A 56,181-nucleotide genomic window follows, 5' to 3' on the forward strand; every position below is an offset into this window, starting at 1 on the left:
AAGGGCAGGGCAGGGCAGGGCAGGGCAGGGCAGGGCAGGGCAGGGCAGGGCAGGGCAGGGCAGGGCAGGGCAGGGCAGGGCAGGGCAGGGCAGGGCAGGGCGGCGGGGTTAGGGGAGTTGTTCCTTGCGGGTCTGGTCGGCCAGGTGGGCGGGCATGGGGTCGTGGCGGACGAAGTGGCGGCGGAAGGTGCCGGTGCCGGCCGTCATGGAGCGCAGCTCGACGGCGTACCGAAGCAGTTCGGTGGCTGGCACTTCGGCGCGGACGAGGGTGCGGCCCTCGGTGTCCGGGTCCGGTTCGGTGCCGAGCACCCGGCCGCGTCGGCCGGACAGGTCGCCCATCACCGTGCCCACCGAGCCGTCCGGAACCCGGATGGTGACCTCGTCGATCGGCTCCAGCAGGGCCGGCTGGCCACGCTCGGCGGCGTCGCGCAGTGCCAGCGCGCCGGCGGTCTGGAAGGCCGCGTCGGAGGAGTCGACGCTGTGCGACTTGCCGTCGACAAGGGTCACCCGCAGGTCCACCACGGGGTGCCCGGCGACCAGCCCGCGCTCCAGTTGGGCGCGGACACCCTTCTCCACGGATGGGATGTAGTTGTGCGGCACCGCCCCGCCGACCACCCGGTCGACGAACTCGAAGCCGCTGCCGCGGGGTAGCGGCTCGACCTCGATGTCGCAGACCGCGTACTGGCCGTGGCCGCCGGACTGCTTGACGTGGCGGCCGTGCCCCTTCGCAGGGACGGTCAGCGTCTCGCGCAGCGACACCTTGACCGGCTCGGTGTCCAGCTCGACGCCGCCGGCGCGCAGCCGGTCGAGCACCACGTCCGCGTGTGCCTCGCCCATGCACCAGAGCACCAGTTGGTGGGTCTCCGGGTTGCGCTCCAGCCGCAGCGTGGGGTCGCCGGCGACCAGGCGGGCGAGGTTGCGGGCCAGGGCGTCCTCGTCGGCGCGGCTCCGGGCGGCGATCGCCACCGGCAGCAGCGGCTCGGGCATCTCCCAGGGGGCGATCAGCAGCGGGTCGTCCCTGGTCGAGATGGTGTCGCCGGTCTCGGCGCTGCCTGACTTTGTGATCGCGCAGATGTCACCGGCCACGCAGAGCGACACCTCCCGCAGGGTGGCGCCCAGTGGGGTGTAGATGTGCCCGACCCGCTCGTCGGCGTCGTGGTCGGGGTGCCCGCGTTCGGCCATGCCGTGCCCGGAGACGTGCACGGTCTGGTCGGGGCGCAGGGTGCCGGAGAAGACCCGGACCAGCGAGACCCGACCAACGTGGCGGTCGATGGTGGTCTTGACGACCTCGGTGACCAGCGGCCCGGCCGGGTCGCAGCTCAGCGGCGGACGCGGCGAGCCGTCCACGCCGGTCACCGCGGGCAGATCGTGCTCCAGCGGCGACGGGAACGCGGCGGTCAGCACCTCCAGCAGCACGTCCAGCCCGACGCCGGTGTGGGCGCAGACCGGCACCACCGGGTAGAAGTGGCCCCGGGCGACGGCCTTCTCCAGGTCGTCGATGAGCACCTCGTCGCCGATCTCCTCGCCGTCGAGGTAGCGGTCCATCAGGGTCTCGTCCTCGCTCTCGGCGATGATCCCCTCGATCAGCTCGTCGCGGGACTCGTCGATGGCCCGCTGGTGCTCCGGGTCGGGGTCGCGGACGTCGGCGGGCAGCCCGGCGCTGTAGTCGAAGACCCGACGGGTGATCAGGCCGAGCAGACCTTCGGTGGACACCCCGTCGTCGCCGAGCATCGGCAGGTAGAGCGGCATCACGTTGTCACCGAAGAGGCGCTGGCAGAGCGCCACCGTCTCGTCGACGTCGGCGCGGGGTTGGTCCAGTCGGGCCACCGCGACAGCGCGGGGCATGTCGACGGCGGCGCACTCCTCCCACAGCGCGACGGTGGCCGCGTCCATGCCGCCGGCGGCGGAGACCACGAAGAGCGCGGCGTCGGCGGCCCGCAGCCCGGCGCGCAGCTCACCGACGAAGTCCGCGTACCCGGGGGTGTCCAGCAGGTTGACCTTGATGCCGTTGTGCAGCAGCGGCGCGCAGGACAGGCTGACCGAGCGCTGCTGGCGTACGGCGGCGGGGTCGTGGTCGCCGACGGTGGTGCCGTCGACCACGGTGCCGGCGCGGCCGATCGTGCCGGTCGCGGCGAGCAGGGCCTCGACCAGTGTGGTCTTGCCCGCCCCGGAGTGCCCGACGAGCACCACGTTGCGAACCCGCTCGGGCTCGGTCACCACCGGCGTGCCGCCGGTGGAACCCTTCTCGTGACTCTTCTGCGCCATGGGGCGCACCTCCCTCAGCCGGTGGTGGTGGCGACCGCCGCGCGAGGTGGAAGCGGCCCGGGGCGAGTGCGCGGCGATATCCTCCGGTGGTCTGCTGCACAGCGGGAACGGGACGGGCGGACGGGTGAGCTGGCTCACCTCCCGGCTCGATCTCACACCCGTTGCCGGGTAGGCACAAGCCTCCCCCGGGCGGGTCGGCGGTACCGTCCGTATCGCCGGAGCTGGGCGGACCGTTATCGTGGGGACCGCCATGGCGAAGATCTTCCAAGTGTCGGCCCGCGCGGGGATGACCCGCGTCGTCGAGCCGATTGCCCGCGCCCTGCTGCGCGCGGGCGTCACCCCCAATGCCGTCACCGTCGCGGGCACCGTTGGTGTGCTCGTCGGCGCGCTCGGCTTCGGTGCTCGCGGCCATCTGGTCGCGGGCGCGTTGATCGTCACCCTGTTCGCGCTCACCGACCTGCTCGACGGGACGATGGCCCGGATGAGCGGCGGCTCCACCAGGTTCGGCGCGTTCCTCGACTCAAGCATGGACCGGGTCGCCGACAGCGCCGTCTTCGGCGCGGTCGCGTACTGGCTGGCCACCGAGGGCGACCACTCCGGTGTGGCCGCCGCGTTGGTCTGCCTGGCCGCCGGCAGCCTCGTGTCCTACGTCAAGGCCCGCGCCGAAGGGCTCGGCATGACCTGCAACGTGGGCATCGCCGAACGCACCGAGCGACTGCTCATCGTCGGGGTCGGCGGGATCCTCACCGGTGTCGGTGTCGATCCGGCCCTGGAGATCGCGCTGTGGCTGCTCGCCGCCGTGTCGATCTTCACGGTGGGGCAGCGGATGACGCACGTCTACCGCCAGGCCCAGCAGCTCCAGCCGGACGGCCAGGCATGAGTGGCGTGCCGGCGACCCGGCGTCGGAAGAACTGCGGCCGAGTCGCGTGAACCTCACCGAGCTGGGCTACATCACCGGGTGGCGGGTGGTCCGCGCGCTACCCCGGCCGTTGGTGGCGGCGGCGTTCCGGGCGGGCGCGGACCGCGCGCACCGCACCGGCACCGGGGGTACGGCCCGACTGCGCGCGAACCTGCGCCGGGTGGTCGGCCCGGAGCTGCCCGACGCCGAGTTGGACGATCTCGTCAAGCGCGGTTTGCGTTCGTACGCCCGGTACTGGATGGAGGCGTTCCGGCTGCCCGGCCTGAGCCGGTCGCAGATCCTGTCCGGTTTCCGGCTCGACGGCGCCGAGCTGCTCGCCGCCGACGTGGCCGCCGGACGGGGCGCGGTGGTGGCCCTGCCGCACGCCGGCAACTGGGATGCCGCGGGCGCCTGGGTGGCGGCCACCGGTTGGCCGATCACCACTGTCATGGAGCGGCTCAAGCCGGAGGGCGTGTACAAGCGTTTCCTGGCCTTCCGAGAGGTCCTCGGGATGGAGATCCTGCCGACCCACGGGGGGCCGCGCCCGGCGTTCGACGTGTTGCTGGACCGGCTGCGGGCCGGTGCGGTGGTGCCGTTGCTGGCCGACCGGGACCTTTCCGCCCGGGGGGTGGAGGTGGACTTCTTCGGTGGGAAGACCCGGATGCCCGCCGGGCCGGCGTTGCTCGCACTGCACACCGGCGCGCCGCTCTACGTGGCCTCGCTGTGGTACGAACCGGATGCCGCCTGCGCGTCGCTGATTGGTCCGTTACCGGTGCCGGGCCCCGAGGTGGGGCCGCTGGACCAGCGGGTCCGGTCGCTGACCCAGCTGATCGCCGACGGTCTGGCGGCGGGTATCGCCCGCCATCCGGAAGACTGGCACATGTTGCAGCGGATGTGGCTGGACCAGGCGAGGTCGGGGGCGGGCGCGGCGCTGCCCTCGTCGGCCTCCGGCCCGGCCTGAGGAGGTGGGCTGACGGATGCGGATCGGCATCGTGTGCCCGTACTCCTTCGATGTGCCCGGTGGGGTGCAGAACCACGTCATGGACCTGGCCGAGGCGCTGATCGCGCTGGGCCACGAGGTCAGCGTGCTCGCACCGGCCGACGAGGATTCGCCGCTGCCGGAGTACGTGGTGTCGGCCGGGCGGGCCGTTCCGCTGCCGTACAACGGTTCGGTGGCTCGGATCGCGTTCGGCCCGGTGTCGACCGCCCGGGTTCGGCGGTGGATCACCAACGGTGACTTCGACGTGCTGCACGTGCACGAGCCGCTCACGCTGAGTTTGTCGCTGCTGGCCGTGCTCTCCGCCCGTGGCCCGGTGGTGGCCACGTTCCACACCGCGATGACCCGTTCGCGGGTCCTCGCCGCCGCGCAGGGTGTGCTCCAGATCGTGTTGGAGCGGATCACGGCCCGCATCGCGGTGAGCGCGCTGGCCCGCAAGGTGCAGGTCGAGCACATGGACGGCGGGGCGGTGGAGATCCCCAACGGGGTGGCGGTGGCCAAGTTCGCCGACGCCGAGCCGTTGCCGGGTTGGCCGGGGGAGTGCGCGGCCGGCACCGGCGGCACGCTCGGCTTCCTGGGCCGGTTCACCGAGGCGCGCAAGGGCTTCCCGGTGCTGCGCGACGCGTTCGTGGCGCTGGCCGCCACCCGGCCCGGTCTGCGGTTGCTGGTCGCCGGCCCGGGTGACCCCGACGACCTGTACGACCAGTTCCCGGCCGAACTGCACGAGCAGATCACGTTCCTCGGCCTGGTCAGCGAAGCGGACAAGGCGCGCATGTTGCGCAGTGTGCACCTCTACGTCGCACCGAACACCGGCGGCGAGTCGTTCGGCATGATCCTCACCGAGGCGCTGGCGGCGGGCACGACGGTCATCGCCAGCGATCTGGACGCGTTCCGGCGGGTGCTCGACGGTGGGCGGGCCGGCCGGCTCTTCCCCACCGGAGACTCGGTGGGGCTGCGTGACGTGCTGACCGAGCTGCTGGACGACCCGGCCGCGCGGGCCACGCTGACTGCCTGTGGCGATCAGGTGGTCGCGAATTTCGACTGGTCGGTGGTTGCTCGCCGCGTTCTGGAGGTATACGCAGCGGCGATCGAGGCAACCGACGGGCGGGTCATCGACCAGGAGTGGGTGGGGCTGAGCTGAGCCGGTGTGACGGATGGTGCGGTGGTGACCGGCGAGACCGGTCCGGCCGCGCCCAATCGGACGAAACGGAGCAGCACTACGATGCCGCACATGTGGTGGGTGGTGGCCGCGAGCGTGGTCGTGGGGCTGGTCGCGGCGTACCTCATCTGGACCGCCGGCCGGGTGGAGCGGCTACAGGGCCGCGCGGAGCTGGCGGCCCGGGCTCTCGACGCCCACCTGCTGCGCCGCGCGGCGGCAGCCGCGGTCCTGGCTGAGCGGCGTTTCGGCGTCGAGCTGTACGCGGCGGCCCGGATCGCCCTGGACGCGGGTCCGGACGAGCGGGAGGCGGCGGAGAACGACCTCACCCGGCAGTTGCGCGGTGTCCAGTTGGACTCGGGCGACCCGGACTGCGCGGCGGTCATCGCCGCGAGCCGTCGGCTCGCGTTGTCCCGGCAGGTGCACACCGATCTGGTCCGGGACGCCCGTTCGGCGCGCAGCCGGCCGCTGGTGCGTCTGTTGCGGATGGGGCGGGGCCGGGAGTGGCCGCGTTACTTCGACATCGACGACCCGACCCTCGTCGTGCCGGCGGACGTCCCCGCCGCCTGACCTTCGACGGTTGCCGCACGCTCCCGGACGGGTACGGCGGGCCGGTGACCACTGCCACAGCGCAGGCCACCGGGGGTCTGATTGGCTGTCGGTGCGGCGTTGCACCGCGCGTAGCATTTCCGCCGCCAGCCCCAGAGCACGTCCAAGGAGCGATGACCCGTGCCCGAAAACACCGCCTCGAACACCGGTAACGCCCCCGTCGTCGGCACCGCCCGCGTGAAGCGTGGCATGGCCGAGATGCTCAAGGGCGGCGTGATCATGGATGTCGTCAACGCCGAACAGGCCAAGATCGCCGAGGACGCCGGAGCCGTCGCGGTGATGGCCCTGGAGCGGGTGCCCGCCGACATCCGCGCGCAGGGTGGGGTGTCCCGGATGAGCGACCCCGACATGATCGACGGGATCATCGAGGCGGTCTCCATCCCGGTGATGGCCAAGGCCCGCATCGGCCACTTCGTGGAGGCGCGGATCCTCCAGTCGCTCGGCGTGGACTACGTCGACGAGTCCGAGGTGCTGACCCCGGCCGACTACGCCAACCACATCGACAAGTGGGCGTTCACGGTGCCCTTCGTCTGTGGAGCGACGAACCTGGGCGAGGCGTTGCGCCGGATCACCGAGGGTGCGGCGATGATCCGCTCCAAGGGCGAGGCCGGCACCGGTGACGTCTCCAACGCCACCACCCACATGCGGAAGATCCGCCAGGAGATCGCCCGGCTGGCCTCGCTGCCGACCGACGAGCTGTACGTCGCGGCCAAGGAGTTGCAGGCCCCGTACGAGCTGGTCAAGGAGGTCGCCGAGAGCGGCAAGCTGCCGGTGGTGCTGTTCACCGCCGGTGGGATCGCCACGCCGGCGGACGCGGCGATGATGATGCAGCTCGGCGCGGAGGGCGTGTTCGTCGGGTCCGGCATCTTCAAGGCGGGCAACCCGGCTCAGCGGGCCGCCGCGATCGTCAAGGCGACCACCTTCCATGACGACCCGGACGTGCTGGCCAAGGTCTCGCGGGGCCTCGGCGAGGCGATGGTCGGCATCAACGTCGACGAGATCCCGCAGCCGCACCGTCTGGCCGAGCGGGGTTGGTAGGCATGGGCGCGCCCACCATCGGCGTGCTCGCGCTCCAGGGTGATGTCCGCGAGCACGTGGCGGCACTGGCCGCGGCGGGCGCGGACGCCCGCCCGGTCCGCCGTCCGGCGGAGCTGGACGCGGTCGACGGCCTGGTCATCCCGGGCGGCGAGTCCACCACAATGAGCAAGCTCGCCGACATCTTCGAGATGCGCGAGCCGATCGACAAGCGGATTGCCGACGGCATGCCGGTCTACGGCTCCTGCGCCGGGATGATCATGTTGGCGACCGAGGTGCTCGACGGTCGACCCGACCAGCGGGGCTTCGCCGGCATCGACATGACCGTCCGTCGCAACGCGTTCGGCCGGCAGGTCGACTCGTTCGAGGCGCCGGTGACCGTCACCGGGGTGCCTGGCGAGCCGTTCCACGCGGTGTTCATCCGCGCGCCGTGGGTCGAGCGGGTCGGTGCCGGCGTCGAGGTCATCGGGGTGGTGTCCGACGGGCCGGCCGCCGACCGGATCGTCGCGGTGCGACAGGGCAACCTGCTGGCCACCTCGTTCCACCCGGAGCTCACCGGTGACCTGCGCGTGCACGCGTACTTCGTGGACCTGGTCCGCGCTGCCGGGTGACGGGGTGCCCGTCGCTCAGCCGGCGACCGCGCGCAAGCGCCCCGGGCGGCGGCCCGCCAACTCGTCGAGCGCGGTCGCTGTGGCGGCGTCGGCGGGCAACTGCACCACCAGCCGCTGCGGGTCGGCCTCGGCCAGCTCCAGCGTCTCGACGTTGAGGCGGAGCAGCCCCGCCTCCGGATGGCGCACCGTCAGCAGGCCGGCCCGTGCGGCGGTCACCGGTCGCCGCCGCCAACGGTCGGTGAACGGCGCTCCCACCGTCCGGGCCAGCCGCTCGGCGAAGGCGTCGCTGGCCGGGTCGCCTCGCCGCAGCAGGTGCAGCTCCGCAACCTGCTGGTCGGCCACCGCCGACCACTGCGGGTAGTGCCCGCGGGCCCGCTCGTCGGTCAGCACGAACCAGACCAGGTTCGGTCGCGACCCGTCCAGCAGGCCGAGCGGGCGGGCCAGCCGCTCGAACGGGTCGTTCCAGGCCAGCACGTCACCGAGCCGGTTGAGCACGTACGCCGGGGTGTCGCGCAGCGCGTCGAGCATGGCGCGGACCGTTGGCCGGACGGTACGGGACACCGTAGGCCGGTCGCCCGAACAGAGCTGTCGGGCGTGCTGGGCCGAGGCGAGCTGCCGCAGGTGTTCCCGGTCGGCGCTGTCCAGGCGCAGCGCGTCGGCGAGCGCGGCGAGGATCTCCGGCGACGGCCGGGTGTCGCGGCCCTGCTCCAGCCGGGTCAGGTATTCGACGCTGACCTGCGCCAACGTCGCCAGTTCGGCTCGGCGCAGCCCGGGGGTGCGGCGGCGCGGCCCCTCGGCGAGGCCGACCTCGGCCGGTTGCCGCGCCTCGCGACGACTGCGGAGGAACGCGCCCAGCTCTCCGTCCATCACCGACCCAGTCTGGCAGTCGGCATCGGCTGCTGGGTGGCCCTGACAGGGCCATCCTCGCGGCGGTCTCCCCGGCTCGTGCCGTCGCGCACAGGATCGTGGTCATGAGAAACGCACAGAGCATGGGTCCGCTGCGGATCGGCCTGATCGTGGGCAGCACCCGTCCCGGCCGACGTGGCACGGCGATCGCCCGTTGGGCCATGGAGGTGGCCGAGCGGCACGAGGTGGTACGTGTCGGGGACGCCGTCTGCACGCTCGTCGACCTGGCGGAGCAGGAACTGCCACTGCTCGACGAGCCGGTGCCGGCACTGTTCGGCGACTACCGGCGCCCGCACACCCTGCGGTGGGCGGCCGTGGTGGACGCCTGCGACGCCTTCGTGTTCGTCACCCCGGACTACAACCGTTCGATCCCGGCCGCGCTCAAGAACGGCATCGACTACCTGTACGTGGAGTGGACCGACAAGGTGGCCGGGGTGCTGAGCTACGGCGTACGAGGTGGCACTCGGGCAGCCGACCACCTGCGGGCGATCCTGACCGAGGTGCGGACCGTGGTGGTGCCGACGGAGGTGGCACTGTCGATCTTCACCGACTTCGACTTCACCGGCGCCGACCCTGGTGACCCGACCGCCGGCCGCTTCGCGCCGGCCGACGGCCGGGAGGCGGAGTTGTCGGCGATGCTCACCGAGATCGTGACCTGGTCGCGAGCAGGGCGTCCGGTCGACCCGGCACGGGTGGCGGCCGACCAGGCGGAGCTGGTGAGCTGAGATGGAGACCATCCTGATGTTGTGAATCCGCTTTCCCGGCGTCTGCCCGATTTGGGCAGGCGCGGGGAGGCCGCCACGCGCGGTGCGTGACAGCGACCCGAGGGACGTCGGTAGGATTGCGGAGATTCGGCAGGGCCATCTGCCCGCCACGGCTTCCACCAGAGCTGACCGGCACCTCCGCGTGCGCCGGTGGGAGCGGGGCGTGAGCGGTGCGGTCGATGCAGACGGCGGGTAGCAACGGAGGTAGAAGATGTCCGGCCACTCAAAGTGGGCGACGACCAAGCACAAGAAGGCCGTCATCGACGCCAAGCGCGGCAAGATGTTCGCCAAGCTGATCAAGAACGTCGAGGTGGCCGCGCGGACCGGCGGCGGTGACCCCTCCGGCAACCCGACGCTCTTCGACGCCATCCAGAAGGCGAAGAAGAGCTCGGTGCCGAACGACAACATCGATCGCGCCGTCAAGCGCGGCTCCGGCCTGGAGGCCGGCGGCGCCGACTGGCAGACGATCATGTATGAGGGGTACGGCCCGAGCGGCGTCGCCATGCTCATCGAGTGCCTCACGGACAACCGCAACCGCGCGGCGACCGAGGTACGGACCGCGCTGACCCGCAACGGCGGCTCGCTCGCCGACGCCGGCTCGGTGTCGTACATGTTCTCCCGCAAGGGCGTGGTGATCGTCCCCAAGGAGGGCACCAGCGAGGACGACGTGATGCTCGCCGTCCTCGACGCCGGCGCCGAAGAGGTCAACGACATCGGTGAGGCGTACGAGGTGGTCTCCGAGCCGACCGACCTGATCCCTGTGCGCACGGCGTTGCAGGACGCCGGGATCGAGTACGAGTCGGCCGAGTCCTCCCTGATCCCCAGCGTCAACGTGCCGCTGGACGAAGAGGGCGCGCGCAAGATCTTCAAGCTGATCGACGTCCTGGAGGACTGCGACGACGTCCAGAACGTCTACGCCAACTTCGACGTCAGCGACGACGTGATGGCAGCGGTAGACGCCTGACCTGACCTGACCTCGCCGCGCTTCACCCCGCCGCGATCTTGCACTTTCTGACCCGACACACCGGGCAACACCTGGCATATCGCCAACAGAAAGTGCAAGATCGCGGCGGGATGCGGGTTGCGGGGGTGTGAGTGGTGGTGGCGGGGTTTGCGGCTGGTGACACCGTGGTGCGCCGTGAGGTGCTGCGGGGTGAGGTCTGGTTCGGCTGCCCGACGATCTGCGTCGAGGATTCGCCTGACCTGCTCGCCCTCTACCTCCCACCGGGGGCCGAGTTCGGCTTCCCGGACACCGGCGTCTTCCCCTGCGGGCGGCACCCGTGGGAGGCCGCCGGGCACCGCTCCTGGTCCGGGCACGGCAAGCTGATGCTGCAACGCCCCGGTGAGGCGCACTCGATCGACGTGTTCTGGGCCGGGCCGGCGCGCGAGTTCGCCGGCTGGTACTTCAACCTCCAGGACCCGGTGCGGCGTACCCCGATCGGGGTGGACACCCTGGACCACGAGCTGGACCTGTGGTGGGCCGCGGACGCCGACCGGTACGTCTGGAAGGACGTGGAGCTGTTCGCCCAGCGCCTCGTCGAGGGGCGCTACCCGGGCATGGCGGACACCATCCAGGCCGAGGGTGACCGGATCGCCGCCCTGCTCGACGCCGGTGAGCGCTGGTGGGACCGGTCGTGGGCCACCTGGCAGCCGGACCCGGCCTGGACGGCGCCCCCGCTGCCCGCCGGCTGGGATCAGGTGCCACCCGCGCGTTGAGCGGCGGCGACGTCAGTTCCCGGGCAGCGCCGTGACCAGGAACACCTGATCCGGGCCGCCGGTGCACGGCTCGACCAGCGCCGCGTTCGCCACGTCGCTGTCGTCGTCGCGCAGGCCGACGCACAACTCGCTCCGGTCGGGCCGGATCCGGTACGCGTCGGGATTCGCTCCGGTCGGTTCGAAGTGGAACACCTGCGTCGGCCTGTTCGCGTTGCAGTCCTTCGCGTTCCAGGGTTCGAGGAAGTTCCGTCCGGGATCGTCCTCGCGGATGGTGAGGCAGCCCTTCCCGAGCACCGGGTGGACCCAGTGGATGAAGAACATTCCGTCGGCCACCGGTTCCAGCGAGGTGTCCGGTGGGGTGGCCTCCGTGCAGGGCCGCTGCACAGCTATCTCCTTCGTGTACTGGCCGGTGCGGTCGCGGCCCTCGGTGAGGCAGAGGTGCGGGCTGCGGGCGGGGCGGATCTGGCTGAGCCCCGCGCTCGGCGAACGGGCACCGTCAGCCGCCGACGCGGTCGGATCGGTGGTGTGGGCGGTCTTCCCCTGTTCGTCGTCGCGTCGTTCGATCCAGAAGCCCACGCCGAGCGTGGCCAGCAGGGCGACGACGAGCAGCGCCACCGGCGCGGGGCGCGCGAACCAGCGTGGGCGGGTCGGGCCAGAGTGCTCCGGGGCCACCGTCGTGACCGGGTCGACCGGTGGCGGGTCCGCCGCCGGGGACGGCGGGGTCAACTGACCTGCCGCGAGGCGGTGCCGGGCCCGTAGCCACGTCTCGACCTGTTCTCCCGCGCCGCACGCCCGCACGAACGCGGCCACCACCTCGGGGCGTGGCAGTGTGGACCGTCGCAGGATGTCCGCTGCGGTGCTGCGGGCCAGGACGTCGCCCGTCGACGCGGCGCGCTGTTCCAGTTGTCGGTAGGTGAGTCCCGACCGGTCCTTGAGCTGGCGCAGCATCTCGATGAATTCGGCCGGGTCGGACGCGTCGTCCGGGCGTAGCTCCCCCGTGGTCATCGCCCGATTCTCCAGACACCGCGGACGCGAGGGCAAATCAGGTCCCGGTGACTGTCCGACATGGTCGGACAGGATCCGGACAAGCCGCTGTGAGCTGCCCGGACAGCCCAGCGCGGTGACCAGGGCATTGTCCTGGTCGAGCGGGTTACCTAGCGTCTTTGTCGATGGCCGCGCCGCTGACCGGCGTACGGCCGACCGGCTCGCGCCGGCACGGGTTCGGGCTGGACCACACCAACCACACGGGGAGATTCGATGGATGACGCTGTCCGGGATCCGGTGCCGCAGGCGGCCACGGCGGGGGAGTACGTGGCGTCGCTCAGGGAGGTGCGGCGGCGTTCCGGTCTGACCTATCGGGAACTGGCCCGGCAAGCCTCGGCGGCCGGGCACTGGCTGCCGCCGAGCACCCTCGCGACGATGCTGGGGCGGACGACGCTGCCCCGGGAACGCACCGTCGTCGCGTTGCTGGCCGCCTGCGGCACCCCTGCGGTCGAGGTCGACAGGTGGCTGGAGGCACGGCGGGACCTCGAAGCTCGCCTCGGCGAGCAGGGTCGAGGGGAGAGCGACGCGCAACGGACCCCTGCCGGCCCGTCCACCGTCGTCGCGGCGGACATTCGCCCGAGCGTCGGCTCGGTTCCGCCGCGGCCCGAAGCGCCCTGGCCGGCCCGTCGCTGGCTTCGGCTGGCGCTGCTGGCGGTGCTCGGCGTCCTGACGGTCGGGGCGACCGGGGCGCTGCGACCTCTCACCCCTTCCACAGTCGACAGTTCGCCGACCGTCGGCTGCCCGGAGGTGCTGCGCCAGGGCATGTACGGCCCCTGCGTGCTGAGCCTCCAGGAACATCTGGTGGCCGACGGACTCACCGTCCCGGTCGACGGCTGGTTCGGCCCGGACACCACCAGCCGGGTGATGGTGTTCCAGGCGTTTGGCGGCCTGCCGGTCAGTGGCACCGCGGACGAGCGGTTGTTCGACGAGTTGGCGGGCGATCGCACGGTGCCCGCCACCTGGTCGGAGGACCGGATCGGCAAACACCTGCGGCGGACGTTCCCGGAGGACCCGGCCGGGGCGGTGCAGGTGGCGCGCTGCCTGTCCGGCCTGGACCCGTACCGGGTGGAGGTCGTCGAGGACGGATCGCGCCGCTGGGGGTTGTTCCAGTTCAGCGAGATGGAGGTGTCCCGGTTCGGCGTCGACCGCCAGACGGCGCTCGACGCGGCCTGGAACATCAGGGCGGCACGGGAGGTCTGGTCCCGTACCGGCGACTTCGGCCACTGGAACTGCGCGGCGTAGCTGTCACGCGTGCCGCTCCCCGTCCGGTCCACGAACCGGACGGGGAGCGTCGGTCATCCGGACCGACGGTTCACTGTCGCAGGCGGTTGGCGAAGACGTACGCGCCCACCGAGCGGCCGGTGGCGAGGCCGGCGTCCGCGTCGAAGCGATAGTGCACGCCGAGGTAGATCCGGCTCAGCGCGTTCTCCTCGGCGGCGTGGTCGAAGCCGGTCATGTGCCGCACCACGCCCACGGCGTGCGGGTCGTCCGTCGTGGCGTCGAAGGCGATCGCATCGGTGCCGAAGAACCTCTTCATCACCGCCGACCAGGCGCCCGCGAAGGTGGCGTGCCCGGAGATGTAGGCCGGGAACGCCGGGGTGTACGGCACCCCCTCGCGGGTCTTCGACAGCGGTTGCCAACCGGGGCCCTCCATCGCCTCGATCGCCGTCACCGGCCGCCACAGGTCGATGGGCGTCTGGTACTTGGCGTCCCAGGCGGCGATGGCGGCGTCGGCGAGGGCGAGGGCCACCAGCCCGAAGAGCCGGGCGTTGGCGAGGATGCCGAGCTGACGCTGCTCCGACACGATCCGGGTGTGCGAGAAGAGTTGACCCGGTGGCTTGTAGGTGCCTCCCAGGTCGTTGGCCCAGAAGAACGCGATCTGTGTCTGCTCGGGTGTCCGCAGCGACGACGTCCGACCGCCGTAGTCGCGGATCTCCTGCACCTGGGTGCGGTACTCCTGCTTGCCGAGCAGGTCGGCGTACCCGGTAGCGCCGGCCGGTAGGCCGGGCCGGAACTGCCGGCCCGAGGTGAGCGCGAACGGGGTCACCAGTCCCCAGTTCGGGCTGACCGCCGCCTTGCCGTTTGTCGGCCGCCACGCGCCGGGCACATTCTCCTGCACCGGGTAGGCGGTGGGGTTGTCGAAGCCGTCGTTGGCGCGGGCCTGGAGGTTGGCGGCGGCCGCCGCCGCACCGACGGTGTCACCACGGGCTACCTCGGCGGCGTTCACCCCGGACGGTCGGAGTGCGACAGCGGCGGCGAGGGCCGCGGAGTAGGACTGTCCCTGACCGCCGTACAGGGCGGTCAGCACGTCGTACGCGGCCCGGTCGATGGCGGCGTGCACCGACGGCGCGACGACGTTGTCCATGGTGCCCGGGTAGCTGACCGGCACTCGTACCCGGTAGGGGTTGCCGACCCCGGTGACCGAGACGGCGGCGTCGTGCATCGCCGCGTGCAGGATGGCGGCCTCGCGCGACGAGGAGGTGGGTGGCAGGTCCAGCGCCTTGTAGGTGGCCAGCAGGACACCGTTCCAGTGCAGGATCGGGTCGGTGGCCGGGTTCACGGCCAGCGGGGTGAGCGAGATGTTGTCCAACCGGACTGTCGAGGCGGTCTGGCCGCCGAAGTGGAACAGCAGCACGGCCTTCGGGTCGCCGAACGGGGATACGAAGTCGAAGGTGAAGCGACTCATCGAGGACGTCAGCGTGACGTTCTGGTCGACGGCGGAGGTGAAGGGCGTGTCCGCCCGGGAGACCGAGACGCGCAGGGAGCGGCTGACGTCGGCCGAGGCGTCGAACTGCAACCGGTACGGCTGCGCGGCCGTCACCCCGAACTCGAAGTGACCGACCAGGTCCTCCCAGACGGGCTTGCCCACTGTGGCGCTGGTGCGGACGCGCAGTTGCCCGGCGTTGACAGTGGTGCTGGTCGAGGCGAGCCGGGTCCACCAGGGCTGAGTGCTGCCGGTGTCGAACGTGCCGTTGAGGATGAGGTCGCCCGGAGCCGCGGCGGCCGGCGCGGGGCGGACGAGGGCGGTGAGGGTGCTGGCGAGCGCGACAGCGAGCGCGACAGCGAGCACGACGCTGAGCAGACGGCGGAGTTGCCGTGCGGTGATCGGTGGGGACATCGGGAGCCTTTCCGGTCCGGAAACCGGCGACGACCAGGTCGTTGCCGTGAGGATCGGCTCAACGTAGGAGTGTTCGCGCTGTTCGCGGCCACCGAACAGCGCTCGGCACGGTGCCGTACGGCAGCGGGCGCCGGCGTCCGATCAGGACACCGACGCCCGGGCGGGGCGGACCGCTGGCTCAGCCGATCGTCTCTCGCTCCCGCCAGGCGGTGCGCAGCGAGGTCCGGCCGTTGGTGCGCAGCAGTGACCCCTCGTACACCCGGGCCCCGGCGAGGAGGAACGCTCCGGCGGCGAGCACCAGGAGGAGCAGTGAGACGATCGGCTCCCAGCCGGCCGCGTCGCCGGTGAAGAGCCGCAGCGGCATGGCCGTGGGCGACGAGAACGGCAGGTAGGACAGCACGCGCATCGCCGTGGCGTTGTCGTTCAGGAAGATGACCGCGAAGAACGGCAGCATGACGGCGAGCTGCACCGGCGTCGAAACGGCGGCGATGTCCTCCTGCCGGTTGGCCAGCGCGCCGGCCGCGGCCCACATGGCGGCGAGCAGCACGAAACCGATCAGGAAGAACGGTACGAACCAGCCGATCGCCGGGGCGAGCAGGCTGAGCAGACCTCCGCTGTCGCCGATCTGCAGCCCGAGCACCGCCACCAGCGCGATCAGGGCGATCTGCGCGAACGCCAGGATGGCCCCGGCCACCACCTTCCCGGCCAGCAGGGCCCGCACCGGCACGGCGGCGACCAGGATCTCCACGATCCGGGTCTGCTTCTCCTCGATGACGCTCTGCGCGATCTGCACACCGAAGGTCTGCGAGGTGATGAAGAAGACGAACGCGAAGACGAACGGCACCAGGAACGCCACCACCGGATCGACAGCGTCCGGGTCGAGCAGGCGGACGGTCGGCTGGGTGCTCAGGGCCGTCACCACGTCGTCGGGGGCGTCGTCCATGGCCAGGACGGCTGGCCCGGTGACCACCGCGGCGTCCACGTCGTCGTCGCGGACGGCCTGCTCGGCGGCCCGGTCATCGGGGACGACCCGGACTTCCAGCCCGGCGGCGCGCAGCGGCGCGGCCAGGCTCTCGGTCACCGCCACTGTGGACGGCCCGCCGGAGAACAGCGGCGGCAGGATGGTGCCGGCCGCGGCGATCAACAGGAAGAACAGCGTGCCGAACAGGAAGGTGCGGTCGCGCAGTTTGACCCGGATCTCGCGTTCGGCGACCAGCCGGGTGGCCTGGGTGACGTTCACTGGGTGACCTCTCGGAAGATCTCGGTGAGCGAGGGGCTGACCGGGCGGAAGGCGCGGACCGGGCCGCGCGCGAGGGCGGCCCGCAGCACGGGCTGTTCGTCGGTGCCGGCCGGCAGGTCGAAGACCACCCGCGCGCCGTCCAACTCGACAACTGTCACACCGGGGTGGTCGCGTACCCAGCCGGCGTCGTGTTCCACGACCAGCTCGAAGCGGGGCACCGTGTACGAGTCGCGCAGCTGCTGCCGGCTGCCGGCGGCCCGGATGACCCCGTCCCCGATGATCACCAGGTCGTCGCAGAGGCGCTCCACCACGTCGAGCTGGTGACTGGAGAAGAGCACCGGCGCGCCGGCCGAAGCCCGTTCCCGCAGCACGGCCACGACGGTCTCCACGGCCAGCGGGTCGAGGCCGGAGAACGGCTCGTCGAGCACCAGCACCTCGGGATCGTGGACCAGCGCGGCGGCGATCTGGGCCCGCTGCTGGTTGCCCAGCGACAGCGTCTCCAGCAGGTCGTCGCCGCGCTCGCCGAGCCCGACCCGGTCCAGCAGCGCGTCGGTGGAACGTCGTGCCGCGGCGGCGTCCAGCCCGTGCAGCCGGCCCAGGTAGGTCACCTGCTCGCGGGTGGTCATCTTGGGGTAGAGGCCCCGCTCCTCCGGCATGTAGCCGAAGCGCCGGCGGTCCTGCGGGGTCAGCGCGGTGCCGCCCCAGCTCACCTCGCCCGCGTCGGGGGCGAGCACACCCAGGATGATCCGCATGGTGGTGGTCTTGCCGGCGCCGTTGGCGCCCACGAAACCGGTCATCCGGCCGGCGGACACCTCGAAGGACACGTTCCTGAGCACCTGACGGTCGCCGAAGCTGCGGTCGACGCCGTCGAGGCGAAGCGTTCTGGTCACGCACACACGCTAGATCGATCACGCCGCCGTGCCGTCCGTCCGGCGGGTGAGCGGGCGGGTCCACCTCGCGGCGGACGCCGTCACCCGCCCGGGCGGACCACCCCGTTCTCGTACGCGAACACCACTGCCTGCACCCGGTCGCGCAGGCCGAGCTTGGCCAGTACCCGACTCACGTGCGTCTTCACCGTCGCCTCGCCCAGGTGGATGGCCGCGGCGATCTCCGCGTTGCTCGACCCGGCGGCGAGCAGCATCAGCACCTCCCGTTCGCGCGGGGTCAGCCCGGCCAGCGCGGCCTCGGCGTCCGGGCCCCGGTGGGCGGTGCCCGCCGGGTCACCGGGTCGGGCGAAGGTGGAGATCACCCGGCGGGTGATCTCCGGGGCGAGCAGACCGTCGCCCCTGGCCAGCACCCGGATCGCCTCGATCAGCTCCTCCGGCGTGCCGTTCTTGAGCAGGAAGCCGCTGGCCCCGGCCCGCAGCGCCGCGAACAGGTAGTCGTCGCGGTCGAAGGTGGTGAGGATCAGCACCGCCGGCGCCCCGGGGCCGTCGGCGACGATCTGCCGGGTGGCCTCCAGGCCGTCCATCCCGGGCATCTCCACATCCATCAGTACGACGTCGGGGCGGGTGGCTCGGGTCATGGTGACGGCCCGTTCGCCGTCGGCGGCCTCACCGACCACCTCGATGTCGTCCTCCACCTCCAGGATGACCCGGAAGCCGGTACGGACGAGGTGCTGGTCGTCGGCGAGCAGCACCCGCACCGTCGGCCCGGCGTCACGCGCCTGCTGGCCTGCCGCGCTCATGCCGACGGCTCCGCGCCGGCTGCCGCCTGCTGCCTGTCGCTCGGCTCCCGCTGTGGGCCCATCGGTCGGTCCGGCGACGCCGCCAGGGGGAAGCGGGCGCGTACCCGCCAGCCGCCGCCGGCCCGTGGCCCGGCCTCCAGGTCGCCGTCGTGGGCGGTGACCCGTTCGCGCATGCCGATCAGGCCCAGTCCGTCGGTGTCGGCCCGCCCGCCGCCCCGCCCGTCGTCGGTCACGTCGACCTCCACCTCCCGGGCCAGGTACCGGACCCGCACGTCGAGCAGGGCCGCCTCGGCGTGCTTCAAAGTGTTGGTCACCGCCTCCTGCGTCACCCGGTAAGCCGTCTGGGAGACCGATTCGGGCAACGCGACAGGGTCGCCGTACACCCCGAGGGTGGCCGTCAGCCCGGCGGCCCGAGCCCGCTCGACCAGCTCGTCGATCCGTTCGACGCCGCCGGCCGGCGGCGTCGCGGCGTCGGTGCCGGTGGAGGTCCGCAGCACGCCGAGCATCCGACGCAGCTCGTCGACGGCGGTGCGGGCGCTCTGTTCGATGGCGGTCAGCGCGGTGCGGGCCTTGCCCGGGTCGCGGTCGAACACCCGGCGGCAGGCGGATGCCTGCACGCCCATCACCGACACGTGGTGGGCGACCACGTCGTGCAGCTCGCGGGCGATCCGGACCCGTTCGCCGAGCACCGCCCGCTCCCGGGCCTCGGCCTGCGACCGGCGCAGGTCCTCGGCCTGGGCGCGCAGCTCGTGCTCGCGGCGCGCGGCCACCCACGCGGTCTCGCCGAAGAAGTACCCGAAACCGAAGACCAGTACGTTGAGCAGCACGCCGGTGACCATCGCGGCGAGCACCGGTGGCACCGGTCCGACCGCGTCGGCGAAGGCATCCGCCGGGATGTGGTCGATCATCACCGCGTAGTAGACACCGAGCCAGGCGAACATCGTGGCGATCACGCCGATCCGCAGCCGGCGGGACAGTTGGCGGTCCTGCCCCCACGCGCCGACGGTGTAGAGGGCGCAGAACAGGGCCCACGAGGAGAACTGGGTCTCCGGGGCCGAGCGGGCCTGGGCGGCGATGAACGCCACCGCGACGACCAGCAGGGTCGCGGTCGGCCGGCGTCGTCGCCAGATCAGCGGGAGGGTCACCGCGACGGTCCAGAACAGCTGCTCAGGCCCGGACGGCGGTGGGCCCAGGAGGAACGCGCCGGTGCTGCGGGCCAGGGTCAGACTGACCAACGCCAGTCCGGTCATCCCCAGGCCGATCCAGAGGTCGTTTCGGCGCTGTTCCGCCGTCGGGCCCGGACGACGCCATTCCTCTCGCGGTGCCACGCTCATCCGGGAACGATGCCATGCCGTCCACCAGGCCCGTCGACCGGGCGGGCTCGTGCCGGTCCGGTCGCGTCGACGGGCGGCGGCCCGGCGCGGGGTACGCGCCGGGCCGCCGTCTCTGGTGTTGTCGCTCACGCGGTCGTCTGCTCGCGGGTCTTCCGGGCCGTGTCGATCAGGTCCCAGACCACGATCGCGGCTGCGCCCACGGCGATGGCCAGGCCGATGCCGTCCCGGTTGTCGGCCTCCGCCACCCAGGTCAGGCGCTCGGCCAGGGCCGGGTTGAGCAGGCGGTCGGAGAGCGCGAGCCAGGCCAGCGGCACCGCGAACGCCAGGTCGAGCAGCACCTTCGTGCCGAACAGGGCCCAGGTCCAGCGGTCGATCCGGTACTTCACGACCTCGAAGACCACACTGAGTGCCAGCACGCCGATCAGCGCCGGCAGCCAGAACGACCACAGGGCCGGGTCGAGGATCGCGATGTTCTCGCCGTCGGTGTCGCTCACCCAGGAGTGGTAGTGCTGTAGCGGCAGGTACGCGATGGTCAGCACCAACATGATCACGGATGCGATGGTGTCGGCGAGGGGGATGCCTCGTCGTACCGGCGCGTCGGGCAACTGGTCGACGGTCCACTCCGGCAGGTCCACGGCCGTCTGGGTGCGCTCGATGATGGCGAAGGTCACTGTGAGCCAGAAGGCGATCTGCACCGCCACCTGCATTGCCGCGACGATGCCGGGCCCGATGGCGCCGAAACCCTTTCCTTCCGCCGCCTCGACCACCGTGACGACCGTGCCGACGAGCGCCGGGATGAAGCTGAGCAGCAGCTTCAGCAGCCGCAGCCAGAGCAGGTAGTAGGTCGGGCCGATGAGCTGCAACCGGCGGTCGGCGTACCGGGCGGCCAGCACGTCGGGGTTGCCCAGCTCGGTGAGCACCTCCCGCTCGGCGGTGGTGGCGTCCTGCCCGCCATCGGTCCGGCCCTCGATCATGTCGTCGATGGAGGCCCGCAGCTCGTTGGCGATCTCGTCGCGGCGCTGGGCGGGCACCGATCGCAGGGTGGCGGCGAGGTAGCGGTCGGTCAGGGTGTTCATCGTTCCACTCCTTGGATCAGCCCGGTGATGGAGGTCTGCACGGCGGCGAGGTCGTCGAGGAGCCGGTTCAGCATCGACTCGCCCTCGTCGCTGGTCCGGTAGAACTTGCGGGGTCGGCTCTCTTCGGTGTTCCACTCGCTGGTCAGCAGCCCCTGGTCCTCCAGGCGGCGCAGCAACGGGTAGAGGGTGTTGGCGTCGACCGGGAAGCCGTGGTCGCTGAGCCGTTGCAGCAGTGCGTAGCCGTAGTCCGGTCGGCGCAGCGCGACCAGGCTGGCCACCACGACGGTGCCTCGACGCAACTCCTGTAGGTGCGTCCGTAGAACGTCCTCGCTAACCATGTGTCACACCATACTGTGTGGCACACAGTGTTGTCTACGCCGATATCATCGTGTCCGCCCAACCTCCGTCTCGAGTCGATACGACGTACGGGGCGCCCGGTCGACACCGGACGCCCCGTACCTGGGAAAAGTCAGCAGCAAACGCCCTGCCGGAAGTTCCGCTCGACGAAGCTGGCCGGGCCGACCTGGAAGTAGCCCACCCCCGGCCGGATCGGGTGCCCGGTGAACAGCTCCACCCGCGACCCCACCCGGACCAGGTACGCCTCGGCGTCCCCCGCGTCGTTGCGGATCAGCGACCCCCGCCGGCCGTAGATCGCCTCCAACTCGTCGAAGGACATGCCGACAGTCGCGCCGGCGGGGGACCGCGGCGGCGCGGTGGCCGTACCGACCTCCACCAGCCGCCCGTCACGGAAGGCCAGCAGGATCACGCCCGCCCAGGAACCGGTCGCGCCGGCGTGCACCACAGTGCCGCAGGCCGGCGCGGTCCAGTCGATGTGCCCGTTCGCGGTGAGCGCGGCCAGGCTGGCGCCGATGCGGTACACGCCGACGCCGTCGACGCTGAGCACCTGCGGGTGGCTGTGCCCGACGGCGACGGCGAGCGGACCACGGGCCGAGGCGGGCGTCGCGCCGCCGGCCAGGGGCGCCGCTGCCGCCGCCGGGCCGGCGACGGTCGCGGGGGCGAGCGTGCCGAGCGCCAACGCGGCGGTGGTGAGGAGGATCGAGGGACGGTTCATGGTGGCTCCTTCGGTGATGGGTCTCCTGCCCTCTTAGTCACCGCGCCAGCGCCAACGGTTCGTCAGATTCACGCTCGACCCGGTCTACCGTGCAGGGAAACGCCGGCCGGAGGTGACACGGTGACGGCTCCGCTGCGGATCGGGCCCTACGCCATCGAGCGGCTGCTCGGCGTCGGTTCGTTCGCGACGGTGTGGTTGGGCTACGACCGGGCGCTCGACGCGCACGTGGCGATCAAGGTGCTGGCCGAGAACTGGAGCCATGACCTGCGGGTGCGGGAACGCTTCCTCGACGAGGCCCGGTTGCTGCGGCGGTTGGAGCACGAGCGACTGATCCGGGTGCACGCCGTCGGTGAGCTGCCCGACGGCCGTCCGTACGCGGTCCTGGCCTGGGCGGACGGGGGCAGCCTGCGCGACCGGTTGGCCACTGGCGAGATCCCCGCGCCGACGGCGTTGCGGCTGCTCGGCGACGTCTGCGCCGGGGTCGCCGTGCTGCACGGCCACGGCGTCGTGCACCGTGACCTCACCCCGGGCAACATCCTGTTCCGCTCCGCCGGCCCCGGTGGCGCGGAACAGGTGCTGATCGCCGACCTCGGCCTCGCCAAGGCGCTCGCCGCCGCCTCCGGGCTGACCGCCCGGGCCGGCACCCCGGGCTACATGGCCCCCGAGCAGGACGACCCGGGCGCGGTGGTCGACACCCGCGCCGACGTGTACGGGCTCGGCCGGCTCGGCATCCGCCTGCTGGCCGCCGACCCGTCGAGCGCGAACCCGACCAGGCCCGATCCGCCGCGGCGCTCCCCGGAGATCCGACTTCGGGACGACGTGCCTCCGGCGGTCGCGGCGGTGCTCGCCCGGGCCACCGCCCACCGCCCGGCCGACCGCTACCCCGACGCCTCGACCATGTACGCCGCGTTGACCCGCGCGAGCACCCCGGTGGGACGGCCGCTCGCGTCGAACGTCGCGAGCGGTCCAGCGGGGTCGGCCGCATCGTCCGGTTCGGCGCGGCGAGAGCCCTCACCTCGGCCGAGCCGCCCGTACCGGTTGCGGCTGGCCGGGGCCGCGATGGTGGCCGTCGCCGCGGTGGGTGCGGTGGGCGCCGAGCCGGGGGGCGCCGGGTCGGCTCGGCCGGTCGGCGGCACGTATACGACCGGGCCGCTGACCGTGGCGCTGCCGGCTGGCTGGTCCGCCGCGGGCGCCACCTGGGCCGGTCAGTACGGTGCTGACGGCGAACCCGAACCGGCTCTGGTGATGTCGCCGCAACCCCGCCGCTGGGCCGCCGACCCTCGCCTGCCTGGCGCGTTCGTGGGCCTCTCCGGCAGCACGGCGGCCCGCGCCACGCCCGCCGGGTTCCTGGCCGAGCGCACGCACGGCGACTGCACGCCCGCGCCGGCCCGCGCCACCCGACAGGCCGGCGTCGAGTGGACCGTGGTGGCGTACCGCTGCGACCGGGGTCGGCCGCAGATCATCGAGTCAGCCGCCCTGCACCCCGGCCGAACCGCCCTGGTGTACGTGCAGATCGCCCCGCCCACGGAAAGCGGACCCGACTTCGTGGACACCCTGCTCGCCGGCGTACGCCTGCGGTAGGTGCGGCCGAACGCGCCCGGCGGCGGCCCCCCGGGTGTGAAGCTGTCACAGTGGCTCAGGAGCGCGAGCCGGTGAGCGGCGGCACGCGTCGGGCGCAAATCCGCACGTCGAACGGATCACCGCGTACGGATCTGCTGGAACTGTTCTTCGACCTCGCCCTGGTCGCCGGTCTGGCGATGACCTCGAGGAAGATGGCTGCCGACCAGAGCTGGATCGGCATCGCCCAGGCGCTGCTCCTGCTGTCGACACTGTTCGCGGTGTGGGTGACCACCACGTTGATCACCGACAGCTACGGCCCCCGGAAGCAGCCGCTCCCACTGTTGATCCTGGGCACCATGTTCGGCCTGATGCTGATGGCCGCCGCGCTGCCGACGGCGTTCGGTGACCACGGGTTGGTCTTCAGCGGTACCTGGGTCGCGATCTTCCTGGTCCGAGGGCTGGTGCTCGCCTGGTCCCTGCGGGGGCGGCCGGAGCAGGAGCGTCCGGTACGCGCCCTGATCTGGGACGTCGGTTCGGGGACCCTCTGGGTGGTCGGCGGTCTGGTGGCCGATCCCGGCTGGCGGCTGGCGCTGTGGCTGGCCGCGCTGACCGTCGACTACACCGCGTACGGTCTGCGTTTTCCGCTTCCCGGTCGGGCGCCTCTGCCGCGCTATCAGGTGGTGCCCGAGCACCTCGCCGAGCGCTACCAGCAGATCTACATCCTGTCCCTGGGTGAGCTGATCCTGGTCAGCGTCCTCAGCCTGGGCCACCAACCCTTCACCACGGATCGGGTGGCAGCCTTCGGCACTGCGTTCCTCACGGCCGCGGTGCTCTGGTGGAGCTACGCCCGGGGAGCTGGCGCGACCCTCCGCGCCGCCATCGAGTCGTCGCCCCACCCGGCCCGGCTGGTGCAGACCAACCCGTACGCCCACTGGCTGATGATCGCCGGGGTGGTCGGCACGGCAGCCGGTGTCGAACGGATCATCGAGCAGCCCACCGAGCGGCCAGGCGTCCCGATGATCGCGCTCATCCTGGGCGGTGCCGGGCTGGTGCTGTGTGGTCGGGCGGTGCTCGAGTACGAGGTCTACGAGCGGTTGCCGTTGTCCCACGTCGTCGGTGTCGTCGTGACGATCGCTCTTGCCCCGGTCGCGCCGCACCTGCCCGGTCTGGCGGTGAGCGTCGCCGCCGGTCTGGTGCTGCTGGGGGTCGCCGCCATCGAGTACCTCCGGCCCCGGTACCGAGCGAAACGGAAACCTGGCCGCTCGAGGCGCGGCCGTGCCTGATCTCCCGTCGCGGAACGGACCGCGAAATGCGGCCAGACTCTCTTGCGCGGATAGGTCTGTAATGCAAAGCTGACTGCATGACACACGAATCCGCTTCCCAGGCGGACGGGCCTCACGAGCTGTTGGCGACCGTGCGCGACCTGACACGTCAGGTCCGTGTCGCCCAGCGCGGCACCTGGTTTCCACTGCTGGTCTTCGCGGTGATCACCCTGGTCGCGATACCCGTCTACCGGTACGCCCCCTACCTCGACCTGTTCGACACCTGCCGATCCCGCCCGCAGCACACGGTCTGCATGGCTCCCAACCCCGCGCAGCTCGGGTACTGGACGGTCGCGCTGGTGCTCGCCTACGCGGGGATCGCAGGCTTCTACCTCAGGCAGTCCCGACGGCGTGGCGTGGGCACCCCGATCCGCCCCTACGTCGTCGTCGGTGTCGCGTTGGCCGTTCTGATGGCAGCCGTGTCGATCTGGCTGACGTTCCACCCGCTCATCCCCGTCCCCGCCGACCCCTTCTCCACCGACCCGGTCGAGATCGAGGTCGGGCCGGCGGCGTGGCTCATCAACGGGCTGGCCAGTCCCATAGCGGTCATCGCGCTGGCGCTGCTGGTGCTCGCGTGGGTCGAACGCAACTGGGCGCTGCTGGCGTACAGCCTCGTCTACCTGGCGATCGTGATGGTGCAGGGCGGCCAGGTCATCCACTCGACCTCACCGTGGTTCTTCCTGCCGTACCTGCTCGTCCCTGCGGCGCTGCTGCTGCTCGGCAGTGCCGCCTTCGCCCTGATCCGGCCGACCACCGAGGTTCCGGGGCGATGACCGACCATCCCACCAACGGCCTCGACGACGTGGTCCACCAGCGCGTCCGATTGGGCATCCTGGCCATCGCGCACCAGGCCCGCCAGGTCGAGTTCGGCTTCCTGCGCACCACCCTGCAGTTGACCGCGGGCAACCTCGGGCAGCACCTGACCGTCCTGGAGAAGGCCGAGCTGATTGAGATCGAGAAGGGCTACGAGGGCAAGCGCCCACGCACCTGGGTGACTCTCACCGCTGCTGGTCAGGCAGCCCTGCGCGATGAGATCGCCCACCTCAAGCAACTCATCCATCAGGTCGAACAAGCGCAGACGGCGCCGACCGCCGACCGGTGACCGGCGGGCAGCCGGCGTGCGCCGTCTAACGAACGAGATTCATGACCCGGGAGACAGGACCTAGCGGACCACCACGGTGACGGTGTGCTCCCGGCCGTCCTTGGGGATCGTCACGGCAACCGTGCCGGGGCGGACGAAGCGGACGTCCACCACGCCCGCCTCGTAATGCACGGAGACCAACTCCGGGCGGTCCACGGTGACCAGCCCCGGCCCGATGCCCTGGATGCGCAGCACCGCACCGGTGGCGAAGCAGAGCGATTTCAGCAGCTCGATCTCGGTGTCGGCGAGCGGCAGGTCATAGCGGACCGCGCCCTGACAGGCCGGCGTCGCGTCGGCCGGCGGGGGAGTCGTTCGGGGCGTACCCCTGGGCCTGGTGGGTGCGGGCGGTGGCGCGGCCGGCCGCGCGCTGGTCAACGTCGGTCGCGACGGCGAGCCGGTGGGCGCGAGGCTCGCGGAGATCGTGGAGATCGCGGAGGGGGACGGTGTCGAACGGGTCGGGCCGGGCGGTTGGACGGGCAGGGGCGAGACGGCGTCGGCGCCGCACGCGGCAACCCCCACGGCGGCCGCGAGGACGACGACGAACCGGCCGAACGGCGCGCGGCTCATTCCGCGCCGAGCCGTTGCCGGACCTGGTGGCGGGCCAGGTGCAACCGGGACTTCACAGTGCCCACCGGCACGTCGAGCAGTTCGGCGATCTCGGGATAGCTCAGCCCGAGAACGTCGCGCAGGGCCACCACCTCGGCGAGGTCGGGGCGGACGGCGTCGAAGGCGTCGAGCAGGTCGAGGCGGGTCCCGGCGACCACGCTCGTCCGTCGGGGGTCGGGCCGGTCGGGCAGCGGCACGCCGCCGGCCTCCAACCGCCAGCGGCGGCGCAGTGTGCGGTACGTCGAGCGAGCCCGGTTGGCGGCGAGCCGGTGCAGCCAGGTACGGAACGAGGAGCGTGCCTCGAACCGGGTGATGCCGTTGGCCAGGGCCAGGAGGGTGTCCTGGCAGGCTTCCTCGGCGTCCTCCCGGTTGGGCAGGAACCGGGCGCACAGCCGCAGCACCTCGGGGCGTACCGCGAGCAGCAGGGCGTCCAGGGCGGCCGGGTCGCCGTGCGCGGCGGACCGGGCCAGGACGTCGATGTCGTCCGCGTCGGGCATGCCGGGTGTCCAATGCTCGCCGGTGCCGATCCCCGAGCGTACGACCGGTGACGCCGCAGCGGCCCCGTAGCGTCCGGCACCCGACGCGAACCGGCGCCCTACTCGAAGCGGGACACGTCCCCGGCTCCCCGGCGCAGGACCTCCGGCTCGGGCCCGGACAGGTCGATCACGCTCGTCGGCTCGCTGCCGCAGTCGCCCGCGTCGAGCACCGCGTCGAGCTGGTGGTCGAGCCGTTCCTTGATTTCCCAGCCCTGGGTCATCGGCTCGTCGTCGCCGGGCAGGACCAGGGTGCTGGACACCAGCGGTTCGGCCAACTCGGCCAGCAGCGCCTGGGTGACGGTGTGCCGGGGGACCCGCACGCCAACGGTCCGCTTCTTCGGGTGCAGCATCCGGCGGGGCACCTCACGGGTGGCCGGCAGGATGAAGGTGTAGCTGCCCGGGGTGGACGCCTTCACCAGGCGGAAGACCGCGTTGCTGATCTGGACGAACTGACCGAGCTGCGCGAAGTCGTGGCAGACCAGCGTGAAGTGGTGCCGGTCGTCGAGGTGCCGGATCTGCCGGATCCGGTCCAGCCCGTCCTGGTTGCCCAGTTGGGTGCCGAGCGCGTAGCAGGAGTCCGTCGGATAGGCGACCAGCCCACCACCGCGGATCAGGTCGGCGACCTGGCCGATGACCCGGGGCTGCGGGTTCTCCGGGTGCACGTCGTAGTACCTCGCCATCCTCCGAGACTAGGCGCACGCGGGGAGGATCAGGAGACGAGGGCCACCCTCGGCGCGGACGGTGGAGCCTCCGAGATCACCTCGGTAGGGTAGGTCCCGGTCGGCTCCGACCAACAAGATCCACACCGCCGGGGGGCGCCACGCATGGCTGATTCGTTCGCGCATCTGCACGTGCACACCGAGTACTCGATGCTCGACGGAGCGGCCCGACTGAAGGACCTGTTCGCCGAGGCCAAGCGGCTGGGCATGTCCGCTGTGGCGATCACCGACCACGGCAACATGCACGGCGCGAACGACTTCTACAACCAGGCGATGGCCGCCGGGGTGACCCCGATCCTGGGCGTCGAGGCGTACGTGGCGCCGGAGTCGCGCTACCACAAGGCGCGGGTCAAGTGGGGTCGCCCGGAGCAGAAGAGCGACGACATCTCCGGTAACGGCGCGATCACCCACAAGACCATGTGGGCGAAGAACGCGCAGGGCCTGAAGAACCTCTTCACCCTCAACTCGCGCGCCTCGATGGAGGGGCACTACGTCAAGTGGCCCCGGATGGACATGGAGCTGATCGCCGAGCACGCCGAGGGGATCATGGCCACCACCGGCTGCCCGTCCGGCGCGGTGCAGACCCGCCTGCGGCTGGGCCAGTTCGACGAGGCACTCAAGGTCGCCGCCAGCTACCAGGACATCTTCGGCAAGGACAACTACTTCCTGGAGATCATGGATCACGGCCTCTCCATCGAGAGCCGGGTCCGCGAAGGGCTCACCGAGATCGCCCGCAAGCTGGACATCCCGCCGGTGGTCACGAACGACTCCCACTACACCCACGAGGCGCAGGCCACCGCCCACGACGTGCTGCTCTGCGTGCAGACCGGCAGCAACATCGACGACCCCAACCGGTTCCGGTTCGAGGGTGGCGGCTACTTCATCAAGAGCGCCGACCAGATGCGCGCTGTGGACTCGTCCGAGCTGTGGCAGGAGGGCTGCCGCAACACCCTGCTGGTCGCCGAGAAGGTCGACCCGAAGGGCATGTTCGAGTTCCACAACCTGATGCCGCGCTTCCCGGTGCCCGAGGGGGAGACCGAGGAGTCCTGGTTCCGCAAGGAGACCTTCGCCGGCCTGGGCCGCCGCTACCCGAACGGCATCCCCGAGGGGCACGTCGTCCAGGCGGAGTACGAGCTGGGCGTCATCAACCAGATGGGCTTCCCGTCCTACTTCCTGGTGGTCGCCGACTTCATCCAGTGGGCGAAGAACCAGGGCATCGCCGTGGGGCCGGGTCGTGGCTCGGCCGCCGGGTCGCTCGTCGCGTACGCGCTGGGCATCACCGACCTGGACCCGATCCAGCACGGCCTGATCTTCGAGCGGTTCCTCAACCCCGAGCGGGTCTCGATGCCGGATGTCGACATCGACTTCGACGAGCGTCGGCGCGGTGAGGTGATCAAGTACGTCACCGACAAGTGGGGCGAGGACAAGGTCGCCCAGATCGCCACCTTCGGCACGATCAAGGCGAAGGCCGCGATCAAGGACTCGGCTCGGGTCCTCGGTTTTCCGTACGCGGTCGGCGACCGGATCACCAAGGCGATGCCACCGGCGGTGATGGGCAAGGACATCCCGCTCACCGGCATCTTCGACAACAAACACCCCCGCTACGCCGAGGCGGGCGAGATCCGCGGCCTGTACGACTCCGACCCGGACGTCCGCAAGGTGATCGACACGGCCAAGGGCATCGAGGGGCTGATCCGGCAGACCGGCGTGCACGCCGCCGGCGTCATCATGTCCGCCGAGCCGATCATCGAGCACATCCCGTTGACGCGCCGCGACGCCGACGGGGCGATCATCACGCAGTTCGACTACCCGACCTGCGAGTCGCTCGGGCTGCTGAAGATGGACTTCCTCGGCCTGCGCAACCTGACGATCATCGACGACGCGGTCAAGAACATCGAGCTGAACCACGGCCGCAAGCTCGACCTGCTGGGCCTGCCGCTGGACGACAAGGCCGCGTACGAACTGCTGGCCCGCGGCGACACCCTGGGCGTGTTCCAGCTCGACGGCGGGCCGATGCGGTCACTGCTGCGGTTGATGAAGCCGGACAACTTCGAGGACATCTCCGCCGTCCTGGCCCTGTACCGACCCGGCCCGATGGGCGTCGACTCGCACACCAACTACGCGCTGCGCAAGAACGGCCTCCAGGAGATCACGCCGATCCACCCGGAGCTGGAGGAGCCGCTGCGGGAGATCCTGGCGCCCACCCACGGCCTGATCGTCTACCAGGAGCAGGTGCAGCGCGCCGCGCAGATCCTCGCCGGCTACACCCTCGGTCAGGCGGACCTGCTGCGCCGGGCCATGGGTAAGAAGAAAAAGGAGATCCTCGACAAGGAGTTCATCCCGTTCCGGGACGGCTGCCGCGAGCGCGGCTACTCCGACGAGGCGATCCAGGCGGTGTGGGACGTCCTGGTGCCGTTCGCCGGGTACGCCTTCAACAAGGCGCACTCCGCCGCGTACGGCCTGGTCTCCTACTGGACCGCGTACCTCAAGGCGCACTACCCGGCCGAGTACATGGCCGGGTTGCTGACCAGCGTCGGCGACGACAAGGACAAGATGGCGCTCTACCTGGCCGAGTGTCGCCGGATGCGCATCCAGGTGCTGCCGCCGGACGTGAACACCTCGGCCGGGCCGTTCACCCCGGTCGGCAAGGACATCCGCTTCGGCCTGGCCGCCGTCCGCAACGTCGGGGCGAACGTGGTCGCCTCGATCATGCGCTGCCGGGAAGAGAAGGGCGAATACGCCGACTTCTACGACTTCCTGTCCAAGGTGGACGCGGTGGTCTGCAACAAGAAGACGATCGAATCGCTGATCAAGGCGGGTGCGTTCGACTCCCTCGACCATCCCCGCAAGGGCCTGCTCGCGGTGCACGCCGACGCGATCGACGCGTACGCCGACGTCAAGCGCAAGGAGGCCGTCGGCCAGTACGACCTGTTCGGCGCCGGGTTCGGTGACGCCGACACCGGCAGCACCACTGTGATGCCGACCATCGGCGACAGCGAGTGGGACAAGCGCGACAAGCTGGCCTTCGAGCGGGAGATGCTCGGCCTGTACGTCTCCGACCACCCACTGTTCGGTCTGGAGCACATCCTCAACGCGGCAGCCGACACCACAATCGCCTCCCTGGCCGAGGAGGGCGGGGTGCCCGACGGGGCGGTCGTCACCCTCGCCGGCATCCTCTCCGGGGTGCAGCGCCGGGTCACCAAGCAGGGTCGTGCCTGGGCGTCGGCCACCCTGGAGGACCTGGCCGGTGGGGTGGAGGCGCTGTTCTTCCCCAACACCTACGAGGTGATCGGGCAGTACATCGCCGAGGACGCCATCGTGGTGGTCAAGGGTCGGGTGGACCGCCGCGACGACACCCCACGGATCATGGCGATGGACATGTCCATGCCGGACGTCAGCACCAGCGCCACGAACAAGCCGGTCACCCTCACCATCCCGGTGCACCGCTGCACACCACCGCTGGTGGAGAAGCTCAAGGAAACCCTGGTGCTGCACCCCGGCGACACCGAGGTGCACGTCAAACTCCAGAACGGCGGGCGCACCACCACCCTGCGGCTGGGTCCGTTCCGGGTGGCGGCGACGACCGCGCTGATGGGTGACCTGAAGAGCGTCCTCGGCCCGGCCAACGTGAGCTGAGCCGCATCGGTCCGGCCGGCCTGCGCCGGCCGGACCGCCGGGCTCAGACCCGTTCGGGGGCGCTGATCTCCCGCAGTTGGCCGTCGGCCAACCGCAACCAACGCTGCACGCCGATCTCGGCGAGGAACCGTTCGTCGTGGCTGACCACCATGAACGCCCCCTGGTACGCCGACAGCGCGCTCTCCAGCTGACCCACGCTGACCAGGTCCAGGTTGTTTGTCGGCTCGTCGAGCAGCAGCAGTTGCGGCGCCGGCTCGGCGCAGAGCACACAGGCGAGGGTGGCGCGCAGCCGTTCACCGCCGGAGAGCACCCCGACCGGCAGGTTGACCCGGGCGCCCCGGAACAGGAACCGGGCGAGCAGGTTCATCCGCTTGGCGTCCGGCAGGCTCGGCGCGTACGCGGCGAAGTTCTCCGCCACCGTGCGGTCGAGGTCCAGCAGGTCCAGCCGCTGCGACAGGTACGCGATCCGTCCCTCGCCGCGCTTCAGCTCACCGCCGGACGGTTGCAGGTCACCGTTGACCAGGCGCAGCAGGGTCGATTTGCCGACGCCGTTCGCCCCGGTCAGCGCGATCCGTTCCGGCCCCCGGATCACCAGGTCGGCGCCGTCGCCGCCGAACAACTCCCGGTCGTCGAAGTGGGCCCGCATCCCCTGGCCGGAGAAGACGGTGCGCCCGCCCGGGACTGTGGTGTCCGGCAGGTCCACGACGATCCGGTCCTCGTCGCGTACCGCCCGGCCCGCCTCGTCGAGTCGGGCCTTGGCCTGACCGAGTCGGGACGAGTGCGTCTCCTGCGCCTTGCCCGCCGACTCCTGTGCGCTGCGCTTGAGCCCACCGGCGACGATCCGGGCCAGGCCGGCGTTCTTCAGGTTCTTCGAGGCGTTGCTGGCCCGCCGGTCGGCCCGTTCGCGGGCCTGCTGCATCTCCCGCTTCTCCCGCTTCACCTCCTGCTCGGCGTTGCGCAGGTTGCTCTCGGCCACCTCCCGCGCCGCCTGCACCGCCTCCGTGTACGCGGTGAAGTTGCCCCCGTACCAACGGATCTCGCCCTGGTCCAGCTCGGCGATGCGGTCCATCCGGTCCAGCAGTTCCCGGTCGTGGCTGACCAGCAGCAGGCACCCGGACCACTCGGTGAGGACGTCGTAGAGCTTGTGCCGGGCCTCCAGGTCCAGGTTGTTCGTCGGCTCGTCGAGCAGCAGCACGTCCGGGCGGCGCAGCAGTTGCGCCGCCAGACCGAGGGAGACCACCTGGCCGCCGCTGAGGGTGTGCAGCCGGCGGTCGAGCGACAGCTCACCCAGGCCGAGGCGGTCCAGCTCCGAGCGGGTGCGCTCCTCGATGTCCCAGTCGTCGCCGATGGTGGCGAAGTGCTCCTCGGCGGCGTCGCCGGCCTCGATGGCGTGCAGCGCGGCGATCCGCTCGGCGACGCCCAGCACCTGCGCCACGCTCAGGTCGCCGACCAGCGGCAACGTCTGCGGGAGGTAGCCGAGCACACCGTCGACGGTGACGCTGCCGCCGCTGGGCGGCAACTCCCCGGCGATCAGCCGCAGCAGGGTGCTCTTTCCGGCGCCGTTGGGCGCGACCAGGCCGGTACGACCGCCCGGGACGGTGAAGGACAGCTCCGAGAAGACCGGGGTGTCATCCGGCCAGGAGAAGGAAAGGTTCGAGCAGACGATGAACGCATCAGACATGCGAGTGACCTCAAAGGGTGGGGTGGGCGCGCCTCAGCCGCCCGACGACAACGGGAACCGGTGGAACGACGACATGACCCCGGCGGCTGCGCCGAACGCGCGCCGAACCGATGGCCGAACACATCCGGTCTCACCCGGAGATGTCGTCGTCACCCGCCATGTCTGGTCTCCCTGGTCGTGTCACTAGCCCAACTCCGCCGAGTCTAACAACGGATCTTCAGTGCGCCACCGCAATAGAGTGCAGCGCTCCGTGTTTAGGCCAGGCTATAGTTGGTCCATGTCTCATGAGCGCCACGTCGCTGGGCGATCACGACGACAACGGATGTCCGCGACTGGTTGCGGTCCCTGCGAGAAGCCGACCCGGCAACGTACCGGTCCGTCAACGTAGCGATCGACATGCTTGCGGACACCGGTCCGGGCCTGGGGCGTCCGCTGGTCGACACTCTCAGGGGTTCGACCATCAGCAACCTCAAGGAGCTTCGACCGCGATCCGGAAGAGACGTCGCCGTTCGCGTGCTGTTCGTCTTCGATCCATGGTCCCAGGCCGTGCTGCTGGTGGCCGGCAATAAGGCAGGGGATTGGGGTCGGTGGTACGGCAAGGCGATTCCAGCGGCTGAGATTGCGTATGAGGGCTGGCTTGCCTTCGAGAGGAAACGGAGGGAGGGCTGATGGGCGACTTCCATGACTGGAACGACATCCGGGCTGAGCTGCATGACGGGGACGATGAAGCGCTCGACGCCGAGCGTGCTCGTACCGAGGCGTGGATCAGCGCGTTTCACCTTGCCGAGGAGCGGAAGCGGTTGGGCCTGACCCAGCGGCAGGTGGCCGACCTGATGGGTGTCACGCCCGGCCGGGTCAGCCAGATCGAGAATGGTGACCTGGAGGCCAACGAGGTCGCGACGCTGAGCCGATACGCCCGAGCACTCGGCGCCCGGATGCGGATCATCTTCGACTACGGCGACGACCTTCGTCAGATCGCCTGACCTGCGCGGCACTGTTCCAGGGCGGCCCTCTTTCAACCGTCGATCTTGCACTTACTGTTGCCGAAATATCGCTGTTGCGGTCAATGGTCCCGACAGAAAGTGCAAGATCGACGGATTGCTCAACGGGGTCGGTACTCGACCTCGGGGCGGCCGGGGGTGCCGTAGCGGGGGGTGCGGGCGGCCCGGTCCACCGTGACCAGGTACTCCAGATAGCGGCGGGCCGTTACCCGGGAGATGCCGGTCAGCGCGCTCACCTCGGTCGCGGACAGCCCGACCTCCGCGCGGGTGCCGTCGGTGAGCGCGGCGCGTACCCGATCGAGGGTCTGCGCGTCGAGCCCCTTGGGCAGGCTGTGCCCGGCGGTGCCGCGCAGGGTGGCGAACATCTGGTCCACCTCGTGCTGGGCGGCGACCTCGCCGTCGGCGAGCGCCTGGGCGCGGTAGTCGGCGTACCGCTCCAGCTTGTCGCGGAACGCGGCGAACGTGAACGGCTTGAGCAGGTAGTGGGTCACACCGAGGGACACCGCGGTGCGCACCACCGCCAGGTCCCGCGCGGACGTCACCGCGAGCACGTCGACGCTGCTGCCGGCCGCCCGTAGCGCCCGGCAGACGTCCAGGCCGTGCAGGTCGGGCAGCCGAAAATCCAGGAGTACGAGGTCCACGTCGCCGCCGTCGTTGGCGCGCAGGGCCGCCATCGCCGCCCGCGCGGTGTGCGCCACCCCGACCACCACGAAACCGGGAACCCGTTCGGTGTACGCGCTGTGCGCCTCCGCCAGCAGCGGCTCGTCCTCGACGACCAGTACCCGGATGGCGCTCATGACCGCCCTATCCTGCCCGGCAGCCGAACGGTGAACAGGCTGCCGCCGTCGTCGGAGCGACCCACCTCGGCGCTACCGCCGTGCCGGCGTACCACCTGGCCGACCAGCGCCAGGCCGAGACCCCGGCCGGTGCTCTTGGTGGACCAGCCGCGCCGGAACGCGTCGGCGACCCGCTCAGGTGCCAGGCCGGGGCCGCTGTCGGCTACCCGGACCACCAGCTCGTCGTCGGTCGCGCCGACGAAGACCCGCACCCGGCGCGGCGCCGGGGTTCCGGCCACCGCCTCCAGGGCGTTGTCGACCAGGTTGCCGACAACGGTGAGGAGATCTCCGGTCGGCAGCGGGCTGTCGTCGAGGCGGCAGTCCGGTTCGATGACCAGATCCACTCCGCGCTCGCCGGCCTGTGCGGACTTGCCGAGCAACAGCGCCGCCAACGCCGGCTCGGTCACCGCGCCGACCACCCGGTCGGTCAACTGTTGGGCGAGGGCCAGGTCCCGGGTGCCGAGCCGGACGGCCTCGTCGGCGCGACCCAGCTCCACCAGCGTCAGCACGGTGTGCAGCCGGTTGGCCGACTCGTGGGTCTGCGCCTGCAACGCCTCGGTCAGCGCGCGCACCGAATCCAGCTCGCTGGCCAGGGTGCGCAGCTCGGTCTGGTCGCGCAGGGTCAGCACGGTGCCGAGCACCGCGCCCTCGAAGCGGGTGGTCCGCTGGTTGGCGACGAGCACCCGGTCACCGGCGACGATCGGCTCGTCGCGGGCGTCGCGGCCGGAGTCGAGCAGCTCGGCCGCCGCGGGCGGCAGGTCGATCCCGGCCACCGGCTGGTCGATGACTGGCGCGTCCACGTCGAGCCCCAGCAGCCGGCGGCCCTCGTCGTTGACGAGCGCCACCCGACGATCGGTGGTGAGCACGACGAGACCTTCCCGCACCGAGTGCAGAACGGCGTCGTAGTACTCGTACATCCGCGTCATCTGGGCCGGCCCCAGACCGTGCGTCTGGCGGCGGAGCCGGCGGCTGAGCAGCCAGGAGCCCGTCGCGGCGAGGGCCAGAGCCGGCGCGACCACACCGAACAGCACCGGCAACTGGCCGAGCAGCTTCTTGTCGATGGCGCGGGTGGTGATGCCCACCGAGACCAGACCGACGAGGCGTCGCTGCTCGTCGTACACCGGAACGACCGCGCGCACCGACTCGCCGAGCGTCCCGACGTTGGTGGTGGTGAACGGGCGGCCCGCCAGAGCGGGCCCGATCTCGCCGACGAACGGCTCGCCGATCCGGTCCTTGGTCGGGTGCGAGAAACGGGTGCGGTCGGGGGCCATCACCACCACGAAGTCGGTGCCCGTGGCCTTCCTTGTCGATTCGGCGTACGGCTGGAGGACCTTCGCGGGGTCGACGGTCGTGAGGGCCTCGCGGACGTCGGGGGAGCCGGCCACGGTCTGCGCCACCGCGAGCACCTCCTCCTGCGCGGCCTGGCGGGAGTCGCTGCGGGCCAGCCAGACGGCGCCCGCCGCGCCGGCCAGCACGAGCAGCGTCACCACCATCGCCTGGAGGGCGAAGAGTTGCCCGGCGATGCTCCACTGGCGTCGGGCCACCTCCACCACCCTCCTCGTCGCGCCACCGGTTCCGCCGACGCGGTGAACAGAATGACCGCAAGGCTGTCAACGGGTGAGACGCGCTTCACATTGTCGACATGGACACCACCGCATCCGCCACCACCCCGGCACCGGCGGTCCGCCGGGACCGTACCCGTTACCTGTATCTGGCCGTCATCGTGGCCGTGGTCGCCGGCATCGTGGTCGGCCTGGTCGCCCCCGATTTCGGCAAGGAACTCAAGCCGATCGGCACCGGCTTCGTCAACCTGATCAAGATGATGATCAGCCCGGTCATCTTCTGCACCATCGTGCTCGGCGTCGGCTCCGTACGGCAGGCCGCGAAGGTCGGCAAGGTCGGCGGCCTGGCCCTCGGCTACTTCCTGACCATGTCGACGGTCGCGCTCGCCATCGGCCTGGTCGTCGGCAACGTCATCCACCCCGGTTCGGGCCTGAACCTCGGCCCGGACCTGGTCGGCTCCGGCAAGGCCGCAGCCGGTGACGAGGCCGCCGGTACGGCCGACTTCCTGCTCGGAATCATCCCGACGACGCTGCTCTCCTCGCTCACCGAGGGCAAGGTGCTCCAGACGCTGCTGGTCGCCCTGCTGGTCGGCTTCGCCGTGCAGGCCATGGGCCGGCGGGGTGAGCCGGTGCTCAGCGCCATCACCGTCATCCAGCGGGTCGTCTTCAAGGTCCTTGCCATGATCATGTGGCTGGCGCCGATCGGCGCGTTCGGCGCGATGGCCGCCGTGGTCGGCGCGACCGGCGTGGACGCCCTCAAGAGCCTCGCCCAGATCATGGTGGGCTTCTACGCCACCTGTCTGATGTTCGTGCTGGTGTTCCTGGGCGCGCTGCTGTGGTTCGTGGCCCGGATCTCGATCTTCTCGCTGCTGCGTTACCTGGGCCGGGAGTTCCTGCTGATCCTGTCGACCTCGTCGTCGGAGTCGGCGCTGCCGCGGCTGATCGCGAAGATGGAGCACTTCGGTGTGAGCAAGCCGGTCGTCGGCATCACGGTGCCGACCGGCTACTCGTTCAACCTGGACGGTACGGCGATCTACCTGACCATGGCGTCGCTGTTCATCGCCGACGCGCTGGGCAAGCCGTTGGCCATCGGCGAGCAGATCTCGCTGCTGCTGTTCATGATCATCGCGTCGAAGGGTGCCGCCGGTGTCACCGGCGCCGGGCTGGCCACCCTCGCTGGCGGCCTCCAGTCGCACCGCCCGGACCTCGTCGACGGGGTCGGGCTGATCGTCGGCATCGACCGGTTCATGTCGGAGGCTCGGGCGCTGACCAACTTCGCCGGCAACGCGGTGGCGACGGTACTGGTGGGAACCTGGACCGGCGAGTTCGACCGGGAGCGGGCGACCGCGGTGCTGAGCGGCAACGACCCGTTCGACGAGGCCACCATGGTCGACGAGCACGACGACGAGGCGGCGTCCCGCCCCGACGAGAAGGAGACCACGCCCGCCGGAGCCCCGGTCTGATCCATGGCGTGCACCCTGGGTCGCGGCGGCGCAGGGCCGCCGCGCCCCCCCGTTGATCAAGACGTTTGCGTCACGACACCCCGGGATGGGTGACGCAAACCTCTTGATCAACCGGGGGGGTGGGGTGGGGTGGGGTGGGGGTGCAGGGCTAGGGGGCGGTGGTCTCGTTGCAGGGGACGCCGATGCCGAGGTTGACGCGGTCGGTCTGGCCGTTCGACGTCACGATGAGCGGTACGCAGGCGGGCTGCGCGACCCAGGTGCCGCCGACGAAGGCCATCCACTGAGCCTGCCCACCCTCCGGCGCGCAGGCGTGCACGGTCACGGCCGCAGCGGGCGTGCCGGTGCCGCCCCAGCCGAGCCGGGCCCTGTCCTGCCAGGCCGGTGCCACCCGCAGGTCGACGACTGTGCCGGCGCGGACGACGAGCCCCCATTTGGCGAACAGCCGTGCCGCTGGATCGGCCTCCCCGGAATCTTGCGCCGACATCACGGGCGCGGTGGGCACCGCCACGTCTTCGCCCACCAACCGGTAGCCCGCCGGCGGTGCTGGCAGCGTGTCGACCGATGTCGTGCAGGGTGACCCACCACCACTGGCGTCCGTCGACGGCCCCGCACCGGTGGCCGGCGGGGTGGCGTGCCGGCGCGAGTCACCCGCGGGCGTGCAGGCGGCCAGGGCCACCACCAGGCTCAGGAAGCCCCACCAGACGACCGGCCTGGTTCGGCTGCCCGGCGCGGGATCCGGAAGGGCCGGGGCACGCGGAGGCCGGGTCGCACCGGCATGGGCACTCATCAGACATTCATAGCTGGTCGCCGGGCCCAGCGCGGTCCTGGCCGGCAGGGCTCGCCGCCCATCTGACCACCGCATCCGGGGCGCCAACTCGAAGTGGCGGGCCAACTCAGCGCTGACGGCTGGCGTCGCGATGGTTACGGTCGTGAATGCCGAGGTTCCCGACCGTTCGAGGAGTGATCCCATGCCCGCCTCTCCGTCCCGGCTCTTCGCCGAGATAGCGACGGCCGAACCACCAGCCGAGACCAGAGTGGTCATGCGACGGGCGGTGGTGCTCGGTGGCAGCATGGCCGGGTTGCTGGCGGCCCGGGTGTTGAGCGACCACGCCGAGGAAGTGCTGATCATCGAACGGGATCCGTCCGATGTCGACGCCGGTCCACGGCCGGGCGTGCCCCAGGGCAGTCAGGTGCACGCGCTGCTGCCCGCCGGTCAGGTCCAGTTGGAGCGCTGGTTTCCCGGCATCGCCGACGAGGCGCTCGCGCTCGGCGCCCCGCCCCCACCGAGCGACCCGGGCACGGCGAAGGTCTTCGTGAACGGCATGTTGGGTCTGCCGCCCGCGGCGACCGGCACCGGGCCGGCGCTGATCACCACGCGTCCGTTCCTGGAGGCGTTGGTCCGCCGACGCACCCTCGCCATCGACAACATCCGCATGGTGTACGGCCGGGCGGAGGGTCTGCTCTTCGACGAGCGGCGGGTCAATGGCGCCCGGTACGTGCCCGAGGGCGGCACCGAGCCCGTCGTCGAAGCGGCGGACCTGGTGGTCGACGCGATGGGGCGATCCAGCCGGTTGAGCGACTGGCTGGCCGAGCACGGGTGGCCGCGCCCGCCGCTGCACCGCATGCCGATCAAGCTGAACTACGCCACAGCGCTCTTCAAGCGCGACGAGGAGGTCAGCGACGCCTGGGTGGCGGTCTTCCACACCATGGCGGGCAAGGGACGTACCGCCCGGATCGGTGGGATCAACTCGGTCGAGGGGGACCGCTGGATCATGCTGGTGGCCGGCTACGACGGGGACCGGCCCAGCCGTGACGTCGCCGACTTCACCACCCGTTGCCGGGAGCACTACCCGCAGATGTTCGGCGACATCGCCGAACAAGGGGAGATGCTCGGCGGGGTGGTCACGTACCACCAGGCGGACAGTCGACGCCGAGACTTCCACAAGCTCGACCGTCTGCCCGCCGGGTTGGTCGCCGCCGGCGACGCGGTCGCCTCCTTCAACCCGGTGTACGGCCAGGGCATGACCTCCGCGACACTGCACGCCTCCTGCCTGTCGAAGTACCTGCGCTCCGGTCCGAGGCCGCACGACGAGCCCGCGCACGCGTACTTCGACCAGGTCCGCGTGGTGGTCGACGCCGCCTGGCAGATCTCCACCACCGCCGACATCGAGCTGCCGCACGTCGACGGGCCGTACCCGCCCGGCTACAGGGTCACCAAGTGGTTCGGGGACCTGCTCTTCCGGGCGTCGCTGACCGACCCGGTGCTCAACGCCCGGTTGGGTCGGGTCACCACCATGCTCGACCACCCGGCCGCCCTGAGTCGCCCCGGCACCCTGTTCCGGGCCCTGCGGCTCGGCCTGCTCGGCGGCTCCCGGCGGTGATTCGTCGCCAAACGCGCCGCCGGTCGCGAGGCGCGGTGAAGAATGGTGGGCCGGGGAGGGGTGCAGCGACGAACCGGGGGAGCGGTAGTGCTCGCAACCAGCCTCCTTGGCCGGCTTCGCCGCCGTGACCCGGGTGACGCCGTCCTGCGGCGGGCGGTCCGGCTGACGCTCGTCGCGTCCGTCGTCTTCTACGGCTGCCGGTACGGCGCGGGCAGCTCGACGCTCGCCACGTACGGACTGTTCGGCACGATCGCCGCCGGGTCGTTCGCGCAGCTACCTGGTCCGGCGCCGCAACGGGCGCGGATCCTCGTGCTGTCGCTGCCGGTGGTGTGGGCGCTCATCGCGATGGGCTCGCTGTTGGCGTGGAGCACCTGGGCGGCCGCCGGTGGCATGCTGGTCGTCGGTTTCGTGGTGGCGTTCGCCGGGGTCGGCAACCCGCGCCTGGTGGGGTTGGCCAGCGCGTTTCAGCTCTTCTACATCCTGGCGTCGTTCCCGCCGTACCAACCGGACACCCTGCCGGAGCGACTCGGTGGGGTGACCCTTGCCGTCGTGCTGCTCGCCGCGGCCGAGGTGTTCCTCTGGCCCGACCCGGTGCCGGTCTCCTACCGGCAGCGCCTGGCCGAGGCGGCCGACGGCGTCGCCGCCTTCCTCGACGCCACCGCCGAGCGGCTGACCGACCCGCACGCCGCCGTGGGTGATCGGAACGCGCGACGCGAGCGGGCGCACGACGTGGTGGCGGCGATCGCGCTGAACCGCAGCCCTCCGGCGTGGGCGCCCACCGCGGCGGGCGCTCAGGATCGGGCGTTGCGGATCAGCGGGGCAGCGTTACGGGAGGTGCTCGCCGACGCGGACCGGTTGGCGGCGGACGCCCCGCCGGAGCCGATCCCGGACCTGGCAGCGGCGCGTCTGCTGCGCTCGTGCGCGGACACCACCCGCGCGGCCGGCCGGAGCCTGTCGCCGGGTGCCCCGGCGGTGGCCCCGGCCGACCTGGACGTGGCGGTCGGACGGGCCGAGGCGGCGTACCCGGTGGGTTCCGGCCAGGTCCGCGACGCGCCGGACGTACCCCGGTTGTGCCGGGACGCGACGGCGCTGGCCCTCGCGGACCAGGTGCGTGTCTTCGTCGTCGGTTCCCGGGTGGCGACCGGGGCGTGGCCCGGCGGCGGCGACGACTCCTCGGAGCTGTTCGCGTACGCCCGGCGTAGCCCGTGGACGCTGTACTGGTGGCAGTTCCGCTCACACCTGGCGCCGCGCTCGGCCCACCTGCACAGCTCGCTGCGGCTGGCCGTGGCGCTCGCCATCGCCCGGGTGGCCGCCGGGGTGTTGGAGCTGACCCACGGCTTCTGGGTGCTGCTGGCCACCCTCACGGTCCTGCGCACGTCCGCCGCCGACACCCGCACGGCGCTGCGACCGGCGGTGCTGGGGACCATCGTCGGTGCGGTCGTCAGCGGCGGGGTGATGCTCGTCGTCGACGAGCCGATCGTGTACGCCGTCGTCCTGCCGGTCACCCTGCTGCTGGCCTTCGGCGTCGGCCGGCTGCTCGGCCCGGTGTGGCAGCAGGCGCTGTTCACAGTGCTGCTGACAGTCGTCTTCGCCCAGCTCAGCCCGGAGGGTTGGCGGCTCGCCGAGGCGCGCCTCGTCGACGTGCTGCTCGGCGCGGTGATCGGCGTGCTCGCCGGGGTGGCGATCTGGCCGCGCGGCGCGGACCACGACCTGCGGCGCAACGCCACCCGCTACCTGGCGGCCAGCGCGGACGCTGTCGAACAGACGGTCCAGGCGATCCTCGGTGACGCTCCGCCGCCCGCGGGCGCCCTCGACCGGGTCCGTCGCCGGATGGTCCTCATCGACTCGTCGTACTGCCAGTACCACTCGGAGCGGCACGATCCGCACCGGCAACAGGTGAACTGGGACGCCGTGCTGAGCGCTGGGCACCACGTCGTGCCCGGAGCGGAGTCGCTGCTGCGGCGCAACCCGCCCGGCTGCCTCGCCGGCTGGCCCGGGGCGGCGACGCTCCTGCGAAACTCCGCCGGGCGCCTGCGATCGGCGTACGACGCGCTCGCCGATGACGTCGCCCACGGCCGGGCATCGGGCCGGGAGCTCGTCTCGACCAGCTGCGTCGACCAGTTGGACCGGATCCGTCCGCTCCTCGGCGAGGCCGACCATCAGTCGGTCCGGCACCTGGTGGAGGTCGACAGGTGGCTCGCCAGCCTCGCCGACAGTCTCGCCCGGATCCACCCGCCCGCCTGCCGCCGATGAGCCGGATCCCAGCCCGCCACCGGACGGGCCGCCGATCGCCGATTGGTCGTGCCCGTCGGGCGTCGTTCGGCCTAGCGTCGACGGCATGGAGATCGAGCAGGCACAGAAGCTGTGGGAGCCGGAACCGGGCTGGTTGAACACCGCCAGCTACGGGTTGCCGCCGGAGCCGGCGTGGGCGGCGTTGCAGGAGGCTCTCGCGGTCTGGCGGGTCGGTCGTACGTCGTGGGAGGACTGGGGCGAGTCGACGAGCCGGGCTCGTGTCACCTTCGCCGGCCTCATCGGGGTGCCGGTCGCTGACGTGGCCGTCGGCGCGGCGGTGTCCCAGCTCCTCGCGCCGGTCGCGGCGGCGCTGCCGGCCGGTGCCACGGTGGTGGTCCCCGAGGTCGAGTTCACCTCGAATCTCTTCCCCTGGCTGGTTCAGGAGGAGCGTGGCGTCACGGTCCGCACGGTGCCGCTGGGGTCTCTGGTCGACGCCATCGACGCCGATACCGACGTGGTGGCGTTCAGCCTGGTGCAGTCGGCCGACGGGGCGGTCGCGCCGTACGACGAGATCGTGGCCGCGGCCCGCGCGCACGACGCGCTGGTGGCGGTGGACGCGACCCAGGCGTGCGGCTGGCTGCCGTTCGACGGCAGCCGGGCCGATGTGGTGGCGGTGGGCGGCTACAAGTGGCTGATGAATCCGCGCGGGACCGCGTACGCCTATCTGGCCCCCGGGTTGCGCGAGCGGCTGCGCCCCGACGCGGCCGGCTGGTACGCGGGCCGGGACCCGCACGCCTCCTACTACGGCCCGCCGCTGCGGCTGGCCGACGATGCCCGCCGGTTCGACATCTCACCGGCCTGGTTCAGCTGGGTCGGCGCGGCGCCCGCCCTGGAGGTGGTCGCCGAGATCGGCGTGCCGGCGATCGGGGCGCACAACGTGGCGCTGGCCAACCGGTTCCTGAGCGGGCTGGGTCGGGAGCCGGGGGAGAGCGCCATCGTCAGCGTGGACGTGCCGGATGCGGAGCAGCGTCTGGCGGCGGCCGGTATCCGGGCGGCGGTGCGCGCCGGACGGGTGCGGGCCTCGTTCCACATCTACTCCACCGAGGCCGACGTGGACGCGGCGCTGACGGCGTTGACCGGCTGAACCTGGCACCGAGGACGGCCGGGCGTCAGGCCAGGTGACCACCGATCTTCGTGTAGCCGCGCAGCAGGTCCCGCGAGATGATCAGCCGCTGCATCTCGTCGGTGCCCTCGAAGATCCGGTAGAGCCGGACCTGCCGGTACCAGCGTTCGATCGGCAGCTCCCGGGTGTAGCCCATGCCGCCGTGGATCTGGAGCACCCGGTCGACCACCCGGTTGACCATGCCGGCGCCGTAGAGCTTGCCCATCGACGAGGCGTGCCGGGGGTCCAGGCCCGCGTCGACCGTCCACGCCGAGCGCAGCACCAGCCAGCGGGCCGCCTCCAGCTCCGTCTCCGAGTCGGCGATCATCCACTGGATGGCCTGGTTCGTGCCGATCTTCGTGCCGAAGGTTTCCCGGGTGTTGGCGTACTCGATGGCCATCTGCAACACCCGTTCGGCGATGCCGATGGCGTGCGACGGGATGGTGTAGCGCCCCTTGCCGATCCACTCCATGCCGAGGGTGAAGCCCTGCCCGATCTCACCGAGGATGTTGCGGTGCGGCACGCGTACGCCGTCGAAGATGAGTGACGCGGGCCCGCCCTCACCCATCGTCTGGATGAACTCCGAGCGCCAGCCCATCGACCGGTCCACCAGGAACGCGGTGGCGCCGCCGTTGCGGGCGCCCTTCTCCCGGTCGGTCACGGCGACCACGATGGCGAAGTCGGCGTCGTGACCGCCGGTGATGAAGGTCTTCTCGCCGTCGAGGATCCAGTCGTCGCCGTCCCGGCGGGCGGACAGCCGGATGTTGGCCGCGTCGGATCCGGCGCCCGGCTCGGTGATCGCGAAGCAGGAGCGTCGTTCGCCCTCGATGGTCGGGATGAGGAACTCCCGCTTCTGCTCCTCGGTGGCGTGGAACAGGATGTTGTCCGCCTCGCCGCCGAAGCGGAACGGCACGAACGTGCGGCCCAGCTCGGTCCAGATCAACGACTGGAGTACGGCTGGCAGGTTCATTCCGCCGTACTCCTCCGGGGTGGCCAGGCCCCAGAAGCCGAACTTGCGCGCCTTGAGTTGCAGTTCGCGCACCTCGGAGTGGTCGAGGCCCGGCTGGTGCGCCCGTTCCCGGCGGAGCACCTCCGCTTCCAGGGGCATCACCTCACGGGTGATGAACGCGCGCACGGTGTCCCGGACGGCGCGTTCCTCGTCGGACAGTGCGAAGTCCACGGTTCCCCCTCGGTCGGCGTGGTGGTGCGCCGCCACGGGCCGTAGCGGTCCCTCATAAACTAGCGGTGTAAGTTTTCATTCGTCCAGACCCCTTCTCCGGCCGACGTGGTGACGCCCGCCCGCAGGCGGTCCCCGATAGGGTGCGTGAACAGGCGGTTCCCACGGGGAGGACGCCGCAGACCGAGGAGTTCTGACGTGCCCCGACCTCGACGGCCTCTGCTCACCCGCGACCGGATCGTCGAGACGGCGCTCGCGCTGATCGACGCCGACGGGCTCGACGCGCTCTCCACCCGCCGACTCGCCGCCGCGCTCGGCGTGCAGGGTCCCTCGCTCTACAACCACTTCGCCACCAAGGACGAGATCCTCGACGCGGTCGCCGACACGGTCACCGGTGCCGTCGACACCAGCGGCTTCGCCAGCCGGGACTGGCTCGCCGCGCTGCGGGACTGGGCGTGGTCGTACCGGCGGGCGCTCACCGCGCACCCGAACGTCGTGCCGTACCTGGCGCAGGGCCCGGGTCGTCGACCGGCGGCCCTCGCCATGGCGGACGCGGTCTACGGAGGGCTGGTCCGGGCCGGTTGGCCGCCGGCCCGGGCCACCCACATCGGCGCGGCGCTGCGGTACTTCGTGGCCGGGTCGGCGCTCGGCTCGTTCGCCCGCGGTTTCGTCGAGGACCCCGAGCTGTACGCGGCGCACTACCCGCACCTGCGACAGGCCCACCGGCTCGCCGAGCACCAGCAGAGCGTCGACGAGGGAGCCTTCGCCCTCGGCCTGGACGCCCTGCTGCACGGTCTGGCCGCCGAGTACACCCGCAGCGTCGACACGGTGGAGTCCGCCCGGCCCGACGGGTAACGTCCAAACTCCCAGCGCTAGTTTCATCGCCCGTCGCGACCCCATCGCCCACCCCCTCGAAGGGACGACATGGACCTCGCCGCCCCGCCGTCGCTGTTGCCCGACTCCCTGCGCCTGCGGCGTCACCTGCACGTCGGCGGGGAGTGGACCCCTCCCGCCGACGCCGGCCTCATCGACGTGGAGAACCCGAGCACCGGGGAGCTGATCGGGCAGGTGCCGGCCGGCACCCCGGCCGACGTGGATCGCGCCGTTGCCGCGGCCCGGTCCGCGTTTCCCGGCTGGTCGGCCGCCACCCCCGCCGAGCGCTCCGCCCACCTCGACCGGCTGCACGCGGCGCTCACCGCCCGCGCCGACGACCTCGCCCGCACCATCGCCGTCGAGCTGGGATCTCCGCTCAAGCTCGCCACCCGGGTGCAGGTCGGGCTCCCACTGACCGTGCTGCGCGACCACGTCGCGCTCGCCGCCCGCGCGCCGGTCGAGGAGAGCATCGGCAACTCCCTCGTCGTCCGGGAGCCGATCGGCGTGGTCGGCGCGATCACCCCGTGGAACTACCCACTGCACCAGGTGATGGCGAAGCTCGCACCCGCCCTGGCCGCCGGCTGCACTGTGGTGCTCAAACCCAGCGAGCTGACCCCGTTGACCGCGTACCTGCTCTTCGACGCGGTCACCGAGGCCGGCCTGCCGCCGGGCGTGCTCAACCTGGTTCCCGGCACCGGGCCGGTGGTCGGTGAGGCGCTCGCCGGGCACCCCGACGTCGACCTGGTCTCCTTCACCGGCTCCACCGCCACCGGCGCGCGAATCATGCGGCTCGCCGCCGACCGCATCGCCCGGGTCGCGCTGGAGCTGGGCGGCAAGTCCGCCAACGTGATCCTCCCCGACGCCGACCTGGCCACCGCCGTCAAGGTTGGCGTCGGCAACGCCCTGCTCAACTCCGGGCAGACCTGTACCGCCTGGACCAGAATGCTGGTGCACCGCGACCGGTACGACGAAGCCCTCGACCTGATCGCCGCGGCGGTGGCCGGCTACCGACTCGGCGACCCGTTCGACCCGGCGACCCGGCTCGGCCCGCTGGTCTCCGCCGCCCAGGCCGAGCGGGTGCGTGGCCACATCGACCGGGCTCTCGCCGACGGCGCCCGGCTGGTCGCCGGCGGGCCCGACGCCCCGGTGCCGACCCGGGGGCACTTCGTCGCCCCGACCGTCTTCGCCGACGTGCACCCCGACAGTGCGCTGGCCCAGGAGGAGGTCTTCGGCCCGGTGCTCGCCGTCATCCCGTTCGCCGACACCGACGAGGCGGTCGCCATCGCCAACAACTCGAAGTACGGGCTGGCCGGCGCGGTCTGGTCCGCCGACACCGACGCGGCGCTCGCGGTGGCCCGGCGGCTGCGTACCGGCGCTGTCGACATCAACGGTGCCCCGTTCAACCCGCTCGCCCCGTTCGGTGGCTACAAGCAGTCCGGCCTGGGCCGGGAGTTGGGCGTGCACGGGCTGGCCGAGTTCTGCGAGCTGAAGGCGATCCAGCGATGACCGGTCCCGAGCTGTCCCCGGCCATGCCCGCAGGCCGGCCCGAGCTGTCCCCGGCCGCGCCGGGTGGCGGCACCGGGCCGGCGTCCGCACCGGTCATTGTTCGCGCGCTGGTCGCGCGCGGGTCCGGCGCCGAGCTGCGGGTCGAGCGGGTACGCCTGCCCGCGCCCGGCCCCGGCGAGGTGCGGGTGACGATCAGGGCGGCCGGTGTCTGCCACTCCGACCTGTCCATGGTCAACGGCACCCTCGCCGCGAGGTTCCCGCTGGTGCTCGGGCACGAGGCGACCGGTGTGGTGGCCGAGGTCGGGCCGGGCAGTCAGCTGACCGTCGGCACACCGGTGGTCCTCAACTGGGCGCCGGCGTGCCGGGCCTGCTGGTGGTGTCGGCGTGGCGAGCCGTGGCTCTGCGCCGACACCACGGCCCCGACCGTGTCGCGCGGCGAGACCGACGACGGGGTCCCGTTGCACCTGACCCTCGGCCTCGGCGCGCTCGCCGAGGCGGTGGTGGTACCCGAGCGTGCCGTCATTCCGATCCCCGCCGGGCTGCCGCCCGAGCAGGCCGCACTGCTCGGCTGTGCGGTGCTCACCGGCGTCGGTGCGGTCCGGAACACCGCCCGGGTGACACCCGGCGAGTCGGTCGCTGTCGTCGGGCTCGGTGGGGTCGGGCTCGCCGTGCTCAGCGCGGCCCGCCGGGCCGGTGCCACGACGATTCTGGCCATCGACGTCGCCGAGGCGAAACGGGACCTGGCGCTCGCCGCCGGTGCGACCGACTTCCTGCTCTCCGACGACCGGCTCTCCAAGGAGGTACGGGCGCGCACCGAGAGCCGGGGCGTCGACCACGCCTTCGAGTGCGTCGGTCGGGCCGCCACCATCCGCGCCGCCTGGCGGCTGACCCGGCGCGGGGGAGCGGTGACAGTGGTCGGCATGGGCGCCAAGGACGACATGGTCAGCCTGGGCGCGCTGGACATCTTCCACTCCGCGCGCACCCTGCGCTCCTCGGTGTACGGCTCGTCCGATCCGGACCGGGAGGTGCCGGTGCTGGCCGCGGAGCTCGCCGACCGCGCACTGGATCTGGGTGTGCTGGTCAGCGGGACGATTCCGTTGGACGAGGCGCCCGCGGCGTTCGACCGGTTGGCGCGGGGTGAGGGCGCTCGCTGGGTGGTCACGCTGGACTGACGCTGGTAACCGCCGTCGCGACGCGACCATCGACATCCCAGCGATTTGTCGGGGCGACTGGCGTGTCTGGCCAGGGAGCCTGGGGTCGGCCCGGGAAGGGCCAACCCTGGGCACCCTGGCGACGAGAGCCGGGCGACCGGTCAGAAGGGTGGGGCGTCCTCGCCCATCAGCGCCAGCACGACGCCACCCTTGCCGCTCTTGAGGCCCTGGACCACGACCTTGCCGGTGCTGCCGTCGGGCAGCTCCAGGGTGAAGGTCTTTCCGACCGCGTTCTTGGGGCCGTTTCCGGCGCTGTTGGCGGGTCGGAAGTCGCCTGCCCAGGGCGGAATCCCGCCCCTACGGGCCGGCTCGGCGAAGAGCGCGGCAGTGCCGGGGGTCCTGGTGCCGTCTGCGGAAAGGAGCACTGAGGCGCTGCGAAAGGTAGCCATATGCGCAAAGGCTAACCCGGACAACGCCGTTCGCGGTACCACAGTTGCCGGTGGCGGCGATTCGCTCGACCTCTGGCCCACCCCGCCAGGGGTGGGCCAGCCTCGGCTTACTTGCCGGTGACGATGCCCGGGTTGATGCAGAGCCCGGGGTTCGCGCCGTTCTTCTCCGCGATCTCCAGACAACGGGTCACCTTGTCGACCTTCGCGTTGGTCTCGGTGATCTGCTTGGAGATCTCGGCGTTCTTGCGGTCCTGCTCCAGGTTGCGGGTCTGCGCCAGCTTGTCCTGGAACGCCTTGATGTTGCCCTCGGTCTTGTCGTCGTGGTTCACCCGCGTGATGGTCACCGAGAGGATGTCCACGTCGGTGGCGAGGCGCGCCTCCGCGCTGGTCTTGATGTTCGCGGCGAACGGCTTCAGGTCGACGTTGAGGTCGCCGGTCTGGGCGTCGATCTTCTCCAGCGGGTTGTACGCGGCGAAGGCGTCGTTGACCGCGCTGTCCAGCTGCACACCCACCCGCTGACCTCGGAAGCTGCCGAAGTCGCCCTTGTAGTCCATGAACTGCTTCGGCGCGTTCTCCGGCTTGACCTGCCATTCGACAAGCACCTCGACGCAGGCGTCGGCGAGGGTGCCGGTGCGCACGCGTACGCAGTTGTTGCCACCGATGTGGTCGTACTTCTGGCGGCCCGCGTCCCACTCGCCGACCTTCTGCCAGGGCGCCACCCACTTCAGACCCGAGCCGGTCACCTTCCCGGTGGGCTTGCCGAAGCTGGTGACGATGCCGACCGAGCGGATGGGCACGGAATGGGCGCTGGAGGCGACGCCGACCACCAGCGTGAGGGCGAGGAAGCCGAGCGCCGCGAGGGTGGCCATCCGCTTGAGCGGCCGTGCGGGAGCGACGAGGGCGACGACGGCGCTGATCGCCAGGGCGACGGCGAAGACGATCGCCATGGTGAAGCCGACGGGCATGGGGTGGGGACCTTCCGGTGGGCTGTGTGGATCATCAACCTAGGGGGTCAGGTCAAGTCGACGGCGCGGGGGAGTGGAGTTCAGGCACGTCAACTGCGGGTCGAATATGGATTCCATCGACATGGTTCGACTCGGGAGGCCCGCCGTAGGTTTCGTCCACGCGACGGGCCTGTGACCGCGGTCACCGAACCGACCGTCGCCGCGACGTGCGGAGGATGAGGCGATGGCCGGGCAAGCGCTCCTGTCGGCCCGTGGGCTGACCCGCGACTTCCGGGGCTTCCGGGCGGTCGACGACGTCGACCTCGACGTGGCGTCGGACAGCGTGCACGCGCTGGTCGGCCCGAACGGCGCGGGCAAGACCACCCTGTTCAACCTGCTCACCGGCTTTCTGCGCCCCAGCGGCGGCCGGATCGAGCTGGCCGGGCGGGACGTCACCGGGCTGCCCCCCGAGCAGGTGGCCCGGCTCGGCGTGGCCCGTTCGTTCCAGATCACCAGTCTTTTTCCCCAACTGTCCGCGCGCGAACACGTCGCGCTGGCGTTGCAGTCGTCCAGCGGGCTGGGCTGGCGGTTCTGGCGGTCGGCGAAGCTGATGGGCCGCTACACCGAACGGGCCGACGAACTGTTGGCCATGGTGGGACTGGCCGAGCTGGCGCACGCCCCCTCGGCGTCCCTGGCGTACGGCCGGAAACGCGCCCTGGAGCTGGCCATCGCCCTGGCGCTGGACCCGAAGGTGCTACTGCTCGACGAGCCGACCGCGGGCATGGGCCTGGAGGACGTCGACCGCACCGTCGAGCTGATCGGTCGGGTCCGGCAGGGCCGGACCGTGGTGATGGTCGAGCACAACATGAGCGTGGTCGGCCGTCTCGCCGACACCGTCACAGTGCTCCAGGCCGGCAAGGTCCTCGTCGAGGGCCCGTACGAGCAGGTCCGCGCCGACGAGCGCGTGATCACCGCCTACCTGGGAGCCGCCGATGCTGCGCATTGAGAACCTGTCCGCCTTCTACGGCGAGGCGCAGGTGCTGCGTGACGTCAGCCTTGAGGTCTCCGCCGGCGAGGTGGTCACCCTGGTCGGCCGCAACGGTGCCGGCAAGTCCACGGTGCTGCGCTGCGTGATGGGGCTGCACCCCGGTCAGCGCGGCACGGTGGAGCTGGACGGGCGGGACATCACCGGGTTGGCGGCGCACAAGCGGGCCCGCCTGGGGCTGGGCTGGGTGCCCGACGACCGGGGCAGCTACGCCACGTTGACCGTCACCGAGAACCTCACGCTGCCACCCACTGTCGGCCCCGACCCGTGGTCGCTGGATCGGGTGTACGAGGCGTTCCCGGCCCTGTACACCCGACGGGACTCGGCGGCCACCATGCTCTCCGGCGGCGAGCAGCAGATGCTCGCGCTGGCCCGGGTGCTGCGGATGGGCGCTCGGCTGCTGCTCTGCGACGAGCCCACCGAGGGGCTGTCGCCACTGCTGGTGCAGCAGGTCGGCGACCTGCTGCGCGAGGCCAAACGGCACGGGGTGACCGTGCTGCTGGTCGAGCAGAACCTGCACTTCGCCACCGGTGTCGCCGACCGGCACTACCTGCTGGCCGAGGGCCGGGTCGCCGAGGCGATGGACAACTCCGAGGTGCGTTCGCGCGAACGCGAACTGCTCGCGTACCTCGGGATCTGAATTTTCTCAACGACGACCCGCGCGACGCCGCGCGGAATGGATGGAGTGGGCATGCGCAGGACGATGGGTGTGGCCGCGGCGTCGGCCGTGGTGGTGCTGGCCGCCGGGTGCGGTGGCGGTGGCCCCCAGTCGAGTGGCGACCAGAAGCTGACCGGCGACAAGATCGTGCTGGGCGTGCTCAACGACCAGTCCGGGGCGTACTCGGAGTTGTCCGGAAAGAACTCGGTGGCGGCGGTGGAGATGGCCATCGCCGACTTCACCGCGAAGTACGGCGACAAGGCGGTGACCACTGACATCACCGTGGAGACCGCGGACCACCAGAACAAGCCGGACGTGGCCAACTCCAAGGCCCAGGAGATGTACGACCGCAAGGGCGTCGACCTGATCCTGGACGTGCCCACCTCGTCGGCCGCGCTGAAGGTCGCCGACGTGGCGAAGGAGAAGAAGAAGCTCTACTTCAACATCGGGGCGGCAACCACCGACCTGACCGGCAAGAGCTGCAACAAGTACACCTTCCACTACGCGTACGACACGTACATGCTGGCCAACGGCACCGGAAAGACCACCACCGAGCAGATCGGCAAGAACTGGTACATCCTCTACCCGAACTACGCCTTCGGTCAGGACATGGAGAAGAGCTTCTCCACCGCGATCACGGCGGCCGGCGGCACTGTCGTCGGCAAGGACGGGGCGCCGTTCCCGAACACCAGCGGTGACTTCTCCACCTTCCTGCTCAAGGCGCCGAACCTGAACCCGAAGCCGGACGTGCTGGGCACCATGCAGGCCGGCGCGGAGCTGGTCAACGTGGTGAAGCAGTACAACGAGTTCAAGCTGCGGGACAAGGGCGTCGGCCTGGCGGTGGGGCTGATGTTCCTCACCGACATCCACTCGCTGACCCCGGCCGCGCTGGCCGGCACCACGTACACCGACGCCTGGTACTGGAACTTCGACGCGAAGAACCGGGAGTTCGCCGACCGCTTCCAGCAGAAGGCCGGCACCCGGCCGACCTTCGCGCACGCCGCCAACTACTCCGCGGCCCTGCAGTACCTGGAGGCCGTGCAGGCCGCCGGCACCGACGACGCGGACGCCGTGGTCAAGGGCCTGGAGGGCAAGACGGTCGAGGACGTCTTCCTGCGCAACGGGAAGATCCGCGCCGAGGACCATCGGGTGGTGCACGACGCCTACCTGGCCCAGGTGAAGTCGCAGTCCGAGGTCGCCGAGCCGTGGGACTACGTGAAGGTGCTCAAGACGATCCCCGCCGCGGAGGCGTTCCGCGCGCCCTCGACGGACTGCAAGCTGTGAGTGCGAGGAGTGAGCCGGTTTTGCGAGCCCCGCAGTCACGAACGGAGTTGACGCTGTGAGTGCGAGGAGTGAGCCGGTTTTGCGAGCCCCGCAGTCACGAACGGATGTGACGCGGTGAGCGGATTCGCGCAGAACACGTTCAACGGGCTGGTGAGTGGGGCGTTCTACGCCCTGCTCGCCCTCGGGCTCGCTGTCATCTTCGGAATGCTGCGAGTCGTCAACTTCGCCCACGGCGCGTTCTACATGCTCGGCGCGTTCGGGGCGTACGTGCTGCTCAGCGAGGCGGGCGTGCCGTTCTGGGCCGCCCTGGTGATCATGCCGGTGGGGCTGGGTCTGCTCGGCATGGCGCTGGAACGCGCGGTGATCCACCGCCTCACCAAACTGGACCCGCTCTACAACTTCCTGCTCACCTTCGGTCTGACGCTGATCCTTCAGGACCTGGTGAAACTGCGCTACGGCGTGCAGTCCAGCCCGTACGAGACGCCGTCGCTGTTGAGCGGGTCGGTCGACTTCGGGCTGTTCGACTTCCCGACGTACCGGGTGTTCATCCTCGGCTTCGCGGTGCTGCTCTGCGTCGCGGTGTGGTGGGTGCTGACCCGGACCCGGATCGGCATGGTGGTCCGTGCGGCCACCGAGCGGCCGGACCTGACCCGTGCGTTCGGCATCGACGTCGGACGGTGGGTGACTCCGGTCTTCGGCTTCGGCATCGGGCTGGCCGGCCTCGCCGGTGTGCTGGCCGCGCCGATGCGCGCGGTCAACCCGCTGATGGGCGCAGACCTGATCATCGTGGTGTTCGCGGTGGTGGTGATCGGCGGGCTGGGGTCGATCTTCGGGTCGGTCGCCGCAGGCTTCGGCATCGGACTCGTGCAGGCGTGGGGTGAGGCGTACCTCTCCAATTTCCCGCTCGTCTCGCAGACGATCGTCTTCGTCGTGATGGCCGGCGTGCTGCTCTGGCGCCCGGCCGGCCTGTTCGGTCGGGAGGAGGCCCCCGCATGACCAACACCGTGGACACTCCTACCGACGCGTCCCGTTCGACGCCACCGTCCGGGCTGATCGCCGTGGCCCGGGCCCCCGGCTGGGTCCGGTACGCGCTGCTCGCCGTCGGCCTGGCCGTCGCGGCGTGGCTGCCCAACGGCCTCTACCCGGCGGTCGCTGTGGACATCCTCTGCTGGGCGCTCTTCGCCGTGGCGGTGGACCTGCTGCTCGGCTTCACCGGGCTGATGTCCTTCGGCCACGCCGCGTTCTGGGGCACCTCCGCGTACGTCACCGGGCTGGTGGCCATCCACGCCGGCCTGCCGTTTCCCCTCGCGGTGCTGGCCGGGGCCCTCGCCGCGGCCGTGCTGGCGGTGCCGATCGGGTACCTGGCGGTCAAGCGGACCGGCATCTACTTCGCCATGGTGACCCTGGCCTTCGCGCAGATGGTCTACTACGTCGCCAACGAGTGGCGCTCGGTGACGCAGGGCGAGAACGGCCTCCAGGGGGTGCCCCGCGAGCTGTTCGGCGTCGACCTCACCGACGACTACTTCTTCTACTACGCGATCCTGCCGATCGTGCTGCTCGGGCTCGCCGCCGCCTGGCGGATCGTGCACTCACCGTTCGGTCGGGTGCTGGTCGGCATCCGGGACAACCCGGCGCGGGCGCGGGCGCTGGGCTACCCGGTGCACCGGTACAAGCTCACCGCGTTCGTGCTCTCCGGGTTCATCGCCGGCCTCGGCGGCGGGTTGTTCGCGGTCGGCCACCGGTTCGTCTCGCTGGACGTGCTGCACTGGACCACCTCCGGCAAGGCGGTCATCGTGGTGGTGCTCGGCGGGATCGGCACCCTCTGGGGTGGGGTGCTCGGCGCCGCCCTCGTGGTCCGGCTGGAGGACTGGTTGTCGTTCTCCGGGTTCGAGGCGATCGGCCTGGTCACCGGCGGCATCTTCGTCCTGGTCGTGGTGCTGTTCCGGCGCGGCATCTGGGGCAGCGTCGCCGCGCTGGCCCACCGGCTGGCGGCCCGCCGCCGCTGAAATTCCGCGACGGCGCATCCACCAGGTGCCCGCCGAGCGAACCCCCGGGTAGAGAACGTCTACCCGGGGGTACGTCTGGTGCTGACCGATCCGATGCCGGCGGAGGCCGTGGAGATCGCGCACAAGCAGGTGTCGCTGGCGGCCGAGGACCTGGACGCCAACGCCGTCGCGACGCTGGTGCTGGAGTTGGCCGAGGCCTGGGGCGTGCCGGCGCTCTGGGAGCAGGTCTGTCGTCCGTTGCTGGCCCGGCTGTCGGGGCGTACCGCCGTCGAGGTCGTCGTCGAGCACGCCCTCTGCGAGGGTGTCCGGGTTGGGTTGGACGCGTACCGCCGGGAGCCGGGCCGGTCACTGCGCACCGGCGGGGTGCTGCTGGCCGGTGCCGAGAAGGAGGCGCACAGCCTGGGTCTGCTGGCGCTCGCCGCCGCGTTGCGCGAGCAGGGTCGCGGCTGTCTGAACCTTGGCCCCGCGCTGCCCTGGTCCGCGCTCACCAGTGCGGTGTACCGGGCCCGTCCGCGCACCGTCGTGCTCTGGTCGCAGACGCCGCTGACCGGCCGCGCGTACCGCCTGGTGCGCTTCGCCCGGGACTTTCCGCGCCTTCGGGTGTACGGCGCGGGGCCGGGTTGGATCGAGCCGCTCAGCGGTCCGGCCGTGCGTCTCGGCACGTTGACGGAGGCCGTCGACGCCTGCCTGTCGGTCGCGGCCGGGCGTGATGCCCACCACATACGATACGGATCGGTGCCGTATCGTTAATGCGCGTCGTAGGCTGATCCGCGTTACGAGTCTGACCCGTATCGTATTGCGTCTCGGGTGACAAGCGTGGGGGGAAAGCCAGGCATGGAGCTGCACAACAACACCGGACACCCGAGGCGGTGGGCGATCCTGGGGGTGCTGGTGATCAGCCTCCTCGTGGTCGTCCTCGACAACACGATCCTCAACGTCGCCCTGCGCACCCTGGCCGACCCGGTGCACGGTCTCGGCGCCAGCCAGGGCGAGCTGGAGTGGTCCATCAACTCCTACACGCTCGTCTTCGCCGGGCTGCTGTTCACCTTCGGGGTCCTCGGCGACCGCGCCGGCCGCAAGCGCTTCCTGATGATCGGTCTGGTGCTGTTCGGCCTGGCGTCGCTGCTCTCCGCGTACGCCCAGAGCCCCGGACAGCTCATCGCGGCCCGCGCCCTGATGGGGGTCGGCGGCGCGGCCATCATGCCGGTGACACTGTCGATCATCTCCAACGTCTTCGACCCGCGCGAGCGTGGTCGGGCCATCGGTGTCTGGGCCGGCGCGGTCGGTCTCGCCGTGGCGATCGGCCCGATCCTCGGCGGCGCGCTGCTGGAGCACTTCTGGTGGGGCTCGGTCTTCCTGATCAACGTGCCGGTGGTCGCCGCCGGCGTGGTCCTGGTGGCGCTGCTGGTCCCCGAGTCGCGTGACCCGCGGCCCGGCCGGATCGACGTACTCGGCGTGCTGCTCTCCGTGGTCGGCCTGGTCGCCCTCTCCTACGGCATCATCGACGGCGGCGAGCACGGCTTCGACCGCCCGGTGGCCTGGGGCTCGATCCTGGTGGGCATCGCGGTGCTGGCCTGGTTCGTGCAGCACGAGCGGCGCAGCGACCACCCGTCGCTGGACGTCCGACTGTTCAAGGTGCCCCGGTTCGCCGCGCCGGTCGCCATCGTCGGCCTGGTCTTCTTCGCCGCGATGGGCTCGATGTTCTTCGGCTCGTTCTACTTG

The 56,181-nt window shown here is 71.3% G+C and carries 52 protein-coding genes (1 of these 52 running past the window's edge); 31 read left to right on the forward strand and 21 right to left on the reverse strand.

Going from position 1 to position 56,181, the window contains the following annotated elements; genetic code table 11:
* Positions 1–108: 108 nt before the first annotated feature.
* Positions 109–2,265, reverse strand: coding sequence for an elongation factor G-like protein EF-G2 (locus ACGF3C_RS13115; RefSeq protein ID WP_393221630.1), 2,157 nt, complete (start codon positions 2,263–2,265; stop codon positions 109–111).
* Between the two features lie 250 nt (positions 2,266–2,515).
* Here ACGF3C_RS13115 and pgsA point away from each other — a divergent pair, with 250 nt between their 5' ends.
* From pgsA to pdxT, 6 genes are all read left to right on the forward strand, one after another.
* Positions 2,516–3,145 carry a phosphatidylinositol phosphate synthase gene (gene pgsA, locus ACGF3C_RS13120; RefSeq protein ID WP_357204363.1) on the forward strand — a complete coding sequence of 210 codons (630 nt, stop codon included), beginning with the start codon at positions 2,516–2,518 and terminating at the stop codon, positions 3,143–3,145.
* Between the two features lie 46 nt (positions 3,146–3,191).
* The gene (locus ACGF3C_RS13125) at positions 3,192–4,124 is read left to right on the forward strand and encodes a phosphatidylinositol mannoside acyltransferase (protein WP_393221633.1); all 933 of its coding nucleotides are present in this window, start codon (positions 3,192–3,194) and stop codon (positions 4,122–4,124) included.
* A 16-nt stretch (positions 4,125–4,140) separates the two neighbouring features.
* A complete protein-coding gene (locus ACGF3C_RS13130; RefSeq protein ID WP_393221636.1) occupies positions 4,141–5,301 on the forward strand; it encodes a glycosyltransferase family 4 protein in 1,161 nt (386 codons plus the stop codon).
* 81 nt (positions 5,302–5,382) lie between these two features.
* Positions 5,383–5,886: a hypothetical protein gene (locus tag ACGF3C_RS13135; protein ID WP_357227983.1), complete on the forward strand. Its 504-nt coding sequence runs from the start codon at positions 5,383–5,385 to the stop codon at positions 5,884–5,886.
* Positions 5,887–6,045: 159 nt separating this feature from the next.
* On the forward strand, positions 6,046–6,963 hold the full coding sequence (pdxS, locus tag ACGF3C_RS13140; protein WP_357227980.1) for a pyridoxal 5'-phosphate synthase lyase subunit PdxS: 918 nt from the start codon (positions 6,046–6,048) through the stop codon (positions 6,961–6,963).
* 2 nt (positions 6,964–6,965) lie between these two features.
* On the forward strand, positions 6,966–7,571 hold the full coding sequence (pdxT, locus tag ACGF3C_RS13145; RefSeq protein WP_357227978.1) for a pyridoxal 5'-phosphate synthase glutaminase subunit PdxT: 606 nt from the start codon (positions 6,966–6,968) through the stop codon (positions 7,569–7,571).
* A gap of 15 nt (positions 7,572–7,586) precedes the next feature.
* On the opposite strand, the gene ACGF3C_RS13150 is transcribed toward pdxT, so the two are convergent.
* A complete protein-coding gene (locus ACGF3C_RS13150) occupies positions 7,587–8,438 on the reverse strand; it encodes a helix-turn-helix transcriptional regulator (RefSeq protein ID WP_393221933.1) in 852 nt (283 codons plus the stop codon).
* Between the two features lie 104 nt (positions 8,439–8,542).
* Here ACGF3C_RS13150 and ACGF3C_RS13155 point away from each other — a divergent pair, with 104 nt between their 5' ends.
* From ACGF3C_RS13155 to ACGF3C_RS13165, 3 genes are all read left to right on the forward strand, one after another.
* Positions 8,543–9,202 (forward strand): NADPH-dependent FMN reductase, encoded by a 660-nt coding sequence (locus tag ACGF3C_RS13155; protein ID WP_393221640.1) that lies wholly within the window; start codon positions 8,543–8,545, stop codon positions 9,200–9,202.
* 250 nt (positions 9,203–9,452) lie between these two features.
* Complete coding sequence (locus tag ACGF3C_RS13160; RefSeq protein ID WP_124771632.1) at positions 9,453–10,205, forward strand: YebC/PmpR family DNA-binding transcriptional regulator; 753 nt, start codon at positions 9,453–9,455, stop codon at positions 10,203–10,205.
* 137 nt (positions 10,206–10,342) lie between these two features.
* A complete protein-coding gene (locus ACGF3C_RS13165) occupies positions 10,343–10,957 on the forward strand; it encodes a DUF402 domain-containing protein (protein ID WP_393221643.1) in 615 nt (204 codons plus the stop codon).
* 12 nt (positions 10,958–10,969) lie between these two features.
* On the opposite strand, the gene ACGF3C_RS13170 is transcribed toward ACGF3C_RS13165, so the two are convergent.
* Complete coding sequence (locus ACGF3C_RS13170) at positions 10,970–11,962, reverse strand: helix-turn-helix domain-containing protein (RefSeq protein WP_357227970.1); 993 nt, start codon at positions 11,960–11,962, stop codon at positions 10,970–10,972.
* Between the two features lie 252 nt (positions 11,963–12,214).
* Between ACGF3C_RS13170 and ACGF3C_RS13175 the strand changes: the two genes are divergently transcribed.
* Positions 12,215–13,243, forward strand: a complete 1,029-nt coding sequence (locus ACGF3C_RS13175; RefSeq protein WP_393221647.1) for a peptidoglycan-binding protein — start codon at positions 12,215–12,217, stop codon at positions 13,241–13,243.
* Positions 13,244–13,313: 70 nt separating this feature from the next.
* Here the strand turns inward: ACGF3C_RS13175 and ACGF3C_RS13180 are convergent, their stop codons facing one another.
* From ACGF3C_RS13180 to ACGF3C_RS13215, 8 genes are all read right to left on the reverse strand, one after another.
* Positions 13,314–15,119 carry a carbohydrate binding domain-containing protein gene (locus tag ACGF3C_RS13180; protein ID WP_393221650.1) on the reverse strand — a complete coding sequence of 602 codons (1,806 nt, stop codon included), beginning with the start codon at positions 15,117–15,119 and terminating at the stop codon, positions 13,314–13,316.
* 178 nt (positions 15,120–15,297) lie between these two features.
* Entirely contained in the window at positions 15,298–16,359 is a 1,062-nt protein-coding gene (locus ACGF3C_RS13185) for an ABC transporter permease (RefSeq protein ID WP_357227962.1), read from the reverse strand.
* Complete coding sequence (locus ACGF3C_RS13190; RefSeq protein WP_357235677.1) at positions 16,356–17,249, reverse strand: ATP-binding cassette domain-containing protein; 894 nt, start codon at positions 17,247–17,249, stop codon at positions 16,356–16,358. The genes ACGF3C_RS13185 and ACGF3C_RS13190 overlap by 4 nt, the downstream gene beginning before the upstream one ends.
* 80 nt (positions 17,250–17,329) lie before the next feature.
* On the reverse strand, positions 17,330–18,046 hold the full coding sequence (locus ACGF3C_RS13195; protein WP_393221655.1) for a response regulator: 717 nt from the start codon (positions 18,044–18,046) through the stop codon (positions 17,330–17,332).
* The gene (locus ACGF3C_RS13200) at positions 18,043–19,380 is read right to left on the reverse strand and encodes a sensor histidine kinase (RefSeq protein WP_357235547.1); all 1,338 of its coding nucleotides are present in this window, start codon (positions 19,378–19,380) and stop codon (positions 18,043–18,045) included. Before ACGF3C_RS13200 ends, ACGF3C_RS13195 begins: the two co-directional genes overlap by 4 nt.
* A 125-nt stretch (positions 19,381–19,505) precedes the next feature.
* Positions 19,506–20,456 carry an HAAS signaling domain-containing protein gene (locus tag ACGF3C_RS13205; protein ID WP_357235443.1) on the reverse strand — a complete coding sequence of 317 codons (951 nt, stop codon included), beginning with the start codon at positions 20,454–20,456 and terminating at the stop codon, positions 19,506–19,508.
* Positions 20,453–20,794, reverse strand: coding sequence for a PadR family transcriptional regulator (locus tag ACGF3C_RS13210; RefSeq protein WP_124862757.1), 342 nt, complete (start codon positions 20,792–20,794; stop codon positions 20,453–20,455). The genes ACGF3C_RS13205 and ACGF3C_RS13210 overlap by 4 nt, the downstream gene beginning before the upstream one ends.
* Before the next feature lie 131 nt (positions 20,795–20,925).
* Positions 20,926–21,528: a hypothetical protein gene (locus tag ACGF3C_RS13215; RefSeq protein ID WP_393221660.1), complete on the reverse strand. Its 603-nt coding sequence runs from the start codon at positions 21,526–21,528 to the stop codon at positions 20,926–20,928.
* A gap of 120 nt (positions 21,529–21,648) precedes the next feature.
* On the opposite strand from ACGF3C_RS13215, the gene ACGF3C_RS13220 reads away from it, so the two are divergent.
* The 4 genes from ACGF3C_RS13220 to ACGF3C_RS13235 all read left to right on the forward strand — a co-directional run bounded on the left by ACGF3C_RS13220 (position 21,649) and on the right by ACGF3C_RS13235 (position 25,512).
* A complete protein-coding gene (locus ACGF3C_RS13220) occupies positions 21,649–23,109 on the forward strand; it encodes a serine/threonine-protein kinase (protein WP_393221663.1) in 1,461 nt (486 codons plus the stop codon).
* Positions 23,110–23,159: 50 nt separating this feature from the next.
* Complete coding sequence (locus tag ACGF3C_RS13225; RefSeq protein WP_393221666.1) at positions 23,160–24,371, forward strand: low temperature requirement protein A; 1,212 nt, start codon at positions 23,160–23,162, stop codon at positions 24,369–24,371.
* 77 nt (positions 24,372–24,448) lie between these two features.
* The gene (locus tag ACGF3C_RS13230; protein ID WP_357225889.1) at positions 24,449–25,183 is read left to right on the forward strand and encodes a hypothetical protein; all 735 of its coding nucleotides are present in this window, start codon (positions 24,449–24,451) and stop codon (positions 25,181–25,183) included.
* Positions 25,180–25,512 (forward strand): transcriptional regulator, encoded by a 333-nt coding sequence (locus ACGF3C_RS13235; RefSeq protein WP_357225892.1) that lies wholly within the window; start codon positions 25,180–25,182, stop codon positions 25,510–25,512. The genes ACGF3C_RS13230 and ACGF3C_RS13235 overlap by 4 nt, the downstream gene beginning before the upstream one ends.
* Positions 25,513–25,572: 60 nt before the next feature.
* On the opposite strand, the gene ACGF3C_RS13240 is transcribed toward ACGF3C_RS13235, so the two are convergent.
* From ACGF3C_RS13240 to ACGF3C_RS13250, 3 genes are all read right to left on the reverse strand, one after another.
* The gene (locus tag ACGF3C_RS13240) at positions 25,573–26,118 is read right to left on the reverse strand and encodes a hypothetical protein (RefSeq protein WP_393221671.1); all 546 of its coding nucleotides are present in this window, start codon (positions 26,116–26,118) and stop codon (positions 25,573–25,575) included.
* A complete protein-coding gene (locus ACGF3C_RS13245; RefSeq protein ID WP_357225900.1) occupies positions 26,115–26,654 on the reverse strand; it encodes an RNA polymerase sigma factor in 540 nt (179 codons plus the stop codon). The genes ACGF3C_RS13240 and ACGF3C_RS13245 overlap by 4 nt, the downstream gene beginning before the upstream one ends.
* A 98-nt stretch (positions 26,655–26,752) precedes the next feature.
* A complete protein-coding gene (locus ACGF3C_RS13250) occupies positions 26,753–27,373 on the reverse strand; it encodes an L-threonylcarbamoyladenylate synthase (RefSeq protein WP_355007286.1) in 621 nt (206 codons plus the stop codon).
* A 144-nt stretch (positions 27,374–27,517) separates the two neighbouring features.
* On the opposite strand from ACGF3C_RS13250, the gene dnaE reads away from it, so the two are divergent.
* Positions 27,518–31,048, forward strand: coding sequence for a DNA polymerase III subunit alpha (gene dnaE, locus ACGF3C_RS13255; protein WP_357225905.1), 3,531 nt, complete (start codon positions 27,518–27,520; stop codon positions 31,046–31,048).
* A 43-nt stretch (positions 31,049–31,091) separates the two neighbouring features.
* Here the strand turns inward: dnaE and abc-f are convergent, their stop codons facing one another.
* Entirely contained in the window at positions 31,092–32,729 is a 1,638-nt protein-coding gene (abc-f, locus tag ACGF3C_RS13260) for a ribosomal protection-like ABC-F family protein (protein WP_393221676.1), read from the reverse strand.
* Positions 32,730–33,035: 306 nt separating this feature from the next.
* Between abc-f and ACGF3C_RS13265 the strand changes: the two genes are divergently transcribed.
* Together ACGF3C_RS13265 and ACGF3C_RS13270 are read left to right on the forward strand one after the other, a co-directional pair.
* On the forward strand, positions 33,036–33,398 hold the full coding sequence (locus ACGF3C_RS13265) for a type II toxin-antitoxin system RelE/ParE family toxin (RefSeq protein ID WP_393221935.1): 363 nt from the start codon (positions 33,036–33,038) through the stop codon (positions 33,396–33,398).
* Positions 33,398–33,712, forward strand: a complete 315-nt coding sequence (locus ACGF3C_RS13270; protein WP_357225909.1) for a helix-turn-helix transcriptional regulator — start codon at positions 33,398–33,400, stop codon at positions 33,710–33,712. The genes ACGF3C_RS13265 and ACGF3C_RS13270 overlap by 1 nt, the downstream gene beginning before the upstream one ends.
* A 119-nt stretch (positions 33,713–33,831) precedes the next feature.
* On the opposite strand, the gene ACGF3C_RS13275 is transcribed toward ACGF3C_RS13270, so the two are convergent.
* Entirely contained in the window at positions 33,832–34,527 is a 696-nt protein-coding gene (locus ACGF3C_RS13275; protein WP_393221679.1) for a response regulator, read from the reverse strand.
* Positions 34,524–36,110 (reverse strand): ATP-binding protein, encoded by a 1,587-nt coding sequence (locus tag ACGF3C_RS13280; protein ID WP_393221682.1) that lies wholly within the window; start codon positions 36,108–36,110, stop codon positions 34,524–34,526. The genes ACGF3C_RS13275 and ACGF3C_RS13280 overlap by 4 nt, the downstream gene beginning before the upstream one ends.
* Positions 36,111–36,208: 98 nt before the next feature.
* On the opposite strand from ACGF3C_RS13280, the gene ACGF3C_RS13285 reads away from it, so the two are divergent.
* Positions 36,209–37,591: a cation:dicarboxylate symporter family transporter gene (locus ACGF3C_RS13285; RefSeq protein ID WP_393221685.1), complete on the forward strand. Its 1,383-nt coding sequence runs from the start codon at positions 36,209–36,211 to the stop codon at positions 37,589–37,591.
* A 148-nt stretch (positions 37,592–37,739) separates the two neighbouring features.
* Here the strand turns inward: ACGF3C_RS13285 and ACGF3C_RS13290 are convergent, their stop codons facing one another.
* Positions 37,740–38,378 (reverse strand): hypothetical protein, encoded by a 639-nt coding sequence (locus tag ACGF3C_RS13290; protein ID WP_393221688.1) that lies wholly within the window; start codon positions 38,376–38,378, stop codon positions 37,740–37,742.
* 181 nt (positions 38,379–38,559) lie between these two features.
* On the opposite strand from ACGF3C_RS13290, the gene ACGF3C_RS13295 reads away from it, so the two are divergent.
* The 3 genes from ACGF3C_RS13295 (at position 38,560) to ACGF3C_RS13305 (ending at position 43,348) form a co-directional block, all read left to right on the forward strand.
* Positions 38,560–39,972 carry an FAD-dependent oxidoreductase gene (locus ACGF3C_RS13295; protein ID WP_393221691.1) on the forward strand — a complete coding sequence of 471 codons (1,413 nt, stop codon included), beginning with the start codon at positions 38,560–38,562 and terminating at the stop codon, positions 39,970–39,972.
* Between the two features lie 87 nt (positions 39,973–40,059).
* A complete protein-coding gene (locus ACGF3C_RS13300; RefSeq protein ID WP_393221694.1) occupies positions 40,060–42,225 on the forward strand; it encodes an FUSC family protein in 2,166 nt (721 codons plus the stop codon).
* Between the two features lie 85 nt (positions 42,226–42,310).
* On the forward strand, positions 42,311–43,348 hold the full coding sequence (locus tag ACGF3C_RS13305; RefSeq protein WP_393221696.1) for an aminotransferase class V-fold PLP-dependent enzyme: 1,038 nt from the start codon (positions 42,311–42,313) through the stop codon (positions 43,346–43,348).
* A gap of 25 nt (positions 43,349–43,373) precedes the next feature.
* Here the strand turns inward: ACGF3C_RS13305 and ACGF3C_RS13310 are convergent, their stop codons facing one another.
* Positions 43,374–44,546, reverse strand: a complete 1,173-nt coding sequence (locus ACGF3C_RS13310; RefSeq protein WP_238670770.1) for an acyl-CoA dehydrogenase family protein — start codon at positions 44,544–44,546, stop codon at positions 43,374–43,376.
* 195 nt (positions 44,547–44,741) lie between these two features.
* Here ACGF3C_RS13310 and ACGF3C_RS13315 point away from each other — a divergent pair, with 195 nt between their 5' ends.
* The 3 genes from ACGF3C_RS13315 to ACGF3C_RS13325 all read left to right on the forward strand — a co-directional run bounded on the left by ACGF3C_RS13315 (position 44,742) and on the right by ACGF3C_RS13325 (position 48,094).
* Positions 44,742–45,398: a TetR/AcrR family transcriptional regulator C-terminal domain-containing protein gene (locus ACGF3C_RS13315; protein ID WP_357234854.1), complete on the forward strand. Its 657-nt coding sequence runs from the start codon at positions 44,742–44,744 to the stop codon at positions 45,396–45,398.
* Between the two features lie 69 nt (positions 45,399–45,467).
* A complete protein-coding gene (locus tag ACGF3C_RS13320) occupies positions 45,468–46,922 on the forward strand; it encodes an aldehyde dehydrogenase family protein (RefSeq protein ID WP_393221700.1) in 1,455 nt (484 codons plus the stop codon).
* Positions 46,919–48,094 (forward strand): alcohol dehydrogenase catalytic domain-containing protein, encoded by a 1,176-nt coding sequence (locus tag ACGF3C_RS13325; protein ID WP_393221703.1) that lies wholly within the window; start codon positions 46,919–46,921, stop codon positions 48,092–48,094. Before ACGF3C_RS13320 ends, ACGF3C_RS13325 begins: the two co-directional genes overlap by 4 nt.
* Positions 48,095–48,234: 140 nt before the next feature.
* Here the strand turns inward: ACGF3C_RS13325 and ACGF3C_RS13330 are convergent, their stop codons facing one another.
* Both ACGF3C_RS13330 and ACGF3C_RS13335 read right to left on the reverse strand, forming a co-directional pair.
* On the reverse strand, positions 48,235–48,522 hold the full coding sequence (locus tag ACGF3C_RS13330; protein WP_357199639.1) for a hypothetical protein: 288 nt from the start codon (positions 48,520–48,522) through the stop codon (positions 48,235–48,237).
* Between the two features lie 107 nt (positions 48,523–48,629).
* Positions 48,630–49,487, reverse strand: coding sequence for an SPFH domain-containing protein (locus tag ACGF3C_RS13335; RefSeq protein WP_393221705.1), 858 nt, complete (start codon positions 49,485–49,487; stop codon positions 48,630–48,632).
* A gap of 223 nt (positions 49,488–49,710) precedes the next feature.
* Here ACGF3C_RS13335 and ACGF3C_RS13340 point away from each other — a divergent pair, with 223 nt between their 5' ends.
* The 7 genes from ACGF3C_RS13340 to ACGF3C_RS13370 all read left to right on the forward strand — a co-directional run.
* A complete protein-coding gene (locus ACGF3C_RS13340) occupies positions 49,711–50,472 on the forward strand; it encodes an ABC transporter ATP-binding protein (RefSeq protein ID WP_355502683.1) in 762 nt (253 codons plus the stop codon).
* Complete coding sequence (locus ACGF3C_RS13345) at positions 50,459–51,151, forward strand: ABC transporter ATP-binding protein (protein ID WP_393221708.1); 693 nt, start codon at positions 50,459–50,461, stop codon at positions 51,149–51,151. The genes ACGF3C_RS13340 and ACGF3C_RS13345 overlap by 14 nt, the downstream gene beginning before the upstream one ends.
* 51 nt (positions 51,152–51,202) lie before the next feature.
* Positions 51,203–52,453, forward strand: a complete 1,251-nt coding sequence (locus tag ACGF3C_RS13350; protein ID WP_393221711.1) for an ABC transporter substrate-binding protein — start codon at positions 51,203–51,205, stop codon at positions 52,451–52,453.
* A 114-nt stretch (positions 52,454–52,567) separates the two neighbouring features.
* A complete protein-coding gene (locus tag ACGF3C_RS13355; protein ID WP_112583340.1) occupies positions 52,568–53,449 on the forward strand; it encodes a branched-chain amino acid ABC transporter permease in 882 nt (293 codons plus the stop codon).
* Positions 53,446–54,459 carry a branched-chain amino acid ABC transporter permease gene (locus ACGF3C_RS13360; protein ID WP_112583339.1) on the forward strand — a complete coding sequence of 338 codons (1,014 nt, stop codon included), beginning with the start codon at positions 53,446–53,448 and terminating at the stop codon, positions 54,457–54,459. The genes ACGF3C_RS13355 and ACGF3C_RS13360 overlap by 4 nt, the downstream gene beginning before the upstream one ends.
* A 78-nt stretch (positions 54,460–54,537) precedes the next feature.
* Positions 54,538–55,209 (forward strand): transcriptional regulator, encoded by a 672-nt coding sequence (locus tag ACGF3C_RS13365; protein ID WP_357233017.1) that lies wholly within the window; start codon positions 54,538–54,540, stop codon positions 55,207–55,209.
* Positions 55,210–55,293: 84 nt separating this feature from the next.
* A protein-coding gene (locus ACGF3C_RS13370; RefSeq protein WP_357233021.1) for an MFS transporter crosses the window boundary here: on the forward strand, positions 55,294–56,181 show its 5' portion. The gene runs 681 nt beyond the window's last position; 888 of the gene's 1,569 nt are visible here — the first part of the coding sequence; it begins with the start codon at positions 55,294–55,296; its stop codon lies off the right edge, out of view.

The sequence above is a fragment of the Micromonospora sp. NPDC047762 genome, from assembly GCF_043204655.1.
Classification (GTDB): domain Bacteria; phylum Actinomycetota; class Actinomycetes; order Mycobacteriales; family Micromonosporaceae; genus Micromonospora.

Coding starts and splice junctions, on each gene's coding strand:
- ACGF3C_RS13130 (WP_393221636.1), top strand. CDS start 4,141: ATGCGGATCGGCATCGTGTGCCCGTACTCCTTCGATGTGCCCGGTGGG.
- ACGF3C_RS13215 (WP_393221660.1), bottom strand. CDS start 21,528: ATGAACCGTCCCTCGATCCTCCTCACCACCGCCGCGTTGGCGCTCGGC.
- ACGF3C_RS13240 (WP_393221671.1), bottom strand. CDS start 26,118: ATGAGCCGCGCGCCGTTCGGCCGGTTCGTCGTCGTCCTCGCGGCCGCC.
- ACGF3C_RS13200 (WP_357235547.1), bottom strand. CDS start 19,380: ATGAGCGTGGCACCGCGAGAGGAATGGCGTCGTCCGGGCCCGACGGCG.
- ACGF3C_RS13295 (WP_393221691.1), top strand. CDS start 38,560: ATGCCCGCCTCTCCGTCCCGGCTCTTCGCCGAGATAGCGACGGCCGAA.
- ACGF3C_RS13170 (WP_357227970.1), bottom strand. CDS start 11,962: ATGACCACGGGGGAGCTACGCCCGGACGACGCGTCCGACCCGGCCGAA.
- ACGF3C_RS13175 (WP_393221647.1), top strand. CDS start 12,215: ATGGATGACGCTGTCCGGGATCCGGTGCCGCAGGCGGCCACGGCGGGG.
- ACGF3C_RS13360 (WP_112583339.1), top strand. CDS start 53,446: ATGACCAACACCGTGGACACTCCTACCGACGCGTCCCGTTCGACGCCA.
- ACGF3C_RS13330 (WP_357199639.1), bottom strand. CDS start 48,522: ATGGCTACCTTTCGCAGCGCCTCAGTGCTCCTTTCCGCAGACGGCACC.
- ACGF3C_RS13230 (WP_357225889.1), top strand. CDS start 24,449: ATGACACACGAATCCGCTTCCCAGGCGGACGGGCCTCACGAGCTGTTG.
- ACGF3C_RS13340 (WP_355502683.1), top strand. CDS start 49,711: ATGGCCGGGCAAGCGCTCCTGTCGGCCCGTGGGCTGACCCGCGACTTC.
- ACGF3C_RS13305 (WP_393221696.1), top strand. CDS start 42,311: ATGGAGATCGAGCAGGCACAGAAGCTGTGGGAGCCGGAACCGGGCTGG.
- ACGF3C_RS13180 (WP_393221650.1), bottom strand. CDS start 15,119: ATGTCCCCACCGATCACCGCACGGCAACTCCGCCGTCTGCTCAGCGTC.
- ACGF3C_RS13345 (WP_393221708.1), top strand. CDS start 50,459: ATGCTGCGCATTGAGAACCTGTCCGCCTTCTACGGCGAGGCGCAGGTG.
- ACGF3C_RS13155 (WP_393221640.1), top strand. CDS start 8,543: ATGAGAAACGCACAGAGCATGGGTCCGCTGCGGATCGGCCTGATCGTG.
- ACGF3C_RS13210 (WP_124862757.1), bottom strand. CDS start 20,794: ATGGTTAGCGAGGACGTTCTACGGACGCACCTACAGGAGTTGCGTCGA.
- ACGF3C_RS13335 (WP_393221705.1), bottom strand. CDS start 49,487: ATGCCCGTCGGCTTCACCATGGCGATCGTCTTCGCCGTCGCCCTGGCG.
- dnaE (WP_357225905.1), top strand. CDS start 27,518: ATGGCTGATTCGTTCGCGCATCTGCACGTGCACACCGAGTACTCGATG.
- ACGF3C_RS13115 (WP_393221630.1), bottom strand. CDS start 2,265: ATGGCGCAGAAGAGTCACGAGAAGGGTTCCACCGGCGGCACGCCGGTG.
- ACGF3C_RS13135 (WP_357227983.1), top strand. CDS start 5,383: ATGCCGCACATGTGGTGGGTGGTGGCCGCGAGCGTGGTCGTGGGGCTG.
- ACGF3C_RS13320 (WP_393221700.1), top strand. CDS start 45,468: ATGGACCTCGCCGCCCCGCCGTCGCTGTTGCCCGACTCCCTGCGCCTG.
- ACGF3C_RS13325 (WP_393221703.1), top strand. CDS start 46,919: ATGACCGGTCCCGAGCTGTCCCCGGCCATGCCCGCAGGCCGGCCCGAG.
- pgsA (WP_357204363.1), top strand. CDS start 2,516: ATGGCGAAGATCTTCCAAGTGTCGGCCCGCGCGGGGATGACCCGCGTC.
- abc-f (WP_393221676.1), bottom strand. CDS start 32,729: ATGTCTGATGCGTTCATCGTCTGCTCGAACCTTTCCTTCTCCTGGCCG.
- ACGF3C_RS13250 (WP_355007286.1), bottom strand. CDS start 27,373: ATGGCGAGGTACTACGACGTGCACCCGGAGAACCCGCAGCCCCGGGTC.
- ACGF3C_RS13205 (WP_357235443.1), bottom strand. CDS start 20,456: ATGAACACCCTGACCGACCGCTACCTCGCCGCCACCCTGCGATCGGTG.
- ACGF3C_RS13160 (WP_124771632.1), top strand. CDS start 9,453: ATGTCCGGCCACTCAAAGTGGGCGACGACCAAGCACAAGAAGGCCGTC.
- ACGF3C_RS13350 (WP_393221711.1), top strand. CDS start 51,203: ATGCGCAGGACGATGGGTGTGGCCGCGGCGTCGGCCGTGGTGGTGCTG.
- pdxT (WP_357227978.1), top strand. CDS start 6,966: ATGGGCGCGCCCACCATCGGCGTGCTCGCGCTCCAGGGTGATGTCCGC.
- ACGF3C_RS13290 (WP_393221688.1), bottom strand. CDS start 38,378: ATGAGTGCCCATGCCGGTGCGACCCGGCCTCCGCGTGCCCCGGCCCTT.
- ACGF3C_RS13195 (WP_393221655.1), bottom strand. CDS start 18,046: ATGAGCGCGGCAGGCCAGCAGGCGCGTGACGCCGGGCCGACGGTGCGG.
- ACGF3C_RS13275 (WP_393221679.1), bottom strand. CDS start 34,527: ATGAGCGCCATCCGGGTACTGGTCGTCGAGGACGAGCCGCTGCTGGCG.
- ACGF3C_RS13235 (WP_357225892.1), top strand. CDS start 25,180: ATGACCGACCATCCCACCAACGGCCTCGACGACGTGGTCCACCAGCGC.
- ACGF3C_RS13245 (WP_357225900.1), bottom strand. CDS start 26,654: ATGCCCGACGCGGACGACATCGACGTCCTGGCCCGGTCCGCCGCGCAC.
- ACGF3C_RS13285 (WP_393221685.1), top strand. CDS start 36,209: ATGGACACCACCGCATCCGCCACCACCCCGGCACCGGCGGTCCGCCGG.
- ACGF3C_RS13270 (WP_357225909.1), top strand. CDS start 33,398: ATGGGCGACTTCCATGACTGGAACGACATCCGGGCTGAGCTGCATGAC.
- ACGF3C_RS13150 (WP_393221933.1), bottom strand. CDS start 8,438: ATGGACGGAGAGCTGGGCGCGTTCCTCCGCAGTCGTCGCGAGGCGCGG.